Here is a 57,671-nt window from a genome sequence, read left to right as displayed (position 1 = left end):
TCGCGCGCAGCCGACGCCTTCGATGTATCGCGCAGCCGAAACTGGATTTCCTGGCCACTGCCGGAAAGGCCCGTATAGCCGATATCGGCGTCCCTCAGCGCCTGGGCGATCGCCGCGATCGTGGCCTCCAGGCGGTCGGCGACGACGCTGTCGCGGTCGACTTTGAGCACGATGTCGGACCCGCCCTTGAGATCGAGGCCGAGCGGCACCGGCCGATGCGGCAGCCAGGCCGGCCATCCGGCAAGCTGCTCTCTCGGAACGATGTTAGGCAAAGCAAAGGCGAAACCGGCCAGAACGACCAGCCAGATCAGGGTGTTCTTCAACGGCGAGAATTTGGGCATGCCTTAAGATGCTCCATCGCCACACCCGGCCGGTCGTGGCAGGTGGGATTATTCCTTGACAGGCTCACCCTTCACGCGAACTTCGGAAATGCCGCTGCGAACCACGCGGACCTTGATGCCTTCGGCAATCTCCACTTCGAGTTCCGCATCGTCGACCACCTTCGTCACCTTGCCGACGATACCGCCGCCGGTAACGACCTGATCGCCGCGGCGGATGTTCTTCAAGAGCTCTTCGCGACGCTTCATCTGCGCACGCTGCGGGCGAATGATCAGGAAGTACATGACGACGAAAATCAGGATGAACGGCAGGATGGACATCAAAATGTCGGCCCCGCCGGCGGCGGGCGCGGCAGTCTGCGCAAAAGCTTCGGTAATGAACATCGATCACTCCTTGAGTTCAACCCACGCGGTTACCTGCCCGCGCGAAATCCGTCGGGAATATAGGGACGCAATCCCACGACACAAATGTCGGCACCCTTCTCCGTTGCTCCTGCCTCTGACATAATTTCCGCAACAGGAGAACCCCTTCAGGGCGTGCAGCCGGGCTTTTCCAGCGCAAACCGCCGTGCTACCGACAAAATCGTCGTGGCCGGAGGAGAAGCGGCCCGATAAATCAAGCAATTGCAATGGCTCGGTATGCTCCGTCAGGGCATCGGCCAGGGCTGCAGACCAAGATTCCCGGAGAAATGCAGATGCGCGAAGGCAAGCTCGACGTTCTGATCAACGAAATGCAGAAGCTTTCGGCAGCGCTCGACCGCATCGCCGGACCCGCGGCAGCGGACAACGACTGGGCCGAGGCCGAGTGCTTCGTCTGGGCTCCCGCCACCCGCCATTTGCAGCCGGTGGCCAGGCCAAATCGCATCGATCTGTCGCTGATCACCGGTGTCGACCATGTCCGCGATATTCTCGTCGACAACACGTTCCGCTTCGCCGAAGGCTACCCCGCGAACAACGTGCTCCTCTGGGGCGCACGCGGCATGGGCAAGTCTTCGCTGGTCAAGGCGGTCCACGCGAAGGTGGCGCGCGATACCGGCAGCGGCCTGAAGCTCGTCGAGGTGCATCGCGAGGACATTGCGTCCCTCCCCGCCCTGATGGACATCCTGCGGCGAGCCCCGATGCCGGTCATCGTGTTCTGCGACGACCTATCCTTCGATCACGACGATACGTCCTACAAGTCGCTGAAGGCCGTTCTCGACGGGGGCGTCGAGGGACGCCCGGCGAACGTCGTGCTCTATGCGACCTCGAACCGCCGGCACCTTCTGCCGCGCGACATGATGGAGAACGAGCAGTCGACCGCCATCAATCCTTCGGAGGCCGTGGAGGAAAAGGTCTCACTGTCGGACCGGTTTGGACTTTGGCTTGGTTTCTACAAGTGCAGCCAGGACGACTATCTGGCCATGATCGACGGATATGCCCGCTATTTCCACCTGCCCGTCGAACCCGAGACGCTTCACGCCGAGGCCCTCGAATGGGCGACGACGCGGGGATCGAGATCCGGCCGCGTCGCCTGGCAGTTCATTCAGGATCTGGCTGGCCGCCTGCGCCGCCAACTGGACGAGACGGCCTGATCGGACGGACGCCTACTCGAGGAAGGTCGACGGGTTCACCGGGGTCGCATTCTTGCGCACCTCGAAGTGAACCTGCGGCTGGCTGGCCTTGCCGGTCATGCCCGAGGCGGCAAGGGTCTGACCGCGCTGCACCTTCTCGCCGCGCTGTACCTTGAGCTGCGAAGCGTTGCCATAGACCGTGACCGTCCCGTCGTCGTGGCGGACCAGGACCGCATTGCCCAGTTCCTTGAGGCTGCTGCCCGAATAGATGACCACGCCGTTCTCGGCCGCCTTGATCGGTGTACCCTCCGGCACCGAGATGTTGATGCCGTCATTGCGGTTGCCATCGACATTTGCACCATAGCCCGCAACCACCGCGCCGCGGACCGGCCAGCGGTATTTGCCTATGCCGGTCGACTTCGGAGACTCCTGATCGACATCGGTCTTGATTGCGACGTCCGTCACGCTCTCCTTGGTGACCGGCGGCTTGTATTCCGCCGGCTTGCCCTGTTCGAGCGATGCCACCTCCGTCTTCGCCGGAACGGAGGCCGTGACCATTGCATCGGTCGCCGCTGCTCCGGCAGCGGGCAGCTTCAGCTTCTGGCCGACGCGAATAGCTTCCGCCGTGAGGCCGTTTGCCTGCTTCAGGGCCGCAACCGACACGCCGTTGGCTTTGGCAATCTTGTTCAGCGAATCCCCCGGCTTGACCGCATAGCCGCCATCCGAGCCGGCACCGGCACCGGCGTTGTTGAGCTTGCCCGCGGCGACATCGTTGCGACCTTCGCTCTTTTCGCGGGACTGGGGCTGGCCGGGAAGGATTGCCATCTCGCGCTGGTCGGCCGGCAACGGCGAAGGCTGCCTCTTGCCGCCTTCGAAGTCGGCGATGGAACCAGACGCTGCGGCCTTCGCGGCACTGCTCGCACCGCCAAAGGTCGGCACGATCAGGCGCTGCCCCGGCTCCACCTGGCTGGCCGACTTCAAGCCGTTCGCCTTGAGGATTTCCTTCTCGGGGACGCCGAAGCGGCGAGCCAGAGCGGCAACCGTATCGCCGGGACGAACCATGATCGTCGGCGCATTCGCCGTCGTCCAGCCACTTTTGCTCGAAGTCCGCTCGGAAGTCGCCGGCAGCGCCTCGGCCTTGGCGAGTGCGGGCTGCGCCTGGCGGGCGGCGGGAAGCGCTTGCGGCTGGCGCGGTGCGGCCGGCGCCGGCTCTGCCAGGGCGGTACGCTGAACGCTGACCGGCGTCGAAGCGGCCCGGGCACTGGAAACCGGCGTGCTCGCCGTACTCATCGGATCGTAGGACGCGCTCTGGCCGGAGCTCGGGAAAGCTTGACCATAAGACCCACCGCCAGAACCGGCGGACGAAGCCGGCTGACCGCCAGAGACGTCGCCGCGCGGCACATTCCCCGGTATGGCACTGGTAGTAATATCATCCGAGCTCGAAAAGAGCCCGTTAAAGCGGCTTACGTCGGAGCTGCAACCGGTCGCGACGCTTGCCAGCAAAACCGCCCCGCACAGGCGGATCAAGGATTTCCCTGCACCGGGAGATGAAAATTTACGCATGACGCTTACCCACTCCGAACGCAACTCGCTGTGGAATGATTAAAGCGCATTAGAGTTACCGCCCGGTTAAGGGCAGCACTGATTTGACGAAATGCTAACCATATGATGTCCGCCGCCCGCGCGGTGAAAGCCTCACGGCAGGAAGAGGAGCTGTGGCAAAGGCTTAGAGAAGTTCGGAATAGAGGCGCTCGATTTCCGACAGCGACCGCGGTTCAGGCGGTTGCTCTTCGTAGCTGATACTGCCGACGTCCCAACCGACAAATGGGGTTTCACGAGTTGGCAAGGCGGCGGAGTCAACTGAAGACGCGGCCTTGTCCTGGTCCAGGAAGACGCTGACGAGCCTTTCGAAATTTCCGCCCGTTTCCAATCCGCTTTCGGCATCGTATTCAAGCGACCGCAAGCCGGCCACGGCCGCCTCGCGCGTACCGAAGTAGCGCAGGCTGTTCTGGTCCTCCGGACGCAGATTGTCGTAGTAGTCGATGAAGGCACTATAATAGGCCTTGTAGTCGCCGGTCTCGGCATGCTTCCCAAAGGCCTGATATTCGCGCGCAGCCAGCTGTGGCGAAAGCGTGTTGTTCCACTCGTCCCTGGTCAGCGGCGGCAGTTTCTCGGGCGCCTTTCTTGTCCGGCTCAGATAGAGCAGCGCGTCGACCGACAGCGAAATGCGGGGCGTCGGATCGAAGAAGCTTGCCGGCGTGGCCTGGACCGCGCCGTCGTCCTTGCTTCCGGAGACAACCTGCCCGGCGGGACGGCCGGCGAGATTGCCCAAACCGTCACCGGTTGTCGCTGCAGTCAGCCTGTTCGCAATCTCCATCCATCGTCTCCGTCACTGACACGATGGAGCGGATCTACGCGCAAGCGCGGGCAAAGGTGCTTTCAGCCATCGTGCCTTTCCGGGCTACGGGCGTAAGCTTGCGCGAAGCTGGATTTCGTTAAGAATTCGTTAATCGGCTGTTCTGAAAGGGGTTCCCGTCTGACGGGAGGTTGCAGGCGATGCCTACGTCCAGCACGGGCGGCCGAGAATCAGCGTCCGCTGCAACGCCGGGCCTGCTTCATCGGCGCGTCAGAGAAACGATGCGAGTTGCGGCACGATCGGAAGATAGGGGGCGTCGAACAGATCTTCGCGATCGAAGCGGCTGCCGGTCCGGCTGACGCGCACGATGCGGCACTGCGTTTCGCTCATCATGATCGGCACCAGCAGCGTACCGCCGGAGACCAGATGATCGGAAAACATTCGGGGCAGGCTGTTGAAGGCGGCGGTGATGAGAATTCGGTCGAACGTTCCCTCGCCCGGAACCCCGGAACTACCATCCGCGTGCCTGACGACGACATTGCGGATGCCGGTTTTTTCGAGGTTCTTCTGCGCCGAACTCACCAGTGTCTGATACCGATCGATCGTCAGGATGCGTTCGGCGATACGCCCCATCAGTGCCGCCGTGAAACCGCTGCCTGTCCCCACCTCCAGAATGCGTTGGCCCGGCTTGATATTCAGGTAATGCAGCAGGCGGACGGCGAAGTCGCAGCCTTCCATGAACGAACCGCAGTCGAGCGGTATCAATCGCTTGGAATAGACGTCGTCCTGGTACTGCGGGGGACAGAAATTGCTGCGCGGGGTCTGCTCGACGGCCTTGAGCAAATCGTGATTGACCACGCCGGCGGAACGAAGGCGCAGCGCCATCGCTGCAAAGCCTTCCTGCTGCGAAACGCGTCCGTTCAAGCGCCTGTCCCTTCCCGCAGTGCGCGCGCAATGCGCTCCTGGACGGTATAGTCGGTCATATCCAGTTTAAGCGGGGTTACCGAGATCCTGTTTTCGCGCAAAGCGCGAATGTCCGTTCCGGAGCGGAAGTCGCCGGATCGCTCGCCGAAGCGGAGCCAGAAATAGGGAAATCCACGACCGTCTATACGCTCGTCGATGCTGAGGCCGAATTCGAGCTTGCCTTGTGAGGTCACCTCCACGCCCGCCACGGCGTCGGCCGCGCAATCGGGGAAGTTCACATTGAGGAGGGTTCCGTCCGGAAGCTCGACATTCATCAGGGTGCGGATCAAGGCGGGCGCGTGGGTATCGGCCACATTCCACGAAACCGCGCCGCCGAGGGCATGGTGGTAAGCCTGGCTGACGGCGATCGACCGGATTCCCTGGAGCGTGCCCTCAATGGCACCGGCCACGGTGCCGGAATAGGTGACGTCGTCCGCAAGGTTGGCGCCGATGTTGACGCCCGAGAGGACGAGATCCGGCTTGCGATCGAGTATCTTCCGCGCCGCCATGATCACGCAGTCTGTCGGCGTTCCCCGGAGTGCGAAACGCCTCTCGGAAACCTGGCGCAGCCGCAGCGGTTCCGAGAGCGTCAGCGAATGGGCAAGGCCGCTCTGGTCCACTTCCGGCGCGACGACCCAGACATCGTCCGAGATGGTCAGCGCGATCCGCTCGAGAACGGAGAGCCCTTCGGCATGAATGCCATCGTCATTGGTCAGCAGGATTCGCATGCCGGTCTCTCGCTTGCTCGCGCTTCAGGCCGCCTTCTCGATGCGTCGAAGACCGCCCATATACGGAACGAGAACCTCCGGCACGGAGACCGAGCCATCGTCATTCAGGTAATTCTCGATGACGGCGATCAGCGCACGGCCCACGGCCACGCCGGAACCGTTCAGCGTATGGACGAACTTCGTGCCCTTCTCTTCCTTGGTGCGATAGCGCGCATTCATACGGCGTGCCTGGAAGTCGCCGCAAACGGAGCAGGACGAAATTTCCCGATAGGTATCCTGCCCCGGCAGCCAGACTTCGAGGTCATAGGTCTTGCGTGCGCCGAAGCCCATGTCGCCGGTGCAGAGTGTCATCACGCGGTAGTGCAGCCCGAGCCGTTTCAGCACCTCTTCGGCGCAGGCCGTCATCCGCTCGTGCTCATCGACCGAGGTCTCGGCGTCGGTGATCGACACCAGTTCGACCTTGTTGAACTGGTGCTGGCGCAGCATGCCGCGCGTGTCACGCCCGGCCGAGCCCGCTTCCGATCGAAAGCACGGCGTCAGAGCCGTGAAGCGCAGCGGCAGCTTCTCGCCCTCGAGGATCTGCTCGCGCACCATGTTCGTCAGCGGAACCTCCGCGGTCGGGATCAGCCAGCGATCGTCCGTCGTGCGGAAGAGATCCTCGGCGAATTTCGGCAATTGGCCGGTCCCGTACATGGCATCGTCGCGGACGAGCAGCGGCGGCTGCACTTCGATATAGCCGTGCTCGCCGGTGTGCAGATCCAGCATGAACTGGCTAAGGGCACGCTCCAGGCGAGCAAGCTGCCCCTTCAGAATCGTGAAACGCGCGCCGGCAATGCGTGCGGCGCCTTCGAAATCCATGAAACCCAGCGCTTCGCCGATCTCGAAATGCTCGAGCGGCCTATGGTTCCAGGTCGGCTTGGCGCCAACGACCCGCTTCACGACATTGCCGCTCTCGTCCGGGCCGACCGGCACGTCCTCGAGAGGCACGTTCGGGATGCGCGACAGGATATCCGTGAGCTCGGCTTCGATCCGGCGGCTTTCCTCTTCGGCAGCCGGCAGGGCGTCCTTGAGTTCGGCGACTTCGGACTTGAGCTTTTCGGCGAGTTCGCTGTTCTTCTGCGCCATCGCCGCGCCGATTTCCTTCGAGGCGGCGTTGCGGCGCGACTGCATCTCCTGCAGCGACTGAAGGATCGCGCGGCGGCGCTCGTCAAGCGCGATCAGCGATGCGGAAAGCGACGCCGCGCCCCGCTTCGCCAGGGCATTGTCGAGCACGCCAGCATTCTCACGAATCCATTTGATATCGAGCATAGTCTTCCCACGCGTTGGTCTACTGCGTGTCTCCTTCAATCGATCCCGATTTAAGGACAAGGACATGCAGCAATTCAAAGTGCTACGAGCGACCTTTGCGTGTCTGAGAGACGCACGGCGCTGTAGGTCACGGCGCGCGAAAGTCAGCCTTGGGCTGGCCCGACCGTCCCCGAAGAACCTTCCTGCGAAGAGGCGGACTCGCCTGCAAGCGCCTCAGCTTCCCGCCGTCTTTCAACGAGTCGCGCCGTATAGATTGAAATCTCGTAGAGAAGGATGGCGGGCAGCGCAAGACCGATCTGGGAAACCGGATCCGGCGGCGTCAGCACGGCGGCGACGACGAAAGCGATGACGATCGCATATTTGCGCTTCTCGGCAAGACCCTGCGAGGTGACGAAGCCGACACGCGCCAGGAGTGTGGTGACGACCGGCAGCTGGAACACCAGCCCGAAGGCGAACACCAGCGACATGATCAGGCTCAAATATTCCGACACCTTCGGCAACAGCTGGATCGCCACCTGCCCCTCTCCGCCCCCCTGCTCCATGGCCAGGAAGAACCACATGACCATCGGGGTGAAGAAGAAATAGACCAGCGCGCCGCCGAGCAGGAAAAGGACCGGAGAGGCAATCAGGAACGGCAGAAAGGCCGCCCGCTCGTTCTTGTAGAGACCGGGCGCGACGAACTTGTAAACCTGCGAGGCGATGACCGGAAAGGCGATCACCAGCGCCCCGAACATCGCCACCTTGATCTGGGTGAAGAAGAATTCCTGCGGGGCGGTGTAGATCAGTTCGACGTTGCGATGGCTGAGGCCGGCCCAGTTCACCGCCCACTTGAACGGCAGGACGAGGAGATTGAACAGCTGCTTGGCGAAGTAGAAGCAGACAAGGAAGGCGACGAAGAACGCGCCGACCGCCCACATCAGCCGCGCGCGAAGCTCGATGAGGTGCTCGATCAACGGCTGCGGCTTGTCCTCGATGTCGCCGCTCATGCGTCACCTTTTATCTTGCGCGAAGATGCGCTTGTCTTCTTGGTCTTGACAGCGGTCGGGCCCTCGCCTTCGGTCTTCCGGGCGGTCGCTTTCTTCGGCGCAGACGCAGACGCGGTTCTCTTTGCGACTCCTTCGAGCGGCGATTCCTTGACGGTTGCCTTCTGCGCTCTGGGCTTGGCGGCGCGCTTCGGCGTCGCCTCGACAGCCTTCGCCTCCGCCGGCTTGACCTCTTCCGCCGCCACACGTTCCATTTGCCGGGAGGCCGATCCGACCGCGGCGGCCGCCACCGTGTCGACGGGCTTGGCAGGTGCAGCGGTCGCACTTGCCGGCTCGACTGGAGCCTCGGGCGTCACCGGCGGCTCGGGTGTTGCAGGTTGAGCCGGGGTGTCGGGCGTCGTCGCCCGCTGCAGGTCCGATTTGATCTCGTTGCCGAGCTGCCGCAGCGGGTTCATCGCGTCACGCAATGCCGTCGTCGGGTTGAGGCTTTGCGCATCGCTGATCGTCTTGCGGACCTCGTCGAGGTCGGCTTCGCGCAACGCTTCATCGAACTGGCGGCGGAAGTCGGAGGCCATGCCCCGCATCCGCGACGTCATCCGCCCGAAAGCCCGCAGCATGGGCGGCAGGTCCTTCGGTCCGACGACGACGATCAAGACGATTGCAATAACAACAAGCTCGGTCCAGCCGATATCAAGCATCCGACGCGCCCTACAAACCCGTAATGCGGCTCATCGGGCGCCTCCGCACCCGATCCCGCCATCTTCGATCGTCAGCGGACTTCGTCGGACTTGTGCTCGACGGTGTTGCCGTCGATCGTCTTGTCGGCCGAGGCGGCGTCCTCGTCGGTCATGCCCTTCTTGAAGTTCTTGATGCCCTTGGCAACATCGCCCATCAGTTCCGGGATCTTGCCGCGGCCAAACAACAGCAGCACGACCACCAGGACGATCAGCCAATGCCAGATGCTAAACGAACCCATCCACTTACTCCCTCGAGGCTTTATCGATTTAAAGCCATCACGTTGTCATTTTTCAGGCGCCGCTTAAAGGCACGGCGTCGTTCTGACCGAACCTAAGATGTCGAGGCGTCTTTTTCAAACACCAATATGTCGCGCTCGTTAACGGAAAGCGTGACGTCACGCAATCCTTGCGGCAACAGATCGGCGCGGATGCGGGCCCGCACCGTGCGTTCCGACTGCGGCACGGCGAGTTCAAGGAGCTCGACGACGCCCAGAAAACGCCGCGACAGGATGCGTGCCGGGATGTCGCCGCCCTCCGGCTTCAGTTGAACACCGGAGAGCCGCACCGCCACGCTCAGGTGCTGCCCCTCGTTGTACTCTGCGGCAGGCACGCCGCCGAGCGGCGTTTCGACGCGGCCGCCGCGCACACGCGCATCGAACACGTTGATCTCGGAAAAGAACCCGGCGGCAAAGAGATTGCGTGGCTTGCGATAGAGCTCGTCGGCGGTGCCGACCTGAACCAAGCAGCCATCCCTCAGTAGCGCAATCCGGTCGGCCATGCGCATCGCCTCTTCCGCGTCGTGGGTCACGACGATCGCCGTCGCCCGCGTTTCGCGCAGGATGGCCAGCGTGTCGGCACGGATGGAGTCCTTGAGGCGCGAATCGAGGCCGGAGAAAGGCTCGTCCATCAACAGCACCGCCGGCCGCGGGGCGAGCGCCCGGGCAAGCGCCACCCGCTGCTGTTCGCCGCCGGAAAGCACATGCGGATAGCGATCCGCGTAATGAAACAGGCCCACACGATCCAGCGCTGCATCCGCCTGGATCAAAGCCTCCTTTTTCGGCAGGTCGGTCAGCCCGAAGCAGACGTTGTCCCGAATGGTCATGTGCGGAAAGAGCGCGAAATCCTGAAACATCAGCCCGACGCCACGCCTTTCCGGCGGAAGGAAAACGGAAGGACCCGATATTTCCCGACCGTTCAGCAGAAGCCGGCCGCCGGTCTGCATCTCGATGCCGGCCGCGATCCGCAGCAAGGTCGTTTTGCCGGAGCCGGAGGGCCCGAGCAGACACAGCACCTCGCCGGCCTCGGCGGTCAGCGAGACGTTCTTGATCGTGTCCTTGGAATGATATCGGTGGCTGATGTTTTCGAATGCAAGGCTTGCCGCAAACGACACTCCCGACCGTCTCGTCGTCGCAACGGCGCCGTTGAGCGTGTCTGAAACCATACCTGCATTCCTTGAACCGAAGGCCTTCGGCGGCACAGCGGCTTTAAAGCCGATACACCTACTCAGGATTTCTAATCGTCTTCTTCAGCCTTCGGAGTCAAGAGGCCCAGTTCCTCGAGGTCCATCTGGGTGATGGGATCCTCATTGTCGGAAAGTTCGTCCTCGCCGACAGGCACCGGAATATGCAGGTTGGAGGGAACGCGACCGGACAGGAGCCCGGCGCCCTTCAATTCCTCGATGCCCGGAAGATCGCGGATCTCCTCCAGCCCGAAATGATCGAGGAAATCCCGCGTCGTCCCGAACGTCACCGGCCGCCCCGGCGTGCGCCTGCGGCCGCGAAAACGCACCCAGCCCGCTTCCATCAGCACATCGAGCGTGCCCTTGGAGGTTTGAACGCCGCGGATGTCCTCGATCTCCGCACGCGTCACCGGCTGGTGATAGGCGATTATGGCCAGCACTTCGAGCGCGGCGCGGGAGAGCTTCTTGACTTCCTGCTCATCCGTCTGCACGACGAAGGAGAGATCGGCCGCGGTACGGAAGGCCCAATGGTCGGCGACCTGCACGAGATTGACGCCGCGGCTCGCATAAGAAGCCTTGAGCCGCGACATGATCCGCCCGACATCGACCCCGCGGGGTATCCGGCTGGCGATATAGGTCTCGGAAATCGGCTGCGCCGATGCGAAAACGAGTGCTTCGGCAATGCGCTCCGCCTCCTCCGCGAGCCCTGGATCGATGAACACCTCCTCGAGGTCCCCCTCGTCATCGGGTAATCCGGGCAAGTATTTTTGTGCCTCAGCCACGCGCCGCCTCCATTTCCGCCAGGGTTGCGGCATCGATCGGCTTCGGCCCGCGCCTCAAATAGATCGGCGCGAAAGCGGCGTCCTGCCGGATCTCCAACCGTCCTTCCCGCACCAGTTCGAGCGACGCGGCAAAGGAACTCGCAATGGCGGTTGCGCGCTCCTTCGGGCCCGTCATGTAGCGGATGAGGAAATGGTCGAGGGCGGTCCAGTCGTCGAGGCTGCCGACCATTCGGGCGAGGATGAGGCGGGCATCGGCAAGCGACCAGACATGGCGCTTCTCGATCGTAACCTGCGTTATCGCCTGGCGTTGCCGGAGCGTGGCGTAGGCCGTCAGCAAGTCGTAAAGCGAAGCGTCGTAATCGGACTTTCTCTCCGATACGAGGTGCTCGGGCGCGCCGCGCGCGAAGACGTCGCGACCCAGCCTGTTGCGGTTGACCAGCCGCGTCGCGGCATCGCGCATCGCCTCGAGGCGCTTCAGCCGGAATGCGAGGGCGGAAGCCATCTCCTCGCCGGAGGGGCCCTCGTCCTTCGGCTGCTGGGGAATCAGCAGGCGCGACTTCAGATAGGCAAGCCACGCCGCCATGACGAGGTAATCGGCGGCAAGTTCGATGCGGATCGAGCGGGCCCGCTCGATGAAGGCGATATACTGCTCGGCAAGCGCCAGAACCGAGATGCGGGAAAGATCGACGCGCTGGCTGCGGGCAAGATGGAGAAGCAGATCAAGCGGACCCTCGAAGCCGCCGATGTCGACGACGAGCTCTTCCTCGTGCAAGCCGCGATCGGCGGACTCCTCCTGCCACAAAGGCTCCATCGGCGCCTTTGCCACAGGCTGTCCCTGCCTTTCGTCAGAACCCATCGCCACTATGCCCTTCGCCGCGGTCGGAGCCGCCTTTTCTCATTCCGCCTCAGGCGAGCGAGAACATCGCATTGAACTCCGCTCGCAACAAGTCTTCGTCCGAACCATCAGGCTGCCGGAAGGCGGCGTCGGCCGCCCTGGCCCTGCGCAGCCGTTCGCCCGAAAGAACCGGTACGACATCGGCAACGGCCTTCATTTCTTCCATAATGCCATGACAATGCAAGACGAGATCGAGGCCCGCGCCGATAATCCCCCGGGCGCGGGTCGTCATGTCCCCGGCAAGTGCGTTCATGGAAACGTCGTCGGACATCAACAGGCCGTCGAAGCCGATATAGTCGCGGATGATCTCCTGCACGACTTTAGCCGACGTCGTCGCCGGATTTTCCGGATCGATTGCCGTGAACACCATATGCGCCGACATTGCCATCGCCTCGTCCTTCATGGCGGCGAAAGGCTGGAAGTCGACGCGCTTCAGTTCTTCCAGCGAGGCGTTGACCACCGGCAGATTGTGATGCGAATCCACGAAGGTGCGGCCATGGCCCGGCATGTGCTTCATCACCGGCAGCATGCCGCCCGCTTTCAGGCCCTCGCTCACCGCCCGCCCGATTGCCGTCACGGTCGCGGGATCGTGTCCATAGGCGCGATTGCCGATGACGTCATGGCTGCCGGGCACCGGCACGTCGAGAACCGGCAGGCAATCCACCGTGATGCCGAAGCGCAGGAGATCGAACGCATGGAGACGTCCGAGCAGCCAAGCCGCGCGCAACCCCATCTTATTGTCCTGCCGGTAGATCTCGCCGATGGCCGAGCCGCCCGGATATTGTTGCGCGAGCGGCGGGCGAATGCGCTGGACACGGCCGCCCTCCTGATCGATCAGGACCGGCGCTTTCGGATTGCCGACGCTGTCCCGCAGGGCCGCCACGAGATCGCAGATCTGCTCTTTCTCACCGATGTTGCGGCCGAAGAGAATGAAGCCCCAGGGGCGTTCGCCGGCGAAGAAACTGCGCTCTTCCGCCGTCAGAAGAAGGCCCTTGCAGCCCGAGATGAATGCCTTTGATTCGCTCATACCTGGATCATAGTGTCCTGCGGCCGAACCGCGAAGCCGCAAAGCGTCACACCACCTCTCCATGCACAGGCAAAGGGATCGACCAACGAAACGGGCGCGACATTCCTGCCGCGCCCGCTTTTCTCTTGAACCTTTTGCGGCTACTTCGTCACGAGGCAGCTTCCGCCGGCGCTCTTGTAGCGAGAGCAAAGTGCATTCGCTTCATCCCGCGAGCCGGCCGGTATCCTCACGCGATAATAGGTACCCTTCCCGGCAATGTCGGCCTTGCGGATGTCCACGCCGCGACCACCGATGACGCTCGCGAACTTGGCCGCGAGGCTGTTGTAGCTCTTCTGCGCCTCGGCCTCGGAAGGCAGCGAGGCAATCTGGACCACATAGCTGCCGGCCGGAACCGATGCCGTCGCAAGTGGGGCGGCAGGCTGTGCAGCCGCCGTTTCCGTGGCCGCTTGGCCTTCCGGCGCCGCAGTCGGAGTGGCAGCTGCAGGTGTTTCAGCGGCGGGTCGCGCCTGCGGGACCGGTTCGCTGCCGACGGCCGTCGTCTTGACGCTGCGAACGGGAGCAACCTCATTCTCCGTCGGCTTGCTCGGCGCTGCAAGCGCGACCTTCTCGGCAGGAGCGGCCGGCTCTTCGGCGGCACGCAGCTCGCCTGCAGCAACCGCGACCGCCGCCTTGCCCTGGGAACCGGAAGCGCCCGCTTCGGCCGAAGCGCTGGCGGGGATGGGTTGAGTGGCAGCCGCCGCGTTGGCGGTTTCGACCGGCGGCTCGTCACGAGGAACGAGCGTCCCATCCGGCTTGACGATCATGGTCCGGACCTTGCGCGGCGCGACAGCCGGAGCGCTTTCCTGCTCGGCAGCGGCACCGTCCGCAGGCGCATCCGGCGTCAGGCGCGCGACCTCTTCCCCTTCCGCGGGAGACACACCGGGCAACGCGTCCCCATCGTCACTGCCTTCCAGCGGCAGGGTTTCGGGTGTCAGCGTTTTTTGAACCACGTCCATCGGCTCTTCCGTCGAGGAGACCAAGGCCTCCTGGCGCGGCGCGTTGCTATGGTCGCCCGCCACGCGATCATAGACGGCCTTGTCCTGGTTCGGGACCGTCTTGCCGCCCTTCTGTTCGGGAACGATCTTAACCGGATCCTTGTCGGCGAGGATGATCTTGGGGCCGTCGCCGGAAAGGACCGCGCCGCTGCCGCCCATCCAGGCGTAGACGGCGGCGCCCCCGAGGATGATGACGCCGGCAACGCTTGCGGCGAGCAGCATCGTGCGCTGCGAGCGGCGGCCATAGCCCTGTTCGGCAAAATCATCGGACTCGGCGCGCGGCATGGCCGCCTGCCGCTCGACCTCTTGCGCCGCGCTGCGGCGTTCCGACATCGAACGCTGGAAGTCCTCTTCCATTGCCTTCTCGAATTCTTCGAAATCGTCGAGCGAAGCGAGCGGCGGGGTTCCGTTGCCGGCCGTCCCGGCGCGCGCCGCGGGCGCAACCTCGGCCTGGCGTGCGCCGGCCTTTGCAGCCGTAGCCGGCGTGCTGAAGAGCTGTGCCATTTCCGCATCGATGTCGAGATCGAAATCGCCCGGATAGGAAACCGGCTTCTCCTCCGCCTCCAGCGACGGCAGCTGCGGGACATCGAGATCGGCGATCGGCGCGACGCCGCTCTCCATCTCGCCGATCATGGCGGGATCGAAAGGCAGCGGACTTTCGGTCTCCTCGACCTCGATGGCCGCAGGCGCTCGAGCAACTTGCGGCGCCTGTTCGCGACGCGGCTCCGGCGCGCCGGTCGGTGCGAGTGCCTGCAGGAACGGCTGAGCAGCCGGCTCCACCAGTGCGGGATGCCCTACGACCGGCACTTCTGCAGCCGCCTTCGGCCCCTCGTCCTTCGACAGATCCATATCCGCGGCGATGTCGGCCAGTTCGAGCTCGAAATCATCGAGATCGAAGCTCGGCTCGGCTTCACCTTGGGCCAGCTTGCCTTGTGCGGTCTCCAGTTCCGGTTCGGCAGGCGCCTTCGGCGGAAGGACGGGAGCGACCGGTGCCGTCACGGCAGCGGGGGTCGGGATCGGGGTGGCGAAGGCTCGCTGCTGAGACGTTCCGGCGCTCGACGCGACCGGCGTCGCGCGGCTGAACATCGGCGTGAATGGATAGGTGTTCTTCTTTGCCACAGGGGCGGAAACGGGAGGCGCTAAAGCGGCTGCTGCGCCTGTCGCGGCGGCGACCGGAATCACCGGAAAGCGCTCCACGTCGGCGAGCAGCCGATCGACGTGATCGGAAGCAGCCGGCTCAGACGGCATGGCGGGCGATACATGCGCAGCGATCGCCTCGGTGACGGCTGGTTCCTGCGGCAGATCGGGCTCGGCCATATCCAGGTAAACCGGCTCCGCGATATTCGCGCGTTCGGCAGCCTTGCCGGCGGCAGCGAGCCTGGAGGCAAGCGGCTCCTGCCAATCTTCAAACACAGGCAGTTCCGGCGTCTGCGGCTGCAGAGTGGATTGCACCACATCGTCTGCCGGCGACGGCTCCGCCGACAGATCTTCATAGCCGAGCGACAGCTCGAGTTCGCGCTCCAGATCGACGGCGGCATCGATGTCCTGCGCCGCGACGGCTTCAGCCTCAAGATCGTTGGAGACCTGACCTTCGCCTGAAACCGGAGAGAAGGCCACCGGTTCGGGGGATACGTCTTCGGCGAGCTCGACGACGGAAGCAGAAGACTCTGCGATCGCCGGTTCTTGGCCTTCCAGCACAGGCTCGGCAGGCGAGCCCGCCGCGGCATTGGCGACCGGGTGCTCGACGAGCCCGCTGTCGGGATGCACTGGCGCCGCGCGCGGCGCGTCATAGCCGTCGAATGCGCGCAGCAGCTCGTCTTCGAGATCAAAGGTCGGATCGCGCCGGATCGCCTCCTGGTGCCTCTGCAACTCCTGCAGTTGCTGAACCGCTGGCCGAGCATCGTAACCGACAATGCGGGCAAGTTCGCTCAACGGATCATCATCGGCCAATCTATCGAATTCTGCCGGCCCGCTTCGTGCGAATTGTTTGTCTGCCATAGTTTCCACTCACAACTGCTGCGTTGAATTGCCAGCGCATTGTGGGGAAATGGTGACACTACTTACCGCATCTCTTCCGGTGCCGAGGTGCCCGTAACGGACAGGCCCGACTTCAATACCGAGGCGACAGCATGCACCAGCCCGAGTCTGGCAATGCTTAATTCTCTGTTCTTATCGTTAACAAAGCGTAATTCCGGATTTTCCTTACCCTTGTTCCAGAGTGCGTGGAAGGCTGCTGCAAGATCATACAGGTAAAAAGCGATTCTGTGAGGCTCCTGCGAGAGTGCTGCAGCCTCGATGACGCGCGGATATTCTGCCAGCTTGGCGACGAGCTGCAGTTCGGCAGGGTCAACGATTGCCCCGATCACTGCACCGGCAAGATCGACCGAAGACAAATCAAGATCGGGGAAAGCTTCCTTCGCCTGGCGGAACACCGAGCAGCAACGCGCATGCGCATACTGCACGTAGAAGACCGGATTGTCCTTTGATTGTTCCGTCACCTTGGCAAAGTCGAAATCAAGCGGCTCCGAGTTCTTCCGATAGAGCATCATGAACCGTACGGGATCACGGCCGACCTCGTCGACAACATCCCTCAGCGTCACGAAGTCGCCGGAGCGCTTCGACATCTTCACGGGTTCGCCGTTCCGGTAGAGCTTGACGAGCTGGCACAGCAAGACCGTCAGCTTCGCGTTTCCTTCGGAAATCGCCCGCGCCAGCGCCTCCAGGCGTTTGACATAGCCGCCATGGTCGGCCCCGAGGACGTAGATCATCTCATGGAATCCACGGTCGAACTTGTCCTTGAAATAGGCAACGTCGGCGGCGAAATAAGTATAGCTGCCGTCCGACTTGATGAGCGGCCTGTCGATGTCGTCACCCACCTCGGTGGAACGGAAGAGCGTCTGCTCGCGGTCCTCCCAATCCTCCGGCAATTGGCCCTTCGGCGGCGGCAGCGTGCCCTTGTAGACATGCCCCTTGAAGGTCAGGTCGTTGATCGCCGTGCGAATCCGCGCCGCGCCATTGTCGTGCAGCGCCCGTTCGGAGAAGAAGACGTCGTGGTTGACGTTCAGCGCCGCCAAATCTTCGCGGATCATCGCCATCATGGCGTCGATCACGCGTTCCTTGACAAGCGGCATCCACTTGTCTTCGGGCATGATCCGCAGACTCGTGCCGAACTCGTCGGCAAGCGCCTCGCCAACGGGTACGAGGTAATCGCCGGGATAGAGCCCGGCCGGGATCTCGCCGACATCCTCGCCGAGCGCCTGCCGGTAGCGCAGGAATGCCGAGCGGGCGAGCACGTCGATCTGCGAGCCGGCGTCGTTGATGTAGTATTCCTTGGTGACGTCGTAGCCGGCGAAGGCGAGAAGGTTGGCGAGAGCGTCGCCGACGACGGCGCCACGGCAATGGCCGACATGCATCGGCCCGGTCGGGTTCGCCGAAACATATTCGACGTTCACCTTCCGCCCGGCACCGACGGTACTGCGTCCGAAATCCGTGCCCGCCCGCACCATCGCCGAAAGCAGCTTCTGCCAATAGGAAACCGACAACCGGACATTGATGAACCCCGGCCCGGCGACGGAGACCTCAGCCACCTCCGGATCCTGGCGCAACTTGTCCACGATGAGGTCGGCAAGGGCGCGCGGGTTGGTGCCCAGCGACTTGGCGAGAACCATCGCTGCGTTGGTCGCCACGTCACCGTGGCTCGGATCCCGCGGCGGCTCTACATTGACACGACCGAAGTCAATCTCGGATCGCTTTTCACGAACGATATCAAGTGATTCCAGAATGTTCTTAACTCTTGATTCGAAGTCTGTGAAAAGATTCATCTGATCCATCCGCTCTTTCCAGTCCAGCTGGAGAATGGCGCAAAACTATAAAAGGAGGCCGGGTCCATGGGAACCTGCAGCCTCCGCGCGGCGCGTCACTACCGCAAATCCGGCGTGTGGTCAAACAAGCGCCCGTGCACGCTGATCGCGAAGGTATCGGTCATGCCGGCAAGATAGTCTCCCACATGGCGCGCCCGGGCCGGCTCGGCCATCCCGGCGATCTGGTCGATCCAGTAATGCTCCTTCATCAGCAGCGGGTCGGCCATGAACGCCCGGTAAAGGTCGGTAACGATCGATGCGGCTGCCTGCCGCACGCGCATGACCTCTGGGTGGCGATAGATGCGCGTCATCAGCAGGTTCTTGATCTGCCGGTCCGTTTCGCTCATCGCCTCGGAGAAGGTCGCGATGACCCTGCCGGCCTTGCGCACGTCACTCGCGCTCTTCGGCCGAATGTCGCCCAGACGCGCCTGCGCCACGCCGATGACGTCCTCGACCATCGCGGTGATCTGCCGGCGCATGATCTCGTGGGTGAAACGGCTATTTTCCAGGCCGGGATAGCGGTCGTGGACCTCGCGCATCAGGCGGGCCAGGAACGGAACCTCTTCCAGCATGTCGAGCGTCAGGTAACCGGCGCGCAATCCATCGTCGATGTCGTGGGTATTATAGGCGATATCGTCGGCGATCGCCGCCACCTGGGCTTCGAGGCTCGCGAAACTCGCCAGTTCGAGATCGTGGACGGCGCAATAGTCCAGAATCGGCTGCGGCACCGGACCGCGGGTGCCCTCGCCTTCCGGCGTCATCAGCGGCCCATTGTGCTTGACCAATCCTTCGAGGCTCTCCCAGGTGAGGTTCAAGCCATCGAACTCCGCATAGCGGCGCTCGAGCTTGGTGACGATGCGCAGCGACTGGGCATTGTGGTCGAAGCCGCCATAGGGCTTCAGCATTTCGTGCAGCGCATCCTCGCCGGTGTGGCCGAACGGCGTGTGGCCGAAGTCGTGGACGAGCGCCACCCCCTCGGCCAGATCCTCGTCGAGCTTCAATGCCCGTGCCAAAGCGCGGGCGATCTGCGCGACTTCGATCGTATGCGTGAGCCGGGTGCGGTAGTGGTCGCCGTCGGCGGCGATGAATACCTGGGTCTTGTGCTTCAGGCGACGAAACGCGGTCGTATGGACGATGCGGTCGCGGTCGCGCTGGAAGTCGGAACGCGTCGGACTGGAGGCTTCTGGATAGAGTCTGCCGCGCGATGCCCAGGGGTTGGAAGCGAAGGCTGCATGTTCACCATAACCGAAGCCCAGGGCCTGTCTGTCGAAAGCCATCTCACACCTGCGATGCCGTCCCATTGACGGGACATTCAAGCCTTCATACCTATAGTATGCGTTGCAAGAAAGCGACGAGGGAATAGCCGCTGTAATCGCTGGGAAATCCCCGGGCTCGCTTCTCAAGCCCAGCCATTGTAACGCCAGGATGCAAACGAATCTCTCCGGTTCTTGACCCCGGCAGGAGGCCAGACATGATGCAGGAAACAGTCACCCTTTCGGATGCGGCCGCCCGGCGCATCGCCACCATACTTCAGACCGAACACGACAAGACTGCGATGCGCGTCTCCGTCGAAGGCGGCGGTTGCTCCGGCTTCTCCTACAAGTTCGACCTGGTGGACAGGGAAAACGACGACGATCTCGTCCTCGAGAAGGGCAATGCCAAAGTCCTGATCGACAGCCTCTCGCTGGTCTATATGGGAGGCTCGGAAATCGACTTCGTCGACAATCTGCTCGGCCAGTCCTTTCAGATCAAGAATCCGAATGCCGTGGCAAGTTGCGGCTGCGGAACCAGCTTCTCGGTCTAGAAGCCTCCTCCATCCATCTCCGAAATTCTAGAGATAGGGCGAGCCCAGCCACAGAAGGCGGTTCGCCAGACGGTTCAGCAAGGGCTGCGCGTCGAGACTCGCGAGCGTCACCTCCGCGGCGGTCTCGCGCACCTCGCAGACCTTGTCGCTGATCGCCCGCGCAAAGGCGTCATCGAGGATCTCGAGGTCGAATTCGAAATTGAGGCGTAGTGAGCGCGGATCGAGATTGCTCGACCCGACATAGGCCCAATGATCGTCGACGACGATCAATTTCGAATGGTTGAAGCTCCCTTTGGCCCGCCACACGCGGCAATGGCCTTCCAGCACCTGGTCGAATTGCGCGGTCATTGCGCGATCCACGAGGGTCAGGTTGTTGACAGCCGGTACGATGACATCGACTTCGACGCCTCGTCGCGCCGCCGTTACCAGCGCGCTGATGAGTTCCCTGTCCGGGAGAAAATAGGGTGACATCACCCGGATATGCCTGCGCGCGATGGAGAACGCCCCTATCAGCATCTTGTGGTTGGTCTCGTTGGTGCTGTCCGGCCCCGAGGGAACCGCCCGCATCAGCACGGACGGCGTATCGCCCCGCTCATCGAGGTCGGCCAACCGCCAGGCTTCGCCGGCGAGCAATTCCCCGCTCGAGAACTGCCAGTCTTCCGCCCCCACCTGGAAGATGTCGGCGACGATCGGCCCGGTAACGCGGAAATGGGTATCGAACGAAGCGGCGATGCCAGCGATCTCGGTCGTGAAGCCGGCCCGGATGTTCATGCCGCCGGTAAAGGCGACCGCGCCGTCAATGACGACGATCTTCCGATGGGTCCTGAGATTGGCATAGGGCAGCCTCAGGCCCATGATGATGTTACCGTTGAAGACCGCGGTCGTGACCCCTCCTTCCTGCAGATAACTCACGATGCTCGGCACCGAATAGCGGGCGCCAACGGCATCGATCAGGACCCGCACGCTGAGGCCGCGCTTGACCGCCGCGATCAGCGCATCGGCGAAACGAAGCCCGATCCGATCGCGATCGAAGATGTAACTTTCGAAAAGGATGCTGCGGCGAGCGCCGGCAATCGCCTCGAGCATCGCCCCATATACCTCGTCGCCCCCCTCCAGCATGGTGATGTGATTTCCGCTCGACATTGAAAAGCGCGACACCCGGTCGCCGAGAATTTTCATCGCAGCGAATCGCTGTCCGAAGCGAACCGCAACATTCTCGTCCGTGACGTCGGAACCGAGAAACGGATCCGGGCCGCTCGCTCGCAGCAGCGAGCGTTGCAAGCCGATCGAGGTACGGCGAATGCGATTGATGCCGGCCACCGCATAGATGACTGCCCCGATTACCGGTGAAAGGAGGACTACGCCGACCCAGCCGGCGGCGGCGCGCACATCGTCCTTCGTCATGGCGGCGTGAATGATCGCCGGCACCCCCAGGGCGAACGAGAGGAGCGCCAGGAAATGCGGCCAGTAATTGTCGATGAACGCGATCATGCGCCGGACTATAGACGCACCGAATGAGGAATCAATTCCGCCACCGACGGCTGCATTTCCTTATGCGAATGCGCCGGGATTCCGGCCGATTGCCTGGTCACGGCCAGCGGAACGCGGATCTTGCCGCTGCCGATTTGTCAAAAGAAATCGTAGCCGCTACAACGACTCGGCGCCAACGCTTGATGAAATAAGAAAGGCAGATGCGGCCCCATGAAGATCGCCACCTGGAACATCAACGGCGTCAAGGCGCGGCTCGACGGTCTCGTTGCCTGGCTCAGGGCATCAAACCCGGACATCGCGTGCCTGCAGGAGATCAAGACGGTCGACGACGCCTTCCCGAGGGAGGAGATCGAGGCGCTCGGCTATCATATCGAAACGCACGGACAGAAGGGATTCAACGGAGTCGCGCTCCTTTCGAAGCTGCGTCCTGACGAGGTCACCCGCGGACTGCCGGGCGATGACTCGGACGAACAGTCACGGTTCATCGAGGGCGTCTTCTCCGTCGCCGGCGGAGCAATCCGCGTTTGCTGCCTCTACCTGCCGAATGGCAATCCCGTCGAAACTGAAAAGTACACTTACAAGCTTGGATGGATGCAGCGCCTGGCCTCCTTCGCGAAGGAGAGGCTGTTGCTCGAGGAGCCGCTTATCCTCGCCGGCGATTACAACGTCATTCCGGAAGCCCATGACTGTTGGGACGTCAAGGTCTGGCGCAACGATGCACTCTTCCTCCCCGAAACGCGTGCAGCCTTCCGGCGGCTGCGCAATCTCGGCCTTACCGACGCCGTTCGCGCGACGACGGACGAAGTGCCGCTCTATTCATTCTGGGACTATCAGGCCGGGTGCTGGCAGAAGAACTTCGGCATCCGTATCGACCACCTGATGCTGTCGCCCGAAGCGGCCGACAAGCTCGTATCGACATCGATCGAAAAGCATGTCCGCGCTTGGGAAAAGCCGTCCGACCACGTGCCGGTTGCCGCCCAATTCGCTTTCTGAGCGGATGGGCCGAAGCGAAAGGCGAGGCTCCGGTCTCGCTTGACGCCTCGCAGTATTAGAAAGCCAGGCTCGGCACACTCACTCGTCGGCCTGCGGATGCATGTTCTGCGCCATGGCGATTGCGACGCGGCGGTCGTCCTCGGTGGCGAGCGAGAAGGCCTGCTCCTGCATGGACTGGAGCCACGGCCTGTCCTTCGGCGAACACTGGTCGAGAGCCGCCGTCATGTAGGCGAGCCCGCGCACCGTCTGGCCCTCTTGGAAAATGACATTGCCAAAGACGCCCATGGCACCGGCATGGCCGTTCTTGCGCGCCCGGTTCAGCCATTTCTTGGCCTGCTGGACATTGACGGTGCCGCCCTCTCCCGAAAGCAGCATCCGCGCCAACTGGAACTGCGCCTCGGCGATGCCGAAAGTCGATGCCGCCTGAAAATACAGCTGCCGCGCCTGCGGCAGGTCGGCCTGCACGGGGCTGTCCGGAATACCGCGACGGTAATAGCCGGCAAGCGCGATTAGCGCGTTGACGAAATAGCCGGTATCCTCGGAACCGGGCTCGACGCCCTGCTGGGCAATTTCGCTATAGATCTTGAACGCTTCGAGATCGTTCTCGGCGACTCCGTCGCCATAGGCGTACATATTGGCAAGCGCCCAGCGCGAACCAGTATGGCCCTTCTCGGCGGCGTAGCGATAGGCCTCGACCGCCTCGTCCTTGCGGCCGTTCTTGTAGGCGGAGAAGCCGAACTTGAAGAGCGCGAACGGACCCGACTCCTTCGTCACGCCCGCTGACGGATCGAAGGCTCGCGCCGGCCCGGCAGCGGGGGCGCCAACCGCCAGTGACATGCCCAGCACCGCCATTTTCAGCGATTTTAATTCACCCGCGCGCATCACAATCAGTTTCTTCCGTTCCAGCCGGCTGCGCCGACCCAACCACCATGCACGACATCGACCTGTCCGAGGCCCCGCGTCGTTCGAGCGCTGTCTCGTAGCGACGCCGCTCGGCTCATTCGATTATCGCGCGCGTCAGCCTTGCCGTGATCGCTGTCGGCCCGACCACGCGCCAAGCGCCTGCTGCTAAGGGATGTCATGGCGGCACACAAACTCAGTTCACCTCAAACGCAAACACGGCACTCGCACGTTTGTCGCTATTATCGCTGCTCCCATTTTGTGGCGGGAAATGGACATATTCGACACCGGCCGGATACTAGCAAAGCATAGTAATAAATGTGTTGCCGAATCGTCACATTCGCGATTGCTTATAAGCAGCGGCCGAAACGGATCGCTCGGGCAAAAAAAGAGCCCGGCAGAACCGGGCCCTGAGACGCTGATCGTATGGAGATCAGAACCTGACTTTTAGAGATGTCGAGATCGCGCCGACGAAGTCGTTGTCGAAGTCATAGGTCACTTCGTCGCCGTAGACCTCTCCTTGGTACGTCGTCGGACCGGACTCCCCGCTCGTCATGATGCCGACGACGCCGGCAAGCCGAAGCTCGATGTTCTGCGTGGGGGTATAGGAAACGGCCGTACCGAGCGTCCAAGTATCCGTCTGCGTACCGATCCCGGTGCTCGTGCCGCGATCCCAAGCCACGCTGACGGCACCGCTCCACTGATCGTTGAATTTGTGACCAATACCGCCGGTGATCGTCCAGCCGTCGCGATAGAGCAAATCGAGGCTCGTGCACGGTGTAAACGGCGTCACCGTCGCCGGGCAGAAATTGAGGACTTGCAGTTGGCTCCAGTCAGTCCACTTGACCGAGCCGAATGCCAGCCATCCGGGAGCGATGCCGGACTGCACCTTGAGTTCCAGCGAATCCGGCATCGAGGCGGAGCCGGAGACGTCATATTTCGTTAGCCCCAACTCCCTCAAGTCGATGGATCCGGAGAGATCATCCAGGTCGACGGCACTGTTGTAAACGAGGCTCGCGCGCATCGCGTATTCTGGAATTTCATAGGCAACACCGGTGCGCCAGCCCCAGCCGGAGCCTTCAAGATCGAGACGACCGATGCCGTTACCGGGGACAGCGAAGTCCGGTGCAACCAAACGTTCCTTGAAGCCTCCGACTTCCTGATAGAACGCACCGCCGATCAGACGAACGAAACCTGGGCCCATATCCCATTTGTAAGAGCAGGTGGCCGCGTAGTTGTCGCTTTCGACCTTTGTCTCGATATTGTCGTTCGCACCCATCCAGTTCTTGCCCGGATTACTGTGGGCGCCCCAAGGCTGGGAGTAGTCCGCCATACAGTCAATACTGTCACCCAAACCAGCTTTCACGCCGACACGGGGCGCCCAATAGCCTTCCGTATCGCGAACGCTCGTGCTGCCGCCGCCCAAACCATTGGAGCCGATGCCATTCGCCGGATTGATGTCCGTGACGTCCTTGAGATCACGCTGCGGACTGACATAAGTCGCCGTCGCTTCCGCCGCGTAATCCGATGGATCGAACAAGAGGTCGATATTGTAACCGCTGCGCTCCAGCCCCCCAGCCTGCGCAGCCGACGCGACGAGCACTCCAGCAACGGCTGCGAGGATGCTCCTTTTCAGTCCATTTTGAGCCATTCAGCTCCTCCCCTGCATTTCACGGAATGCGGCGTTTCGCCTCGCGCCGCCGCACTTGGGCTGACTATTCGTCACGATGCCGTGATTGGCAATTCGCGACCGGTCGCCTAAAGCCGACAGTTTCTGTCATCAAATTACGTAAGAATTTCATGATTCGGCCATATTCCGAATATGGCGAAATGCATTTCCACAATTTAAGTATGAATTCGCTAAAGTCGGAAAAAAAATCTACAGAGTGAGCAATGTGTGACGTCACAACAACAATATTTCTTTTTGGAACCCAGCCCGCGCGGCGCCCCTTGGAAAACGCCGCAACAAAACCCATGCGTGTATTCCGAAGATTGATCGACCGATAGCGGGGGCGATTCGAAGGATCTCTTGAGGCGACAAAAATCCGCGGCATTTCTGCCGCGGATTCGCTCATCTTCCAACATCGAAGCGACCTAACCTGCTTCCGACACGCGGCTCAGAGCAACGCCAAGCGAATCCTTCTGCAGGTCGAGTTCGGCCAGTCGCTCCCGTTCCGCTTCGACCAGTTCGGGCTTTGCGTTGGCGACGAATTTTTCATTGGCGAGTTTGCCGAGAATTCTCTCGCGCTCGACGTCTACCTTGGCGATTGCCTTCTCGAGGCGGGATTTTTCGGCCGCCAGGTCGATGAGGCTTCCGAGCGGAAGGCAGGCTGTCGCCTCGCCTATGACGATCTGCGCGCTGCCGCGCGGCGCCACCGCCGCGTGCTCGATGCTCTCGACCCTCGCCAGCCGCTTGATCGCCGAGGCATGCCGATCGAGCCGCTCGCTCGTCAAACCCTTGGCACCGACAACGACCAGCGGTGCCATCGCCGACGGCGGAACGTTCATTTCCGCCCGAACCGAACGAATCCCGGACACGAGGTCGATCAGCCAGTTGATTTCGTCCGCGGCCAGGTCATCGGCGTAGAAGGCGGCCGGCCATTCGGCGTGGCACAGGAGCGTCGCCCGGTCGCGCCCCGGGCCCGCAGTCTTTTCCCACAGCTCCTCGGTCATGAAGGGCATGAACGGGTGCAGCAGCTTGTAGATTTCGTCCAGCACGTATGCCACGCAAGCCTGCGATTCGCGCTTCGCAGCCTCGTCCGCGCCACTGAAGACCGGCTTCAACAGTTCGAGATACCAGTCGCAGAACTGGTTCCATATGAAGCGATACAGGCTTCCGGCCGCATCGTTGAACCGATATCCCTCGACCGCTTCGGTGACGTCGCGGATCGTGCGCGACAGCTCTGTCAGTATCCAGCGGTTGACCGTCTGCGAGGCGGCTTCCGGAACGAAACCGTCGGTGCCCGTGGCGCCGTTCATCTCGGCAAAACGCGTGGCGTTCCAGAGCTTGGTGCCGAAGTTGCGGTAGCCGGCAATGCGGGCCGGATCGAGTTTCACATCGCGACCCTGTGCCGCCATGATCGCCAGCGTGAAGCGCAGGGCGTCGGCGCCGTACTCGTCGATCAGTTCGAGCGGATCGATGACGTTGCCCTTCGACTTCGACATCTTCTGCCCGTTCTTGTCGCGAACGAGCGCATGGACGTACACGGTGTGGAACGGCTCGACCGGCGTGCCGTCGGCGTCCTTCATGAAATGCAGGCCCATCATCATCATCCGGGCGACCCAGAAGAAGATGATGTCGAAACCGGTGACCAGAACATCGGTCTGGTAGTATTTTTCGAGCTCCGGCGTCTCCGTCGGCCAACCAAGTGTCGAGAAGGGCCAAAGGGCGGAGGAGAACCAGGTGTCCAGCACATCCTCGTCGCGCGTGAGTATTTCACCCGGCTTGAAGTTCTCGAGCAGGTCCTCGACATAGGCCTTCATGGGGCCCTCATGGGCCAGGTAATGCTGAATCGCCGCGTGCAGCGCCTCTTCCTCCGTCTTCTCGACGAAGACCTGGCCGTCCGGACCGTACCAGGCCGGGATCTGATGACCCCACCAGAGCTGACGCGAAATGCACCAGGGCTGGATATTCTCCATCCATTCGAAATAGGTCTTTTCCCAGTTCTTGGGAACGAAGGTCGTGCGCCCTTCCCTGACCGAGGCGATGGCCGGCCTGGCCAAGGTCTTTGCGTCGACATACCACTGCTCTGTCAGGCGCGGCTCGATCGGCACGCCGCCGCGATCACCGTGCGGCACCATGTGCCTGTGCGGCTCGATATGGTCGACGAGGCCTGCCGCCTCGAGAATTTCGACGATCAGCCGGCGCGCCTCGAACCTGTCCTTGCCCTCGAGCTGATCCCAGGCGCCATGGAGCGCCGCCGGGTGATCCAGGCCCTCGAGGAAATCCTCGTTGTTCTTGATCGCGATGCGGCCGTCCGGCGTCAACACGTTGACCTGACGTAGCCCCCTGCGCTTGCCGACCTCGAAATCGTTGAAGTCGTGCGCCGGCGTCATCTTCACCGCGCCGGTGCCGGTCGTCGGGTCCGGATACTCATCGGCGACGATCGGGATGCGGCGTCCGACGATCGGCAGGATGACGTGCTTGCCGACGATCCCCCTGTAGCGCGCGTCATCTGGATGCACCGCAACACCGGTGTCTCCGAGCATCGTTTCCGGACGCGTCGTGGCGACGACCAGATAGTCGCGCGTTTCCCATTCAGTGGCATTGCCGTCTTCGTCGAAGGCGACGGGATGCTGATAGGTGACGCCCTCTTCGAGCGGATAGCGCAGATGCCAGAGATGCCCGTTGACCTCGACCTGCTCGACCTCGATGTCCGAAATCGCCGTCTGCAGCTTCGGGTCCCAGTTGACCAGGCGCGTGTCGCGGTAGATCAAGCCTTCCTTGTAGAGACTGACGAATACCTCGACGACCGCTTCGGACAGCCCCTCGTCCATGGTGAAGCGCTCGCGCGACCAGTCACAGGAGGCGCCAAGCCGCTTCAACTGGTTGAAGATCAGCCCGCCGGATTCGGCCTTCCATTCCCAGACCTTCTCGATGAAGGCCTCGCGCCCCATCTCGCGGCGGCCCGGCAGCTTGCGCTGAGCGAGTTGACGCTCGACGACCATCTGCGTGGCAATGCCGGCATGGTCCATGCCCGGCTGCCAGAGGACATCCTTCCCGCGCATGCGCTCGAAGCGCACCATGACATCCTGCAGCGTGTTGTTGAGGGCATGACCCATGTGCAGAGAGCCGGTAACATTTGGCGGGGGGATCACGATGCAGAAGGTCTCGGTATCCGGCTTTGCGCCGGCGCCGGCACGAAACGCGTTTTCATCGTCCCACTTCTTGGCAATACGCGGATCGACGGATGCGGAATCGTAGGTCTTATCGAGCATTCTTTGACCGATTTTGGAGATTGATGTCAGCGTTTGTAAACCGGAACGGCCCGCGCAAGTCAACACAAACGGGTAAAAAGCCGAGAAGACCCGGGCTCTCTCTACAGCATGTTTCCTAATATCATAACCGATCTGGACAAAAACACGCGGCAATTCAAAATGCTACAGCGTCTGATAGGACGCGCGGCGCTGTAATCGACCAAAGGATATCCGGCGGTGGCTTTTCTCTGAACGTCTCGATAGCGCACAAGCGTCAGAATCAATACTGCATCGCTATTTTCGAGCGCTGCACAACCAGTCTCCCGGTACGGTTCAGCGGCGGGGACCGCGCGCGACCCGTTCGATTTCCTCGCGCACCATTCTTTCGACCAGCGTCGGCAAATTGTCGTCGAGCCACTCCTGCAGCATCGGGCGAAGCATGGCCTCTGCAATCTCGTCGAAGGACCGCTTCGGCCCGTGGTCCACCGCGTGCGCCAGATCATCAAAAGCACGCGCCACCTGACGGCCGACGGCCGGTGAAACGATCGCCCCGCTGGTCTTCTCGATCTTCGTCGCCGCTTGCGGAGCGGGCGAATAGGCTGGGGCGGCGGCCACCGGCGCAGGCTCGTCAGCAAGGTACCGCGACGAAGCGCCATCGGGGGCGGATTCGGCGGCGGCCGAGGGCGCTTTCGAAAACGAAACTGCCGCCATTCGGGATGTGATCACCGGGCTGTCCTCTGCCGGGCTTTTGTCTGCAGGACTGGTCTGCTCGGGGTTTGCCGGCTCCCTGGCGGCGTAATGCGACGCATGCCGCTCGGAGGCCGCTCGCACCCGTGCCGCCACATCGGCGAGCGAAAGCGGCGACGAAGAGGACGCGGGCACGCCCACGCCGCTATTGCTCGACTCCGCGTCCGAGGACGACATGCGGGTGGGGGCGTGGTGCTCGGACGGATCGAAGACTGCGGCATCGATTTCGGAGTCGATCGTCAATTCGATCTCGTCTTCCGTGCCGTCCTCGAAGGTCAGCGGTGCGGAGGCGCCGGCAAGACCAGGCTCGTTGTTCTCGATGATCTTGCGAATGGATGCCAGGATCTCATCCATCGAAGGTTCTCGTGCGACATTGAGCTGTGCCATTTCAATCCTCGTTTGCTGCGGACAAGCGCGAGTCAAAAAGCGGTCCGCGTGCCGATTTCGAACGAACCTTATGTGAGTTCGCGAACGAAACAAATGTCGCGAATCAGCTGAGGAAATTCTTGCACAGAATTGTTTTTTGCAGCAGGTGCCATGGAACGAAAGCAAATCGCGCGACCGTGGTAGCCCACGGACGCGCGATTCTTTTGTAATATGGCTCTCTCCTTAAACCGATATCGGTTCAAGGAAGGCGAAGCGCGGTAAACTCAGCGCCCGTCGACGGTACGCAGGCCGAACCACTTATCCTTGACGGCTTCGTAGTGCTGTTCGGGGCGATATTCGGCCACTTGCAGGCCCTGAACCGCGACGGTCAGCTTTCCCGTGGCCGCGAGCAGGGCGTAGCTCGCCACAACGGCATCGCGCTGTGCGGCGGCGAGCGATTCCTGCGCATCCAGGACGTCCTGCTGCGCATCGAGCACGTCAAGCGTCGTGCGCTGGCCGACCTTGCGTTCTTCGATGACGCCTTCCAAAGCGAGGTTCGCCGCCGAAATCTGCGACCGGCTGGCGGTGATCCGGGCAAGCGCGGATTCGAGCTGGGCATGGGCAGAAACGACCGTCTGCTGCACCGAGGCGCGTGCGGAATCGACGAGGATTCGCTGCTGACCCAGAACTTCCTTCGCCTGGCGAATCTGGCCGTATTCAGCGCCACCCTGGTAGATCGGAACCTCGAGACGGGCGGTAACGCTCGCGGTGGTGTCGTCGAGGCCCGAGCCCACAGTCGTGCCGGCATTGCCGGTGTTGCGCGTCACCGATCCCTGAATAACGACTCCGGGCAGCATCGTGCCCTCGGCCGATTTTACCTGGAAGCCGGCCGAATCGACATTGTACTGGGCTGCGAGGATCTGCGGGTTCTCCCGCAGGCCGGTGGCAACCGCCTGATCCAGAGACCGCGGCATGCCCTTGGTGGCCGGCCTCGGCTGGCGGATGCCGGTCGGAGCGGCGCCGACGATCTGTACATAGACCGCTTCGCTCTGCTTCAACTGGGCAATCGCGGTGACGAGCAGCGACTGGGCGTTGGCGAGTTCCGCCTCCGCCTGGCTCACATCCGTGCGCGTCCCCTCGCCCACATCGAGGCGAGCCTGGGCGGCATTCAACTGCTCCCGGAGGAAGGCGAGGTTCTGACGGCGTATGGAGACGATCTGCTGGTCGCGGGCAATATTCGCATAGGACTGTGCGGCCGCCAGAAGAATCTGGATCTCGTTGGCCTTCAGCGTCTCCCGGCCGGCGAACACGTCCGACTGCGCCGCCCTGACGTTGTTCAGGGTCTGAAATCCGTCGAAGATCGTTTGGGTGATCGAAATCCCGACCTGCCCGTCATGAAAATCTTCAACCCCAGTTCGCTCCCGATCGACGCGCGTCAGCGTACCGGTCGCCGAAGCAGAAACCTGAGGGCGGTAACCGGCCTTGGCGATCGGAACGCCCTCGTCGGTGGCCCGCAGCCCGGCGCGCGCGGCATTGAGATCCGGATTGTTTGCATAGGCCTTGGCCATTGCCCCGAAGATCGTCTCAGCGAGCACGGCGTGCGGCGCAAGCAATACACCGGTCGAGACAGCCGCCCACAAGGCTGCTTTGCGGACAATCGACACCATCTTCCCTCCGTTCGGCCGGGCGGCATTCACCCGGCAATTTCCAGCAGACCAGATCCCCATGGGCGGCCCACTCAATCAATACAACGACGCGCCCCACGGCCCCCTGTAAGTGCTGCATGGTTTACCCCTAAATCGGCTACGATAAGGAAACATGCAGTAGGCCGGCAAATCACCGCTTCTTTCCACTTTGAACCCCGGATTCGAACTTACGACAACCGTACACTGCATTCGAGGGGGGCATTTCAAAAAGAAACACATGGTACGTTGCCGATTGGCAACATTGCAAAATTTGGGTGTGACATACACATGTTGAGTTACCTCAACAAGAGGCACCTCAGAAAATGAACGACCGCTCGCGATGGAAGCCAGGCAGAGGCTTCACGGACGTATTGAAATCGGATCGCTCGGAAGTCCTGCCCGATTCGCGTACATAGAGTTTTGCACGGGATGCGTTACCAAACCCTTCAACGGCAACGAGGCGACCGCCGTCTCGTAGCTGCTCGAACAGCGACGCGGGAATCGCTTCGACCGCGCCGTTGATGAAGATCACGTCATAGGGGGCTTCAGCAGCGTATCCCTTGGTGAGATCGCCCCTCGCGACCGCAACATTGCCATAACCGAGACGCCCCAGCGTCTCGGTTGCCGCGGCGGCAAGCGATTCATCGCTCTCCAGCGCCACGACGGAGCCGGCGATGAGCGACAGCACGGCGGAAGCATATCCCGTGCCCGAACCGATCTCGAGAACGGTGTCCGTTTTGCTGACCCCAGCGAGCTGCAGCAGCTTCGCCAGCGGAGACGGCTCCATGAGGTAGCGCGGAGCAGTGCCACCGACAAGCTCGATATCCGCGTCGATATAGGCCAGTTCCTTCATCTTCGCCGGCACGAATTCCTCGCGCGGCACCGAGAGGAAGGCAGTCAGAACCGAATGGGAGGTCACATCCGTCGTTCGGATCTGATTGTCCACCATCTTAATGCGCGCTGCTTCGAAGTCCATGATACTGCCTCATGTGCGGATGGGCGCGGCGCCGTCATCCCGGAGCCCCGCGCGATCTTAGCCTGGCTGCGTGGCAGCCTCTTGCTTAAGCTCATAATTCGCCGCACCGCCGGTTTCAAGCGACCGCGGCATTTCGGCCTGCAAAAAGGGAAAACCGCCAGCGGTCACGCTGGCGGCGGCTTGTGATCGGATTGACGAGGGTTGGGGCGCGGGATCCGTCAGCGGCCGGGTGCGGCCTCGAGCCCAACGAGCGCTATCTTGCCGTAGCCCGCTCCCTGAATGAAGTTCATCACCGTCATCAGCTCGCCGTAGTCGACCAGCCGGTCAGCGCGAATCAGGACGCGCGTCTCCTTGTTTCCGTTCGTGATCCGGTCGAGTTCCGCGACGAAGGCGTCACGTCCCGTTTCCTCATTGCCTATGGCAAGCGACAGATCCGCCTTCAACGTCACGAATACCGGCTTGTCATCGCGCGGCGTCGGCTTGGCTACCGATTGCGGCAAGTCTACCTTCATGTCGACGGTCGCCAGGGGGGCAGCCACCATGAAGATGATCAAGAGAACCAGCATCACGTCGATGAACGGCGTAACATTGATCTCGCTGTTCTCGTCGAGATCGCCGCTGCCCTCGGAGATTCTTCCCGCCATAGTCGTCACCCGATCCTGGCGATCGACGCATCGGCACCATGGCCATAGCCGTCCTGCCGGCGCGGCTGCGCCTTGCGGACATGACGATAGTCGAGATCACGACTGACAAGCCTTTCAACCGCGTCGGCGGCATCCGCCAGTATGAGCTTGTACCCCCCGACCGAGCGGGCAAAGTAATTGTAAATCACAACTGCCGGGATGGCCGCGACAAGCCCGATGGCGGTTGCCAGCAGGGCCTCGGCGATACCCGGCGCGACAATCGCCAGATTGGTGGTCTGCGCCTTGCTGATGCCGATGAAGGAATTCATGATCCCCCAGACGGTGCCGAACAGGCCAACGAAGGGACCGACCGAGCCGATCGATGCGAGAACGCCGGTGCCTGCGCTCATCCTTTTGCCGGCACGGATCTCGATGCGGGCGAGCAGCGAAGCGACACGCTCCTTGACGCCTGCTGCCGGCGCTTGATCCAGAAGCACCTCGGAACGTGAGAGTTCATCAATAGCGGCAGCGATCATCTCGGCCGCCGCTCCAGCCCTGCGATCGAGCTCCGTCTCCACCTCGGACAGACCTTTTGCTGCAGTCAGCACGCGAACCGCGCGCTTGATCCGCGACTTCGCAAAGGCAAGCTCCAGCGTCTTCACGAAGAAAATCGCCCAAGTGAGCACGGAGGCCAGGGCAAGCGCGATCATCACGCTTTTGACGACCACGTCCGCGGCGAGGAACATGCCGACCGGCGACAGGTCGTGCGGCAGGACTGCAGCGCCTCCGCCGGCGAGCGCGCTGCCGTCGGTTGGCGGAGGCGTCGTTACGAGAGCCGGATTGTTCTCCGCCGCAGCCGGCATCGGGACGGACGTTTGCTCGCCGATCGGCGCCGTTGGTGCCGTCTGGGCCACCGCCACTTCCGGACCGGCAAGGAAAATGGCAAGCGTGGCCGCCATCAGCATGTTCAAGGTCGGTTGAGTCCAATTCGACATCTCGTTCCTCACAATTTGGTACGCGCTTGCCTGGTTGGCTTCGGCGTATTTCAACCGGTCGCAGGTGGCAGCCTGCCCGGCTCCCTCGCCGGCACGCTCTTACGACAAACACGGTTCGGATGACAAGAATTTCTTGAGTATAATAATCATGAATGATGGCGAGGCAACGACCGGACGGGCTGAATGCTTCGATACCCCCTAGAATCCCGCCTCTTCGGAGGAGAATGTGTCGCTGCGCCAATCATAGCGGCGGTGCTGCTGCCACGGCCTTTGCGTCGATGGAAACGACGTCACGATGCGCATGCGCGCGGGCTGCGCTGGATCGGCATAGATCTCCATCGCACCGGTCCGTCGCAACGTCCTGCCGGTCACGACCAATGACTTGCCTGACGAACAGGCGGGCAGCACCCGGCGTGTTGGGGCAACCACCAGGTCGACGCGACCGCACAGGAGCGCGAAGACGTCCGGCGCATCGATCACGGCAATCGCCCAGCCTTCTCGGCTGCGACCGACGCACCACTCGCCCTTGCGGCAAGAAAAGGCACCCGGACTCGCGGCAGCCAGAGCCGCCGCCGCTTTGGCGGCGCTCTCCATTGCGTCGACCGAGCCTTTGGCAGTCCGCGGCGGGCGTTCAACGCCTCCCTCGGAAACCCCGCTTGCGGCAGACGTCTCGACCGGCGCGATGCGCCCGTCGAGAGCAAGCGCCCGCTGCCATTGCGAGAAGATGAACTCCGGCGGGCGCGCCTTGTTCGTCGCGATCGCTTCCCCGGCGATCAGGCCGACCAACTGGCCGTCTTCGGATATCGTAATCGAAGGTCGCGCCGCCTGGCGCTCCAGCGCTATGGATGACCCGCCCAGAAGGATCAATGCGGCTCCGGTAACAGCGAGACGGGTCCTCAGCGCGCAGAGCAACACCCCGCCGAAAGCGAGCAGGAAGAAGCCTGTGGCGCCGATGCGACCGGTGATCCACTCACCGTCGAGCGTCGCCACGTAGCGCGCGACGGCAAGCATCCAGTCCAGCCCCTGCCCCATGACCATCAAGGGGTAATATTCGAGCCCAAAGGGCATGAGCAGCATGGCAAACAGGCCGAACGGCATGATGAGAATGCCGATCAACGGCGTCGTCAGCACATTGGCCAGGAGCCCGTAGGCCGGAAGCCGGTGGAAGTGCGCTGCGGCGTAGACGGCAGTGGCCAGTCCGCCAATCAGCGATGTCGCAACCGTGGCGACGATGGGACCGGCGACTCGGCCCAGGTTCAGTCGAGACGTCTTGGCGTCCGCATTCCGCAGCCGATGCTCGCGCCAGCGGGCATAGCCGGCCACAAGTGCCAGAGTGGCCGCAAAGGACATCTGAAAGCCGGGACCGGCCACCGCCGAAGGCGACCATGCGATGATGACGAGAGCGGCGAGCGCGACATTGCGCAGGCTGATCGAGACGCGGTCGAAAAAGACGGCGACGAGCATGATCGAGATCATGATCCAGGACCTGAGGGCCGACACCGCACCGCCGGAAATCAGGATGTACAGGAAAACCATGGTGAGCGCGCCGGCGGCCGCGTACTTCTTGATCGGGCGCTTCGCCGCAAGGCCGGGGATCAGGCTCAACAGTGTTCGCGCACCGATGAGAAAGGTGCCGGCTGCCAGCACCATGTTGAGTCCGGAGATCGCAAGGACGTGCGAGAGCCCGGCGGCCCGCAACGTCTCGACGGTCTCGCGGCTGATGGCGCGTTCCTCGCCGGTCACCAGTGCTGCGGCGATGGCGCCCGTGTCGCCGCCGATCGCCGTCCTGATCCGATTGCCGACCGCTTCGCGCAAAGCCGCCAAGTGGGCGGTCGCCTGCAGTGAGAGCGAGAGATCGCCGCTGCCGTCCATCGCCCCGCGCGGCGCACCGTAGAAAAAGCCGACGGCGCCCACGCCTTTGAAATAGGCGTCGAATGCGAAGTCGTTGAGACCGGGCAGCGCCGGACCGGACGGCGGCAAGAGACGAACCTTGCCCGCGATCGCCGAGCCAATCGGGAAGGGTTCGTGGCGACTGCGCGCCACCAGCGTCGCCTTCTCGGGAGACCGGCGGAGCCGCGGCTCGGATGTCTGGACGATCTCGACCAGGTAGCGCCACCGTCCCTTATCGTCCGGCTCACGCGACAGCACGGTCCCGCGCAGGTTCGTCGTGACCGGCCCGTCGAGAATAACCGTATCGAAACGGTTCGTTTCGATCGCGGCAAGCAGCATGCCGATGACCAGGATTGTCGGCGCGATCGCGAGCGGCCTCCACGCACGCATGTTTCCCCGGCACGACAAAGCAGATATGCCGAAAATGCAAAGCAGCGCTGCGAGTTTGGCAATTCCGACGCTTTCCGCGAGCGAAAACCACAGGACGGCGCCGAGCGCCAGAAGCACCGGGATCAACACGAACCCATGGCCGAAATCATCCTCCTCGCGCAGCGAAGCACGCAGAAGATCAACGACGGAGCCGGCCGAAGATCGAAGCCTGTCGGCAGAAAAGCGGCGATCGAGCCTCGCCGGGGGAGGCTGACCTGCCTTGATCTGTGGGAGATCGGCAGTCTGAAGGACGGCTGCGGAACCTGATAGATGCCATGCGCTCCGCTCCGCGTCGCGCATCAATGCCGCTTGCTGCCCTTCCCGCATTTCGTTCTGCCTGCCCCTTCTGGCTGCCCTCATCGATCCTGCAACCAAAGGAAGCCCATTGCAATCGGAAGACTAGTTGCCGAAAAAATAGGCAGAACGGCGCAGGCAGCGCCGAGCCATCAGATTAGCGATCATTGATCTTTGCGGATATATTGCCATAGCATGCGGTTGTTGCGCCGCCATATGCAGATTTTCGCATTGCACAATTTGCCTTTCGTACAGCTTGGCAGTCGAAAGTAAATCATATAGCAAAATCGCAACGCTTAATTTGGTGGCATAGGACGACGTGCCACAGCGCCAATAGACGGAGGGTCCAATGTCAGGAACAAGCGCGACAGTCTCAATCGATGGAAAAACAGCGGACCTGCCAGTGCGATCCGGCTCCATCGGCCCGGACGTTGTCGACATCGGCTCGCTTTACAAGCAGACCAAGATGTTCACCTACGATCCAGGATTCACGTCGACGGCATCGTGCGAATCCAAGATTACCTATATCGACGGCGACGAGGGCGTGCTGCTGCATCGCGGCTACCCGATCGAGCAGCTTGCCGATCACGGCGACTTCCTTGAAGTCTGCTATCTGCTTCTTTACGGCGAGCTGCCCACGAAGGCGCAGAAGGACGACTTCGACTATCGCGTGACGCATCACACCATGATCCACGAACAGATGTCGCGCTTCTTCACCGGTTTCCGCCGCGACGCCCATCCGATGGCCGTCATGTGCGGCTGCGTCGGCGCCCTGTCGGCGTTTTATCACGACTCGACCGACATCACCGATCCGCATCAGCGCATGGTCGCTTCGCTGCGCATGATCGCCAAGATGCCGACGATTGCGGCCATGGCTTACAAGTACCACATCGGCCAGCCCTTCGTTTATCCGAAGAACGACCTCGACTATGCCTCGAACTTCCTGCGCATGTGCTTTGCCGTGCCCTGTGAGGAATATGTCGTGAACCCGGTCCTGTCGCGCGCGATGGATCGCATCTTCATCCTGCACGCCGACCACGAACAGAACGCTTCCACCTCGACGGTCCGCCTCGCCGGCTCGTCGGGCGCCAATCCTTTCGCTTGCATCGCCGCCGGTATCGCCTGCCTGTGGGGTCCGGCGCACGGCGGTGCCAACGAAGCGGCGCTCAACATGCTCGCCGAGATCGGCAGCGTCGACCGCATTCCCGAATATATCGCCAAGGCGAAGGACAAGAACGATCCGTTCCGCCTGATGGGCTTCGGTCACCGCGTCTACAAGAACTATGATCCGCGCGCGAAGATCATGCAGAAGACGACGCACGAGGTCTTGGCCGAACTCGGCCACAAGGACGATCCGCTCCTTGAGGTGGCGATGGAACTCGAACGCATCGCTCTGACCGACGAATATTTCATCGAGAAGAAGCTCTACCCCAACATCGACTTCTATTCCGGTATCACGCTGAAGGCGCTGGGCTTCCCCACCACGATGTTCACCGTTCTCTTCGCGCTGGCCCGCACGGTCGGCTGGATTGCCCAGTGGAACGAGATGATCGAGGATCCGGAACAGCGCATCGGACGGCCGCGCCAGCTTTATGTCGGCGCACCGCTTCGCGACTACGTGCCGCTTTCCAAGCGCTGATCGCGGCAGCCCCATCGAAAAGCCCGGTCAGGAATGGCCGGGCTTTTTGTTTTGGAGATAGCTAAGGACGATTTCTGCCGCCTTCTCGCCCGGCGGGCTGTCGGTCGCCATGCGCTGTTGCACGATCGCGAAGCCATCGAGCATGGCGGCGCGCTGCGGCGTGTCGCGCGAGAGCCTCTCGAACCAGCGGGTGAGCGTCCCCGGCCGAATGGCCTTGTTGAAATATTCGGGAACGACCGGAAAATCGGCAATAAGGTTCGGCAGTGCCGCCGTCCAGATGCGGATCTTGTCATGAAGAAGCGAAACGAGCCAGTCCGCACGATAGGTCGAGACAACCGGAACGCCTGCCAAAGCCAATTCGAGAATGACCGTGCCCGACGCCGCGAGTGCCGCGTCCGCCTCGGCGAAGGCCCGCCATTTCATTTCCGCACCAGCCGATATCTCGGGCTGGATCTTCCAGGACGCCGTCAATTCGCGCACGCGCCGTTCCTGACGCGGTACGGTCGGCAGCAGGAAACGCGCGCCCGGATTGCGCGCCGCGATTTCCAAAACGGCTTCCTCGAAGACCGGCAGCAGCCGGCTGATCTCGCTGGCGCGCGACCCCGGGAGCAGCAGACAGGTCTTGGTCCCGTCGCCCTGCCCCATCTGCCTCTGACGCCGGGCTTCCCGAACCGCGAGCAGTTCGCCTTCCGACGCCAGCCGGTGGCCGACATAGGTCGTCGGCGGACCGCCGAGCTTCGCCATCACCTCCGGCTCGAAGGGCAGCACGGCAAGCACATGATCCACATAGCCGAGCATGCGGGGCGCCCGCTCCGGCTTCCAGGCCCAGACGCTCGGACAGACATAGTCGATGATCGGCATGTCCGGCAGGGCGGCTCGCACCTGACGCGCGACGCGATGGGTGAAATCGGGGCTGTCGATGATGACGAGAGCATCCGGGCGCGCCGCAACAATGGCGCGGGCCGTCTGCCGGATGCGCATCAGCAGCTTCGGCAGTTGCGCCAGGACCTGCGAGAAGCCCATGATCGACAGCTCTGAATGATCGAACAGGGAGACGAGGCCCTCGGCCTCCAGCGCATCGCCACCGACGCCGACGAGTTCGATCGCGCCATCGATCCGCCCCCGAAGTGCGCGCACCAGATCGGCGCCGAGCAGGTCTCCGGAAACCTCCCCGGCGATGATCGCCAGCCGGTACGCCCGCTCTGTCATCGCGGCCGCTCCCGAGCATTGCGCTCGATCCCTAGAACGAAAAGTCCACATCGGTTCGCCGTCTCGATAACTGACGAACGTTCGAGGACGAGTGCGCGTCCGGCCTCGACCGCTATGCCGGCGAGCCCCGCCGCCTCGGCGGCCGCTACGGTCGAGGGCCCGATCGACGGCAGGTCCGCGCGCTCGTCCTGTTGCGGTTTGCAGAGCTTGACGAGAACCCCGCGGCGGCGGCTCGACACGCGACCGTCCGCTTTCAGTTCGGCAACCCGCGCCAGCATCGCGTCCGTTCCCTCGGCGCCCTCCAGCGCCACCACCCTGCCTCCGACGGCGATGGCCCCCTGCCCGACGTCAAGCGCCCCCAGCGCGTTGGCGGCAGCCATGGCCGCATCGATGTCACGCCGGTCCTCGTCCGTGGGCGAATGTTCTCCAATAGGACCCGCGTCGGCAAGCAGGCCGGGAACGACCTCATGCGCGCCGATCACCCGGGCGCCACTTGCTTCGATAAGATCCATGGCCATGCGCAAAACGGCATCGTCGCCGCCGGAAACCAGCGTCCTGAGCACGCTCGGTACTTTTGCAAGCGTTTTCAGTGTCGGACGAATGTCACGCCAATCCGGCCGGCGACGGACCGCGCCGGAAAGCACGACCCGGTCGATCCCCTCCGCCGCGAAGGTCTTGCTGATCGCCGCGAAATCGCCAATGGCCAGGGTGGCGTGGTCGAAACCGACCCAGTCCGCATCTGCCTCGCGCGAAAGCGCAATGATGAACGGGTCTTCGCCCTGCTGGCGGGCAGCCTCTGCGACATGGTGAGGAAGCGAGCCGGCGCCGGCGATTATGGCAAGCCTGCCCTTGGTGTGCGGCAGGCGACGGACGGCCATCGCCGTCAAGCCTTGCCGCCGCGATTGGGCGAGGATAGCGCTCGGTCGCTGTCTGCGGCGATGAAGTCCAGAATCTCAAGTGCCGGAGGGCAGTCGAGATATTCGTCGCGGATCGCAGCCGCGTTGGCGCGAATCGATTCCGGTCCCTCGAAGATCTGCTTGTAGCAGCGCCGCACCGCGTGGATGACCGGACGCTCGAAGCCGGCACGCGTCATGCCGACGACATTGAGACCGCTCAGCACGCCCGGATTGCCATTCAGCATGCCATAGGGGATGACGTCGTAACTTACCGCCGACAGCCCACCGATGAAGGCCTGCTTGCCGACGCGGGTGAACTGATGAACGGCCGAGCCCCCGCCGAGAATGGCGCGGTCCTCGACGGTCACATGGCCGGCAAGCATCACGTTGTTCGACAGGATGATGTTGTTTCCAAGCCGGCAATCATGCGCCACATGCGAATAGGCAAGAAACAGGTTGTTGTTGCCGACGACGGTCGTTCCGCCATGTTCGACGGTGCCGGTGTTCATCGTTACGCCTTCGCGGATCGTGCAGTTCTCACCGATCACCAGAGTCGTATCGACGGCGCTGTGATGCACGCTCTGGGAATCCCCGCCGATCACCGCACCGGGGAAGATCTTCGTCCCCTTTCCGATCGTCGTGCGCCCGATCACGACCACATGGCTGAGAAGTTCAACGCCATCGCCCAGAACGACATTCGGCCCGATATAGCAAAACGGGCCGACTTTGACGTTCTCACCGATCACCGCGCCGTCTTCGACAACGGACGCCGGATGGATCTTGGCACTTGATACAGTCATGTTCAGGCGTCTTCCTTGCTGACAATCATCGCGCCGATATCAGCTTCCGCGACAAGTTGCCCGTCAACTTTTGCATCACAGTGAAATTTCCAGATATTGCCGCGCTGCTTCTGCTTCGTGACATGGAACTCGACCCGATCGCCGGGCACCACGGGCTTGCGGAAGCGCGCGTTGTCGATCGTCATGAAGTAGACCAGATTGCTGCCGATGCCGGTCTTGCGGGCGCAGATGGCGCCCGCCGTCTGGGCCATGCCTTCGATCAGCAGCACGCCCGGCATGATCGGCTTTTCCGGGAAATGGCCGGTGAAATGCGGCTCGTTTGCCGTCACGTTCTTGATACCGATGGCCGAATTGTCGTCATCGATCTCGATGATGCGGTCGACGAGCAGGAACGGATAGCGATGTGGAAGAAGTCTCAGGATCTCCTGAAGGTCCGCCGTGCCGAGAACTGTCGCAGCGTCATTCATCCTTGCCACCCTTTTTCTTATGCCTTTCGCTTGACCGCATGGCGATTTCCGCGATTTCGCGGAGGAAGTCCCGCATCGGCCGCGCCGGAATTCCGCCGTATCGCTCGCCCGCAGGCACATCGCTCGCCACGCCGCTCATCGCGGCGATCTGCGCTCCGTCTCCAATCGTGATATGTCCATTGACGCCGGCATTGCCGCCGATCATCACGCCATCGCCAATGCGCGCGCTGCCGGCGATGCCGACCTGGCTGACGATTCCGCAGTAGCGGCCGATGCGGACGTTGTGACCGATCTGGACAAGATTGTCGATCTTCGTGCCCTCACCGATCACCGTATCGTCCATCGTGCCGCGATCGACCGTCGTATTGGCACCGATCTCCACATGGTCCTGGATGATCACGCGGCCGACCTGAACAATCTTGATCATTCCACCCTTGGGACCAGGTGCATAGCCGAAGCCGTCCTGACCGATGCGCGCGCCGGGATGAATGATGACATTGTTGCCGACCAGCGCACACAGGACGCTGGCGCCAGCCGAAATCGTGCAATCCCTGCCGATCCGGACATGCGGCCCGATGACCGCACCAGCCGCAATCCGCGTGCCACTGCCGATCTCCGCACCGGCTCCGACGACCGCCGTCGTCTCTACATCGACCCCAGGCTCGAGGCGGGCCGTCGGGTCGACAAAGGCTCCGGGCGCAATGCCCCGCCCGCTGGTGTTGTACGACGGGCGCAGCGCCTCTCCGTGCAACAACGCGCCGGCGAGCGCGAATGCGGTATGCGGCTTCTGGGTCAGGAGAACGGGAATATGGCTCGGAACGATCGCCGCAATCGCCTTGTCGCAGATGATCGCGGATGCCTGGCAACTCTCCAACTCATCGCGGCTCTTGCGCGACAGCATGTAGCAGACGTCGCCGGGCTTGGCGCGATAGACCGGTGCCACCCCATGGATGGGATGATCGGCCACGCTCGCATCGGAAAGTTCCGCCCCAATCCGATCCGCGAGGTCACCCAGGCGAATCCCCTGATGGGGCGGAAAAAACCAGTTCTGTTCCATGGACACTCCAGAACGATTTCTTGGCAGTTCTGGACTGCACTTATCAGAACGACGAGTTGATACCAAACTTGAAGTTCTGGATCTCGTCGAAGTCTTCCTTTGCAACCGGCACTGCGTAGTCAACGCGAAGCGGGCCGAACGGCGAAGCCCAGATCAGGCTGACGCCGACGGAGGCGCGCAAGGAGGCATCCGTACCCTCAGCAAATTCGCCCGCGCCGGTGAGCGCCACGTCGTTGCCATAGAGCGTGCCGGCATCGACGAAGAAGGCGCCGCGGAAGCCGCTGTCACGCGGGATACCCGGCAGCGGGAACGACGCTTCGGCGGAAGCCGTGAAGTAGGTCGTGCCGCCCAACGCATCGCCATTGTTGACGCGCGGACCGATACCGTTGCGCTCGAAGCCGCGGATGTCGTTGCTGCCCAGTTGGAACTGGTCGAAGACTTCCATCGAGCCCGAGGTCTTGAACAGGTGCCCGGCGCTACCGGCGAGCGAGGCGATGATGTCCGCTTCGTCGTTCACCGTGTAATACCACTTGGCCTTACCCGTCAGCTTGTAGAAATCGGACGTGCCACCGAGGCCGGCGAATTCCTGCGTCACCGATGCGAGGATACCCTCATGCGGCAGTTGCGCGTCATCCAACGTGTTATAGGTGACCGACTGCGATACCGACGAACGCGTCCAGGGGCTGTCCTCGACGACGCGGTCATAGGGCGACGACAGCTCATCCTGGTCACCGAAGTATTCGAGCTCCGTGTAATTATAACGCAGCGTCGTCGACAGGTTCTCGGTGATCGGCGCGGTGACGCGCAGGCTGAAGCCCTGGTCGTTGTAGCTGTAGTTGTCGTCGTCGAAGTCATGCTCGTTCTTGAAGAGGTCGAAACCTGCAGCCAGGCGGTACCCCAGGAAGTACGGCTCGGTGAACGAGACATTGTAGGTCTGGCTGTCTTCGCCCTTGCCGGCGGCCAGACGGATATATTGGCCGCGGCCGAGGAAGTTCTTTTCCTCGATAGAGGCTTCGACGAGGAAGCCGCCGCCGCTGCCGGCCGCATAGCCGGCGCCGATGCCGAACGAGCCCGTCGACTGGTCCTGAACGTCGACCACGACGATGACGCGGTCAGCAGCGCTGCCCGGCGCGGTCGTGATGTTGACCGACGAGAAATAGCCCAGGGCTTCGAGCCGGCGCTTGGCCCGCGCGATCATTTCCTGGTTGAAGGCATCGCCTTCACCGACATCGAATTCGCGGCGAATGACATAGTCGCGCGTGCGGGTGTTGCCGCGAATTTCGATACGCTCGACATAGGCACGCTCGCCCTGGTCGACCAGATAATCGACGGCGATCGTGTGGTTGGCGAGGTCACGGTTGCCGCGCGGCGTCACCCGGGCGAAGGGATAGCCCTCAGAGGCGACGCGTTTCGAGATCGCGCTCATCGTGTCCTGGATGTCCTTGGCCTTGTAGACCGAACCTTCACGGCTCTGAACGAGACCCTTCAGTTCCTCGGCATTGATGCCTTCAACGGTCGATTCGATGTTGATCGCGCCGAAGTCGTAGCGCGGCCCCTCCTCGACGGTGATGGTCACCGTGTACTCGTTGGTCGCCTCGTTGAGCGTCGCTTCAGACGAGATGATGTTGAAGTCCGCGTAACCGCGGTTGTAGTAGAATTGCCGCAGCAGTTCTTCGTCGGCGCGCAGCTTGTCGGGATTGTAGACGTCCTTGCGCGTCAGAAACGAGAAGATCCCGGATTCCTTTGTCGCAATCACCGACTGCAGACGACCGTCGCTGTAGGCCTCGTTGCCCACGAAATTGATCTGCGTGATCTTGGTGCGCTCGCCCTCATTGATGACGAAAGCAAGGTTGACGCGGCCCTCGGCGATCGGAACGACCTGCGTCGTCACGGTGACGTCGCTGCGGCCGATTGCGGCATAGGCGTCCTTGATGGCCTGGATATCGGTCTCGACCGTGGCTTCGCTGTAGGGACCGAGCGGCTGGGTGCGGACGACGCCCTGGAGCTTGTCGTCCTTGATCTTGCGGTTGCCGTTGAACACGACCTGGTTGACGAGCTGGTTCTCGCTGACGCTCACGACGAGCGTGCCGCCGGATACGCTGATGCTGACGTCGGAGAAATAGCCGGTCGCGTAAAGGCGCTTCACCGACGCGTCGATGTCCGCATTGCTGAAGCTCTTGCCGGGGACGATCGTGATGTTCGCGCGAACTGTTTCCGGGCTGACACGCGTGGCACCACGGACTTCAACACGATTGATGACCGCGGCTTGTGCGACCGACGTGCTCGCAACCAGCGCCGCACCGGTTCCCGTCGCAACCATGCTTGCCGACAGCGCAACCGCCGACACCGCGTTCAAAAACCTTGAACCAGCTTTCATTGCAATTCTTACCTTTTTCCAACGTCCCGCGGCAATTTCGTACCGACTCCGGTCACGGTTGCCGTTTTACCCGCTTTTCCCATACAAGCAAGCCAGCTCGTTAATTTCTGTTTACTTCAATTCGAACCGTGGCTTAACAGCCACTACGGCGTTGCGTTATCGTAAACAAATCGTTGCAAAGCAAGCTTGTGAAACTCGCTCGTTCACAGCTTTCCTGAAAGTTCAGATCCCCTCGTTCGGGCCGGCAGTGCTAACCGAACAGCCAGTTGATGTCGTTCCAGGCGGCAAAGACCGTGAGCATCAGCACCATGGCGAAACCGATCCGGAACGCGAGTTCCTGGGCGGCCGGGCCGACCGGTCTGCCGCGCAGCGCCTCGACCGCATAGAACATGAGATGGCCGCCATCAAGAACCGGAACCGGCATGAGGTTAAGCAATCCTATCGAAACCGAGAGGACGGCGGCGAAGTTGAGCACTTCGGCGATGCCGAGCTTTGCCATCTGTCCGGACATCTGCGCGATCCGGATCGGCCCGCCCACCTGATCGGCATTCATCCGGCCGACGACGAGATTCGACAAATAGTCGAAAGTACCGGTGACGATCCGCCAGCTCTGCAATGCGCCCTGCCCGACCGCTTCGAGGGGGCCATAGGTCTCGACGCGGAAGTTGCCCGCCTCTTGATTCGTGCCGATGCCGATCTTTCCTTCCTCGACCTTGTTGCCGAGCGGGTCGACGGATTCGGTACGCTGCGGCACCATGTCGAGGTCGACGGTGGCGCCTGCGCGCTCTATGCGGACCGTGATCGGGAGTTCCGGACGAACACTGACGTAGCGGCGAACGTCGTCGAAGGTGGCGATCCGCTTGCCATCGATCGATATCAATCTGTCCCCCGGCAGGACGCCGGCCTTTTCTGCCGCACTGCCGGGCGCGACGAAGGCCACCACCGGATCGGCCACGGCGCGGCCGTAGATCGAAAAGAGCACTGCAAAGATGGCGATCGCCAGGAGGAAGTTGGCGATCGGACCGGCCGCGACAGTTGCCGCCCGTTTCCACAACTTGGCGCCGAGGAAGGTGCGGGCGCGCTCTTCCGGTCTTACCGATTCCAGCCGCCGGTAGTCGGGCGTGCTTGCCGCATCCTCGTCGCCGAAGAATTTCACATAGCCGCCAAGCGGGATCGCGCAGAACTTCCATCTCGTCCCGTGCCGATCCGTCCAGCCGAAGAGTTCGGGGCCGAAGCCGACGGAGAAGGCAACGATGCGAATGCCGGACCAGCGGCCCACGAGGTAGTGCCCCATCTCATGGACGAAGACCAGCAAGGTCAGGAGGAACAGGAAGGTGGGAATGGTGTATTGCAGGTTATCTAGCAGAAGGCTCATATCGATTCCTATCGCATCCGCGTTGTCGCCGCCGTCAGACTTCGGATTGCCGCGCGATCTTACCCTTATTTCTACTGGTATTTAAGGAACTATGCAGCCCCCCGGATGCGATGACGGAAGTGTGAGGCGATTCCGGGTTAGAGGTCCAACAGGACGGAGGCGAAGTTATCGTTCCCTCCGCCGCCGAGCAGGAGCTGAACCAGGACCAGAAGCAGCGCCGCGACACTGGCGAAGATCAATCCGTCAACCCGATCCATGACGCCGCCGTGTCCCGGGATCAGTCGGCTCGAATCCTTCACTCCGAAGCGGCGCTTCACGAAGGATTCGAACAGGTCACCGACCTGGCTCGCAATAGAGAGCAGCAGCGCCACGATCGGGATACGGGCATCGTCAAGCGAGAAATGCGCCATGAAGACGGCAACGCCCGCGAGAACGCCGCAGACCGCGCCACCAATCGCCCCCGACCAGGTCTTTCCGGGCGAAATCGCCGGGGCCAGTTTCGGACCTCCGACCGCCCGCCCGACGAAATAGGCGAAGATATCCGTCCCCCAGACGACGGCGAACACGAAAAGCATCGCAATGAGGCCCAGGTAATCCGCACCGCGGATGGCTGCCAGCGATATGCTCGTCAGTCCGGCATAGGCGACGCCGGCCGGCAGCCACCAACTCGTCTTCTTGATCAGCACCCAGAGACCGGAGAGGACCAGGCCGCCCCCGAGCGCCGGCAGGCTGTAGGGCATGTAGTCCATGAGCACCAAGGCGGCGATGACGACCTGCGAAAGCCACCCTACGGCATTGCCCTGGAAATCCCGCTCGGCGAGATTCGTGATCGTCGACCATTCGTAGTAGACGAGCAGGCCGATCGCGACAGAGAGAATCTGAAAGGCGAAGCCGCCGGCCCAGGTGGCACCGAGGGTTATCGCGGCGAGCACAATGGCCGATGCGATGCGGAGTTTGAGCTCTCGCTGCATCAGGACCCGACCGCCAGAGTCGGTTGCCGCAAGCCGCCGAATCGGCGCTCGCGGGAGGCATATTTCTCGAGCGCGGCGATGAATGTGTCGCGCGTGAAATCCGGCCAAAGTTCGGGAACGAACAGCAATTCGGAATAGGCCCCCTGCCAAAGCAGAAAGTTGGAAAGACGCTCCTCGCCGCTCGTTCGAAGAATGAGATCCGGGTCGGGAATGCCTGCCGTGTCGAGCGCCGCCGCCACACGCTCGACGGTGATGTCGTCAGGCCGAAGGCGACCGGCGGCCACCTCTTCTCCGAGGCGCCGCATCGCTCTTACCAATTCGTCACGTGCGCCGTAGTTGAACGCGATCACCAATGTGATCCCGGTGTTGGCGATCGTCGTCTCCTCGGCCTCGATCAGGAGCGGCAGGATATCGCCGCTCAAATTGGCGCGGTCGCCGATGACGCGGATACGGACGTTCTCGCGATGAAGGTCCGCGAGATCTCGCCTGATGAAGGCCTTGAGCAAGCCCATGAGGTCGCTGACCTCGTCTTCCGGCCTGCTCCAGTTCTCCGAGGAAAACGCGAAGAGCGTCAGGTAGCGGATTCCGAGTTCGGCAGCCGTCTTGACCGCGCCGCGCACCGCCTCGACGCCCTTGCGGTGTCCCATCGTACGGGGCAGTCCACGCGCATTCGCCCAACGACCGTTGCCGTCCATGATGATGGCGACGTGAGCCGGCACGTTTGTGGGAGCGAAATCTTGCATGGGCCGTCCGAAACTAGAGACTCGATTTTCCGCGGTCAGACCTGCATGATTTCCTTTTCCTTCTCCGCGAGCAAGCGGTCGATTTCGGAAATCACCTCGTCGGTCATCTTTTGCACCCGCTCGGACTGAGCACGGCTCTCGTCCTGGCCGATGTCACCATCCTTTTCGGCTTTTTTCAGGCCATCCATCCCGTCGCGGCGGACATGGCGCACGGCGACTTTGCTCTTCTCGGCATAGTCGTGGGCGACCTTGACCAGGGATTTGCGACGTTCCTCGTTCAGCTCCGGCAGCGGAATGCGCAAGTTCTGCCCGTCGATGATCGGGTTGAGACCAAGGTTGGACTCCCGTATCGCCCGATCCACGGCACCGACCATGGACTTGTCCCAGACGGAAACCGAGAGCATCCGCGGCTCCGGAACCGTGATGTTCGCGACCTGGTTCAGCGGCATGCGCGAACCGTAGGCTTCGACGGTCACCGGATCGAGAACGTTTGCAGATGCGCGACCGGTCCGCAGCGATGCGATGTCGTGCTTGAATGCAGCAATCGCCCCGTCCATGCGGCGCTTCAATTCCTTCAGTTCCACACCTTCACTCATGGCTCAGACTCCCATTTCTTCATCTCGACGGCCGTTGAGGCCCTCTGCAGATTATCAATTATCCGACACGATGGTGGCACGACCGCCACCGGTCAATATGTCCGCGAAGCCGCCTTTCTCGTGGATCGAGAATACGACGATCGGAATGGCGTTTTCCCGCGCCAGCGCCACCGCGGCAACATCCATGACGGCAAGGCCCTTCTCGAGGACTTCGCTGTGGGTCAGGCGATCGAAGCGCGTCGCGGACGGGTCCTTCTTCGGATCGGCGGAATAGATGCCGTCGACCTGCGTTCCCTTGAAGATCGCCTCGGCTCCCATTTCCGCCGCGCGGAGCGCCGCCGCGGAGTCCGTCGTGAAGAAGGGATTGCCGGTCCCGCCGGCGAAGATCACGACGCGGCCGAGCGAGAGGTGATAGAGCGTGGCGCGCTGCGAGAAGCTCTCGCAGATCTCCGGCATGGCGATCGCCGAAAGCACGACCGTATCGATATCCAGCTTGCGGAGCGACGTCGCAAGTGCAAGCGCATTGATGACGGTCGCCAGCATGCCCATGTGATCGCCGGTAACCCGGTCGCCACCCTTCGAGGCGACGGCGACGCCGCGGAAAATGTTGCCGCCGCCGACGACGACACCGACTTCGACGCCCATGGCTCGCGCCTCGGCGATGTCAGAAGCGATCCGATCGGCCACGGCGACATCGATGCCGAAGCCCTGGCTTCCCATCAAGGCTTCACCGGAGGCTTTGAGAAGAACGCGCTTGTAGATTGGCTTGGCCGACATCATCACTCCTGAGCAGATCGGCGCGCATGCGCGAGAGACGCGCACAGCGGCGTGAGGACAAATCGTCTTGCGTGGTATCGACCGCGCCGGCACTGCCCCGGCGGGTCCGCCGCAATAACGCATGCCGGATACACGAAGGGCACCGCGTTGTCACGCGATGCCCCCAGCTTTTCCCAATCGGGAAGAAGAAATCAACCCTTTGCGGCTGCTGCAACTTCCGCCGCGAAATCGGATTCTTCCTTCTGAACGCCTTCGCCGAGCAGCAGGCGTGCGATACCGGCAACCTCGATCGGTGCCCCTACGGTCTTCTCGGCATCCTTGAGCGCCGCCTCGACCGTCTGGTCGGGGTTCATGACGAAAGCCTGCGACAGAAGCGCGACTTCTTCGAAGAACTTGCGCATGCGACCATCGACCATCTTCTCGATGATGTTGTCCGGCTTGCCCGAAGCGCGCGACTGTTCGATGAAGACGTTGCGCTCGCGCTCGGCGACAGCCGGGTCGATCTCGCTCGGACGGACGGCGAGCGGGTTGGTCGCAGCAACGTGCATTGCAACCTGACGGCCGATTGCGTTCAGCGCTTCCTTGTCGCCCGTCGACTTCAGGGCAACCAGCACGCCGAGCTTGCCGATGCCGTCGCCGGCAGCGTTGTGGATATAGGTCGCAACGACGCCATCCTCGACCTTGAGCAAGGCAGCGCGGCGCAGCGTCATGTTTTCGCCGATCGTCGCGATAGCGTCCTTGATCGACTCCTCGACAGTCTTGCCGGTCGCCGGATAAGTGGCCTGAGCAACGGCCTCGACAGTGCCGTCCGTACCAAGCGCGACGTTGGCGACGCCGCGGACGAGATCCTGGAAAGCATCGTTGCGGGCGACGAAGTCGGTCTCGGAGTTGATTTCGACGACGACGGCCGTGTTGCCGGCGCTAGCGATGCCGACGAGGCCCTCGGCAGCCGTGCGGCCGGACTTCTTGTCGGCCTTGGCGATGCCCTTGGCGCGCAGCCAGTCGATGGCGGCTTCCATGTCGCCGTTGGTCTCGGCCAGGGCCTTCTTGCAATCCATCATGCCTGCGCCGGTCTTTTCGCGCAGATCCTTCACCATTGCGGCAGTAACAGTCATCTTCTTGCCTCTTTGTCTGTTTCGCTGGCGCGCCAACCGCGAGTGGCGCCGTGCCAGAAGGTTTGGCAGAGGGAATGGCCCTTCAGTGTGACATCGTTATGACGTCGTCCGGTGCTTGCGCGGGCCAAGGGTCGGCGGGCCGACCATTCCTTGCGGAAAAGAACAAGGCCGTTCAGATTTTCATCACAAACGGCCTCGTCCAGCTATTTCCTGGGTGCGACAGCTCAAGCTGCCGCGCGCCCGATCAGGCTTCGGACGATTCGTCGAGAGCCGGTTCGACCGGTGCCTCTTCGGCTGCGCCGAGGTCACGGCCGGCCGCGCCCTGCTGGCGGGCGATACCGTCGATGGCGGCACGGGCGACAAGATCGCAATAAAGCGCGATGGCGCGCGATGCGTCGTCGTTGCCCGGAACCGGATAGTCGATCAGGTCCGGATCGCAGTTGGAGTCGATAACGGCAACAACCGGAATGCCAAGGCGCTTGGCTTCGTCGATCGCGATCGATTCCTTGTTGGTGTCGATGATGAACATCAGGTCCGGCGTACCGCCCATGTCACGGATACCGCCCAGGGCGCGGTTCAGCTTCTCGCGCTCGCGCTCGAGGTTCAGGCGCTCCTTCTTGGTGAAGCCGGAGGCTTCGGACGCCAGGATTTCGTCGAGCTTGCGCAGGCGCTGGATCGAGTTCGAGATCGTCTTCCAGTTGGTCATCATGCCGCCGAGCCAGCGGGCATTGACGTAGTACTGGGCGGAGCGCTTGGCAGCGTCGGCGATGATCTCGGACGCCTGGCGCTTGGTGCCGACGAAGAGAACGCGGCCGCCATTTGCAACGGTGTCGCTGACGACCTGCAGGGCGCGCGACAGCATCGGGACGGTCTGAGCGAGGTCGATGATGTGAACATTGTTACGATCGCCGAAGATGTACGGCTTCATCTTCGGGTTCCAGCGGTGCGTCTGGTGACCGAAGTGCACGCCTGCTTCGAGAAGCTGGCGCATGGTAAAGTCAGGCAATGCCATGCCTTTTTCTCCTTTTCCGGTTGAACCTCCGCAAGGCGTCGAGCGCATCTTGACGCGCCCACCGGCGGAACGATCCGGATTTCTCCCGGAAAATCCCATGCCTCACGTGTGGAATGGGCAGCCCCTTAGCTGCAACTGCCCGATAAATCAAGTCAGGCAGCCGGTTTTTTACCTCTATCTAAAGCGTATTGGCTGCCGCTCGACTTTCGCAGAACGCCTTCAGGCGACGCTACTTGCACTCTTCCTCGTTGAAGACTTCGAGATCGGCAAGCTTGCCGGAGAGCACGAAGTCGCCATAGTCCATCGTCAGGTCGCGAGTGACGCCATTCTCGTAAAGCTTAAAGGACATGCGGTAGATGGGCAGCGCATCGCCGCTCGCCTCGTCGTTGAAATAGGATATCGTCACCGGCCAATAGCTTTCACCGGCGAGCCTGCCCGCCTTGCCGGCGTCCGCATCGTCGGGGGTGGGCTTGCGCGGCTTGCCGACGAAGGTCGAGGTGATCAGCGTCTTGTCACCCGAATCGGACCCGTCGAAGATTCGGGATTCGAAAAGGGTCTCGCCGCGCTTGGCCCGCTCGATCACCTCCAGCATATGCTCGGTCGGGAACCGGCTTTGGGCCAGAGCCACCTCGCGCTTATCGGGGGCGGTCAGTTCGACCTTGACGCCGGATTTGTCGCCATGGGCGCTTCCGCGTACTTCCTTGTCCAGCTTCTCATCGGTGAAGGAGCGGGTGAGAAAGCGGAAGCTCCCGTTCTTCATGTCCTCGTAGGTGGTGGTCTGCTGGTCGGTCAGCCGAACCTCCTCGCCGGTGTCGACCTGGGTGACGAAGCGGAAGCTCACCGTATACCCTTCGCAGGCCGACCCGTTGAACTCATAGACCATGCGTCCATACATGCCGGTAATGCCCGATCGGTCGGAGGCATTCTTCAATTCAAGATCGTAGACGGCGCGGTGCGGCGCCAATGCGCTCGCATATGCAGCGCCAGCGACGGTCAGAGCGGCGAGGCAGACGCTCCCCAGGGCGAGAAGACCAAAGCCTTTACGAAACATCCGTTTCCTCCTGTTGGACTCGCCGGCAATGGGATAAACAAACATTCGGCAGAAGCGAGGCAGATACGGTCCGTGCCTGTCACGATCCTGTTTCCGCATGCAGGATTCTATCACAAAAGACAACAAGGGAGCCCTCCATGTCCGCAGAGATCGAAACGCGTCTCAACGAGCTTGGCATCGTCATTCCGCAGGCGGTCGCGCCGGTCGCCAACTACGTGCCTTACGTCATCACCGGCTCGACGCTCTACATCTCCGGCCAGCTGCCAATGGAAGGCGGCAAGGTCGCGGTTACGGGCCATGTCGGCAAGGATGTCGACGTCGCGGCCGCGCAGCGCGCTGCCGAGCTCTGCGCGATCAACATTCTGGCTCAGGCCAAAGCCGCGCTTGGCGGCGATCTCGGCCGCATTCGCCGCCTCGTGAAGATCAACGGCTTCGTCGCCTCGGTCCCGGAGTTCACCGAGCAGCACCTCGTCATCAACGGCGCGTCGAACCTCCTTGCCAATGTGCTCGGCGAAGCCGGCAAGCATGCGCGCGCCGCCGTCGGCATGGCCTCACTGCCCTTCAATGCTGCCGTCGAAATCGACGCAATCCTCGAAATCGCGTGATCAGGGTCTCTCCATGAAGGATACTTCCTGGCTCAAAACCCAGCCGATCGCCCATCGCGGTTACCACGACATGAACCGGGAGGTCTGGGAAAACACGCTTTCGGCCTTCTCCCGCGCCGCAGAAGCGGGCTTTGCGATCGAATGCGACCTGCAGTTTACCGCCGATAGCGTTCCGGTCGTGTTCCACGACCACGATCTGCAGCGCCTCTGCGGGATCAGGGGAGACGTTCGGGCAAAAACCGCCGGCGAACTCGGCCTGTTGTCGATCGGCGGCACAAAGGACAAGGTGCCGACGCTTACGCAGTTGCTTCGCCTCGTCGACGGACGCGTGCCGCTCGTCCTCGAACTCAAGGGCCGCAGGGATGACGACGAAGGATTTGCGGCGGCCGTGCTCGACACGCTCGAGGACTACAAGGGGCCGGTGGCGCTGATGAGCTTCGACCATTGGCTGCTCAAGGATCTGAAGGCGCTCGACGCCGCCCATCCGCTCGGCCTTACCGCCGACGGCTCCAATCCCGAAACCTTCTTCGTGCACGAGGAGGCCATGCAGCTCGGGCTCGACTTCATCTCCTATTTCTACGGCGATCTGCCGAACCCGTTCATCACCAAGGAGCGCGCCCTTGGCCGCACCGTCATCACCTGGACGGTGCGCGACCGCCGGGCGCAGGAACACACATTCGCCCATGCCGATCAGATGACGTTCGAGGGTTTCGATCCGAGGGAGACCATGATTTCCTAGGCGCATGTCAGACGCGATCAACATCCGCATAGAGCATTCGTTCTCTTCGATCCCGCCGGCGAGCTGGAACAGGCTCATCGGCGCCTCGAAGGCTTATCCGGGTGCGCCCTATAATCCGTTCCTGTCGCACGCCTATCTTTCGGCGCTCGAGGAGTCGGGTTCGGCGACAGCGGACACGGGCTGGCTCGGCCAGCACCTGCTCATGGAGGATGCCGACGGATTCCTGCGCGGCGCCCTCGTCTGCTACATGAAGAACCACAGCCAGGGCGAATATGTCTTCGACCACGGATGGGCGAACGCCTTCGAGCGCGCCGGCGGGCGCTATTATCCGAAGCTGCAAAGCTCCGTGCCGTTCACGCCCGTGACCGGACCGCGCCTTCTCAGCGCCGCGGGCGGTGATCCGCGGCCAGTGCAGGAAGCGCTCGCCGCCGGCCTCAAGGAGCTCTCTCGCCGTCATGGCGTCTCGTCCGCCCATGTCACTTTCGTGCCCGCCGAGGAAATGCCGATCTTCGAACGATCCGGATTTCTGCACCGGACCGACCAGCAGTTCCACTTCATCAATGAAGGCTACGGCTCGCACGACCACTTCCTCGCCACGCTCGCATCGCGAAAACGCAAGGCGCTGAAACGGGAGCGTCGGGAGGCCGTCGAGAACGGGATCACCATCGACTGGCTGACCGGCAGCGATCTCACAGAGGCCATTTGGGACCAGTTCTTCGCCTTTTACATGGACACCGGCGGGCGCAAATGGGGCCGGCCGTATCTGAGCCGCGCCTTCTATTCGCTGATCGGCGAGCGGATGGCGGAAGACATTCTGCTGGTCATGGCAAAGCGCGGCGGCCGATATATCGCCGGCGCGATCAATTTCATCGGCGGCGATGCGCTCTACGGTCGACATTGGGGCTGCATCGAGGATCACCCGTTCCTGCATTTCGAGGTCTGCTATCACCAGGCGATCGACTTCGCTATTGCGAAGGGCCTGCGGCGCGTCGAAGCGGGCGCGCAAGGCGAGCACAAGCTGGCGCGCGGCTATATGCCGGTCACGACCCATTCGGCCCACTTCATCACCCATCCGGGCCTGGCAAGGGCGGTCGCCGACTACCTGGAGCAGGAGCGCCGCGACGTGGAAGAGACCGGCGAGTTCCTCGCGGAGCACGGTCCTTTCCGCAAGGGTGAGCGCCAACGAAATTGACCAACAGCGGGGCTTCCCGCAACGAACCCACAAGAGGAAGCGACATGAGCGGCTATGACACCAACAATATCTTCGCCAAGATTCTGCGCGGCGAAATTCCCTCGCATCGGGTCTACGAGGACGAGGCGACGGTGGCGTTCATGGACGTCATGCCGCAGGCGGAAGGACATGTGCTCGTCCTGCCGAAGGCGCCATCGCGCAACATCCTCGACGCGGACGCTGCCACCCTGCCGGCGCTGGTCGCCACGGTCCAGAAGATCGCGATTGCGGCCAAGGAGGCTTTCGACGCGGACGGCGTGACGATCATGCAGTTCAACGAGCCGCCGGCCGGCCAATCCGTCTTCCACCTGCATTTCCACGTGATCCCGCGCCGGGAAGGCGTTCCGCTGAAGCCGCATTCCGGAAAGATGGAGGATGGCGACGTACTGGCAGCGAATGCGGAGAAGATCCGGCGGGCGCTTTGAGCGCTGATTCAAAATGCTACAGTGACCTTCTGCGCGTCTGGTAAGACGCGCGGCGCTGTAGCCCGTCAAAATCCCAGCCACCACAACCCGATGGCGAGCACGGCGATCGAAGTCGCAATGCCTACCACCGGCTTCTGCCGAGCGAGAAAGAAGGCGATGGTGCCGAACACGACGGCGCCCGCCCGCAGCCACAGCGGTGATTGCGCCAGGACACCGGTTGGATAGAGGATGAGCTTCGCGATCACCGCAGCGACCAGGGCGGTCGCGACCGCCCTCACCCAGTTCAAAGCCTCCGAATCATCGCGGAGCCGCTTGCCGGCAAGCACGCCGAGCCAGCGCCAGAGGTCGGTGGCGATCCAGCCGGCAATCGCGATGAAGGCATAGGCCCACCATCCGTCGGTCCAGGTCACGGGCGTGCCTCCCGGCGCGAACGCCAGAGGCGCTCCGCGCCCCAGGCAAGCGTCCCGCCTACGACGCCGGCCAAGAGGATGTCGAACTCCGGTGCGATCCAATAGAACAGCGGGCCCGCAACGAGGCCGATCGCAAGCGCCACGTAGATGACCGGATGGCGGGCGGAATGCCAGATAGAGGCGAGGAAATAGATCGGCGTCAGGAAGAAGAGGCAGCCTGCCACCAGAGGCGGAAACTCGGCGACAAGGTGATAGACCACGCCGACCAGCACCATGTTCGCGGCGACCAGGGTGATGCCGAAACCGGCGAAGAAGGTGACGCGATGGTCGCGCGGTACCTTTGGCACACGCTCCATCGCGAAGACCCAGGCGGTGATGGCCACGAAATGCGACAGGACGAGCAGCAGCCAGGTCGGCGTTCTCGAGTTGCGCAATTCCGGCACGAGCGCCGCGACCATCGGCATCAGGCGGACCGATGAGAGGGTAACAGCCAGGAACGCTGCCGCAAGGCTCGCGCCGCTCATGATCGAGCTGACGAGAATGACCTTCGCCGGCAAGGCCCAGACGATGCCGGTCATGAAGACGACCTGCTCCGGCGGGATGCCTGCCTGAGCGGTCAGCGAGCAGAAACCGACGAAGGAGAGCATGAGAATGACGGCCGGAAGGCTGAAAATCCCCCGTGCTCCGGTCAGAAACCAGGCAAGCCTCGACCGTTCATCTTCGACATCATCCATGAAAATCACGCGGAATGGGATCGCCCTTCGGCAAGACGGTGCCGGGTGAACCACCCGGCACCGTCAGGCGAAAGTCGCGATAGCGCTATTTCTTGCGCGGGACCTTGGGAACCGTTCTCCCCTTCAACGGAACCGCAGCCGATGCGGGCTTGGCGGCCTTCTTCGGCTTCGATTTCGGACTGGCCGCGGCGGCGACGGTTACCTTCTCTTCCGATTTCTTCGGCTTGGCGTTCTTGCCGCCGGGCCGCGACACTTCCGCCTTCGGCTTGATCGGCGTCGTCTCCGGCACGGCATCGAGGATCAGCCCCTTGGTGCCGTCCTCCTTCGTGCCGATCGTCACCTTGACGACGCCGCCCTTCTTGAGCTTCCCGAAGAGGATTTCGTCGGCGAGCGGCTTCTTGATGTTTTCCTGGATAACGCGCGCCAGCGGCCGTGCGCCCATCTTTTCGTCGTAGCCCTTGTCCGCAAGCCAGGCGATCGCCTCCGGCGCGAGGTCGAAGGTGACGTTGCGTTCGGCCAATTGCGTCTCGAGCTGCATGACGAACTTTTGCACGACCTGATGGATGACGGGCGTGGGCAGCGAGTTGAACGGAATGACCGCATCCAGGCGGTTGCGGAACTCCGGCGTGAACAGGCGGTTCAGCGCCTCGATGTCCTCGCCCTCGCGCTTCGACGAACCGAAGCCGATCGCCGGCCGAGCCATGTCGGAGGCGCCCGCATTGGTCGTCATGATCAGGATGACGTTGCGGAAGTCGATCTTCTTGCCGTTATGGTCGGTCAGCGAACCGTGATCCATCACCTGCAGAAGGATGTTGAAGAGATCCGGATGCGCCTTCTCGATCTCGTCGAGCAGCAGTACGCAGTGCGGATGCTGGTCGACACCATCCGTCAGGAGACCGCCCTGGTCGAAGCCGACATAGCCGGGCGGTGCGCCGAGCAGACGGGAAACCGTGTGCCGCTCCATATATTCCGACATGTCGAAGCGCAGCAGTTCGACGCCGAGCGACGTCGCCAGCTGTTTCGCCACTTCCGTCTTGCCGACGCCGGTCGGGCCGGAGAACACGTAGCAGCCGATCGGCTTGTTTGGCTCCCTGAGGCCGGCGCGGGCGAGCTTGATGGACGAGGCGAGCGCCTCGATCGCCAGATCCTGGCCATAGACGACCGAACGAAGTTCCTGCTCGAGATTGGCGAGAACGGCTTCGTCGTCCTTGGAGACCGACTTCGGCGGAATGCGGGCCATGGTAGCCACGGTCGCCTCGATCTCCCGTTCGGTGATCAGCTTGCGGCGCTTGCTGACAGGCAGCAGCATCTG

At 62.4% G+C, this 57,671-nt stretch carries 53 protein-coding genes (2 of these 53 cut by a window edge); 9 read left to right on the top strand and 44 right to left on the bottom strand.

The annotated features are described in order from the left end of the window. Positions 1-341: the 5' end (the start) of a protein translocase subunit SecDF gene (gene secDF, locus AU381_RS27240; protein ID WP_064244710.1), read on the bottom strand. The gene continues 2,227 nt to the left of window position 1, outside the view; only the first 341 of its 2,568 coding nucleotides appear in the window; the start codon lies at positions 339-341; its stop codon lies beyond the left edge, outside the window. Between the two features lie 48 nt (positions 342-389). Beyond that, on the bottom strand, positions 390-722 hold the full coding sequence (gene yajC / locus AU381_RS27235; protein WP_064244709.1) for a preprotein translocase subunit YajC: 333 nt from the start codon (positions 720-722) through the stop codon (positions 390-392). Positions 723-1,033: 311 nt separating this feature from the next. On the opposite strand from yajC, the gene AU381_RS27230 reads away from it, so the two are divergent. Then, positions 1,034-1,909 (top strand): ATP-binding protein, encoded by an 876-nt coding sequence (locus AU381_RS27230; protein WP_064244795.1) that lies wholly within the window; start codon positions 1,034-1,036, stop codon positions 1,907-1,909. A 12-nt stretch (positions 1,910-1,921) separates the two neighbouring features. Here AU381_RS27230 and AU381_RS27225 read toward each other — a convergent pair whose 3' ends face one another. From AU381_RS27225 to AU381_RS27155, 15 genes are all read right to left on the bottom strand, one after another. Next, positions 1,922-3,451 (bottom strand): LysM peptidoglycan-binding domain-containing M23 family metallopeptidase, encoded by a 1,530-nt coding sequence (locus AU381_RS27225; RefSeq protein WP_064244708.1) that lies wholly within the window; start codon positions 3,449-3,451, stop codon positions 1,922-1,924. 163 nt (positions 3,452-3,614) lie between these two features. Beyond that, entirely contained in the window at positions 3,615-4,265 is a 651-nt protein-coding gene (locus AU381_RS27220) for a hypothetical protein (RefSeq protein ID WP_064244707.1), read from the bottom strand. 249 nt (positions 4,266-4,514) lie between these two features. Next, a complete protein-coding gene (locus AU381_RS27215) occupies positions 4,515-5,168 on the bottom strand; it encodes a protein-L-isoaspartate(D-aspartate) O-methyltransferase (RefSeq protein WP_082910391.1) in 654 nt (217 codons plus the stop codon). Further along, positions 5,165-5,935: a 5'/3'-nucleotidase SurE gene (gene surE, locus AU381_RS27210; RefSeq protein WP_064244706.1), complete on the bottom strand. Its 771-nt coding sequence runs from the start codon at positions 5,933-5,935 to the stop codon at positions 5,165-5,167. The genes AU381_RS27215 and surE overlap by 4 nt, the downstream gene beginning before the upstream one ends. A gap of 24 nt (positions 5,936-5,959) precedes the next feature. After that, entirely contained in the window at positions 5,960-7,243 is a 1,284-nt protein-coding gene (gene serS, locus AU381_RS27205) for a serine--tRNA ligase (RefSeq protein WP_064244705.1), read from the bottom strand. 143 nt (positions 7,244-7,386) lie between these two features. After that, positions 7,387-8,229, bottom strand: a complete 843-nt coding sequence (gene tatC, locus AU381_RS27200; RefSeq protein WP_064244704.1) for a twin-arginine translocase subunit TatC — start codon at positions 8,227-8,229, stop codon at positions 7,387-7,389. Continuing rightward, the gene (gene tatB / locus AU381_RS27195) at positions 8,226-8,924 is read right to left on the bottom strand and encodes a Sec-independent protein translocase protein TatB (RefSeq protein WP_064244703.1); all 699 of its coding nucleotides are present in this window, start codon (positions 8,922-8,924) and stop codon (positions 8,226-8,228) included. The genes tatC and tatB overlap by 4 nt, the downstream gene beginning before the upstream one ends. A 71-nt stretch (positions 8,925-8,995) precedes the next feature. Continuing rightward, positions 8,996-9,202, bottom strand: coding sequence for a twin-arginine translocase TatA/TatE family subunit (locus AU381_RS27190; protein ID WP_064244702.1), 207 nt, complete (start codon positions 9,200-9,202; stop codon positions 8,996-8,998). A 92-nt stretch (positions 9,203-9,294) separates the two neighbouring features. Beyond that, a complete protein-coding gene (locus AU381_RS27185; RefSeq protein ID WP_064244701.1) occupies positions 9,295-10,404 on the bottom strand; it encodes an ABC transporter ATP-binding protein in 1,110 nt (369 codons plus the stop codon). A 71-nt stretch (positions 10,405-10,475) separates the two neighbouring features. Then, positions 10,476-11,204, bottom strand: coding sequence for an SMC-Scp complex subunit ScpB (gene scpB, locus AU381_RS27180; RefSeq protein ID WP_082910390.1), 729 nt, complete (start codon positions 11,202-11,204; stop codon positions 10,476-10,478). After that, positions 11,197-12,060 (bottom strand): segregation and condensation protein A, encoded by an 864-nt coding sequence (locus tag AU381_RS27175; RefSeq protein WP_064244699.1) that lies wholly within the window; start codon positions 12,058-12,060, stop codon positions 11,197-11,199. Before AU381_RS27175 ends, scpB begins: the two co-directional genes overlap by 8 nt. Positions 12,061-12,109: 49 nt before the next feature. Next, on the bottom strand, positions 12,110-13,126 hold the full coding sequence (gene nagZ, locus AU381_RS27170) for a beta-N-acetylhexosaminidase (protein ID WP_064244698.1): 1,017 nt from the start codon (positions 13,124-13,126) through the stop codon (positions 12,110-12,112). A 140-nt stretch (positions 13,127-13,266) separates the two neighbouring features. Continuing rightward, on the bottom strand, positions 13,267-16,158 hold the full coding sequence (locus tag AU381_RS27165; RefSeq protein WP_064244697.1) for an SPOR domain-containing protein: 2,892 nt from the start codon (positions 16,156-16,158) through the stop codon (positions 13,267-13,269). A 62-nt stretch (positions 16,159-16,220) separates the two neighbouring features. After that, on the bottom strand, positions 16,221-17,981 hold the full coding sequence (gene argS, locus AU381_RS27160) for an arginine--tRNA ligase (RefSeq protein ID WP_064244793.1): 1,761 nt from the start codon (positions 17,979-17,981) through the stop codon (positions 16,221-16,223). A gap of 98 nt (positions 17,982-18,079) precedes the next feature. Beyond that, positions 18,080-19,297 (bottom strand): deoxyguanosinetriphosphate triphosphohydrolase, encoded by a 1,218-nt coding sequence (locus AU381_RS27155; RefSeq protein WP_064244696.1) that lies wholly within the window; start codon positions 19,295-19,297, stop codon positions 18,080-18,082. Positions 19,298-19,491: 194 nt separating this feature from the next. Here AU381_RS27155 and erpA point away from each other — a divergent pair, with 194 nt between their 5' ends. Next, positions 19,492-19,824, top strand: coding sequence for an iron-sulfur cluster insertion protein ErpA (gene erpA, locus AU381_RS27150; protein ID WP_064244695.1), 333 nt, complete (start codon positions 19,492-19,494; stop codon positions 19,822-19,824). Between the two features lie 27 nt (positions 19,825-19,851). Here erpA and AU381_RS27145 read toward each other — a convergent pair whose 3' ends face one another. Further along, entirely contained in the window at positions 19,852-21,315 is a 1,464-nt protein-coding gene (locus AU381_RS27145; protein ID WP_064244694.1) for a phospholipase D-like domain-containing protein, read from the bottom strand. A gap of 210 nt (positions 21,316-21,525) precedes the next feature. Between AU381_RS27145 and xth the strand changes: the two genes are divergently transcribed. Continuing rightward, the gene (xth, locus tag AU381_RS27140) at positions 21,526-22,308 is read left to right on the top strand and encodes an exodeoxyribonuclease III (protein ID WP_064244693.1); all 783 of its coding nucleotides are present in this window, start codon (positions 21,526-21,528) and stop codon (positions 22,306-22,308) included. Positions 22,309-22,386: 78 nt separating this feature from the next. Here xth and exoR read toward each other — a convergent pair whose 3' ends face one another. The 9 genes from exoR to AU381_RS27095 form a co-directional block, all read right to left on the bottom strand. Further along, positions 22,387-23,190 (bottom strand): exopolysaccharide production regulator ExoR, encoded by an 804-nt coding sequence (gene exoR / locus AU381_RS27135; protein ID WP_064244692.1) that lies wholly within the window; start codon positions 23,188-23,190, stop codon positions 22,387-22,389. Positions 23,191-23,641: 451 nt separating this feature from the next. Next, complete coding sequence (locus AU381_RS27130) at positions 23,642-24,859, bottom strand: OmpP1/FadL family transporter (protein WP_064244691.1); 1,218 nt, start codon at positions 24,857-24,859, stop codon at positions 23,642-23,644. A gap of 443 nt (positions 24,860-25,302) precedes the next feature. Continuing rightward, a complete protein-coding gene (locus AU381_RS27125; protein ID WP_064244690.1) occupies positions 25,303-28,146 on the bottom strand; it encodes a valine--tRNA ligase in 2,844 nt (947 codons plus the stop codon). A gap of 312 nt (positions 28,147-28,458) precedes the next feature. Then, entirely contained in the window at positions 28,459-29,259 is an 801-nt protein-coding gene (locus tag AU381_RS27120; RefSeq protein WP_064244689.1) for a PopZ family protein, read from the bottom strand. Positions 29,260-29,522: 263 nt separating this feature from the next. Further along, entirely contained in the window at positions 29,523-30,905 is a 1,383-nt protein-coding gene (gene tolC, locus AU381_RS27115; RefSeq protein WP_064244792.1) for an outer membrane channel protein TolC, read from the bottom strand. Positions 30,906-31,239: 334 nt separating this feature from the next. After that, positions 31,240-31,899, bottom strand: a complete 660-nt coding sequence (locus tag AU381_RS27110; RefSeq protein ID WP_064244688.1) for a protein-L-isoaspartate O-methyltransferase family protein — start codon at positions 31,897-31,899, stop codon at positions 31,240-31,242. A 218-nt stretch (positions 31,900-32,117) separates the two neighbouring features. Beyond that, the gene (exbD, locus tag AU381_RS27105) at positions 32,118-32,543 is read right to left on the bottom strand and encodes a TonB system transport protein ExbD (protein WP_064244687.1); all 426 of its coding nucleotides are present in this window, start codon (positions 32,541-32,543) and stop codon (positions 32,118-32,120) included. A gap of 5 nt (positions 32,544-32,548) precedes the next feature. Continuing rightward, entirely contained in the window at positions 32,549-33,517 is a 969-nt protein-coding gene (exbB, locus tag AU381_RS27100; RefSeq protein ID WP_064244686.1) for a tonB-system energizer ExbB, read from the bottom strand. Between the two features lie 198 nt (positions 33,518-33,715). Next, entirely contained in the window at positions 33,716-35,914 is a 2,199-nt protein-coding gene (locus AU381_RS27095) for a ComEC/Rec2 family competence protein (RefSeq protein WP_425288636.1), read from the bottom strand. Positions 35,915-35,932: 18 nt separating this feature from the next. Here AU381_RS27095 and AU381_RS30970 point away from each other — a divergent pair, with 18 nt between their 5' ends. Both AU381_RS30970 and gltA read left to right on the top strand, forming a co-directional pair. Further along, positions 35,933-36,103: a hypothetical protein gene (locus tag AU381_RS30970; protein WP_244520159.1), complete on the top strand. Its 171-nt coding sequence runs from the start codon at positions 35,933-35,935 to the stop codon at positions 36,101-36,103. Positions 36,104-36,479: 376 nt separating this feature from the next. After that, positions 36,480-37,769, top strand: a complete 1,290-nt coding sequence (gene gltA / locus AU381_RS27090) for a citrate synthase (protein ID WP_064244684.1) — start codon at positions 36,480-36,482, stop codon at positions 37,767-37,769. Between the two features lie 27 nt (positions 37,770-37,796). On the opposite strand, the gene lpxB is transcribed toward gltA, so the two are convergent. The 14 genes from lpxB to AU381_RS27020 form a co-directional block, all read right to left on the bottom strand. Further along, complete coding sequence (gene lpxB, locus AU381_RS27085; protein ID WP_064244683.1) at positions 37,797-38,978, bottom strand: lipid-A-disaccharide synthase; 1,182 nt, start codon at positions 38,976-38,978, stop codon at positions 37,797-37,799. Further along, on the bottom strand, positions 38,975-39,856 hold the full coding sequence (locus tag AU381_RS27080; RefSeq protein WP_064244682.1) for an LpxI family protein: 882 nt from the start codon (positions 39,854-39,856) through the stop codon (positions 38,975-38,977). Before AU381_RS27080 ends, lpxB begins: the two co-directional genes overlap by 4 nt. Before the next feature lie 5 nt (positions 39,857-39,861). Further along, positions 39,862-40,674, bottom strand: a complete 813-nt coding sequence (lpxA, locus tag AU381_RS27075; protein WP_064244681.1) for an acyl-ACP--UDP-N-acetylglucosamine O-acyltransferase — start codon at positions 40,672-40,674, stop codon at positions 39,862-39,864. A 2-nt stretch (positions 40,675-40,676) separates the two neighbouring features. After that, positions 40,677-41,141 carry a 3-hydroxyacyl-ACP dehydratase FabZ gene (gene fabZ, locus AU381_RS27070; RefSeq protein ID WP_012707899.1) on the bottom strand — a complete coding sequence of 155 codons (465 nt, stop codon included), beginning with the start codon at positions 41,139-41,141 and terminating at the stop codon, positions 40,677-40,679. After that, positions 41,134-42,198 (bottom strand): UDP-3-O-(3-hydroxymyristoyl)glucosamine N-acyltransferase, encoded by a 1,065-nt coding sequence (gene lpxD, locus AU381_RS27065; protein ID WP_064244680.1) that lies wholly within the window; start codon positions 42,196-42,198, stop codon positions 41,134-41,136. Before lpxD ends, fabZ begins: the two co-directional genes overlap by 8 nt. Before the next feature lie 43 nt (positions 42,199-42,241). Further along, positions 42,242-44,575 (bottom strand): outer membrane protein assembly factor BamA, encoded by a 2,334-nt coding sequence (bamA, locus tag AU381_RS27060; protein ID WP_064244679.1) that lies wholly within the window; start codon positions 44,573-44,575, stop codon positions 42,242-42,244. 250 nt (positions 44,576-44,825) lie between these two features. Next, positions 44,826-45,950 carry an RIP metalloprotease RseP gene (rseP, locus tag AU381_RS27055; protein ID WP_064244678.1) on the bottom strand — a complete coding sequence of 375 codons (1,125 nt, stop codon included), beginning with the start codon at positions 45,948-45,950 and terminating at the stop codon, positions 44,826-44,828. Positions 45,951-46,087: 137 nt separating this feature from the next. Then, complete coding sequence (locus AU381_RS27050) at positions 46,088-46,921, bottom strand: phosphatidate cytidylyltransferase (RefSeq protein WP_064244677.1); 834 nt, start codon at positions 46,919-46,921, stop codon at positions 46,088-46,090. Then, positions 46,921-47,664, bottom strand: coding sequence for an isoprenyl transferase (locus AU381_RS27045; protein WP_064244676.1), 744 nt, complete (start codon positions 47,662-47,664; stop codon positions 46,921-46,923). Before AU381_RS27045 ends, AU381_RS27050 begins: the two co-directional genes overlap by 1 nt. A gap of 35 nt (positions 47,665-47,699) precedes the next feature. Then, complete coding sequence (gene frr, locus AU381_RS27040; RefSeq protein WP_064244675.1) at positions 47,700-48,260, bottom strand: ribosome recycling factor; 561 nt, start codon at positions 48,258-48,260, stop codon at positions 47,700-47,702. Positions 48,261-48,314: 54 nt separating this feature from the next. Next, a complete protein-coding gene (gene pyrH / locus AU381_RS27035; RefSeq protein ID WP_037423036.1) occupies positions 48,315-49,037 on the bottom strand; it encodes a UMP kinase in 723 nt (240 codons plus the stop codon). Positions 49,038-49,228: 191 nt separating this feature from the next. Further along, entirely contained in the window at positions 49,229-50,152 is a 924-nt protein-coding gene (tsf, locus tag AU381_RS27030) for a translation elongation factor Ts (RefSeq protein WP_064244674.1), read from the bottom strand. 244 nt (positions 50,153-50,396) lie between these two features. Then, positions 50,397-51,164: a 30S ribosomal protein S2 gene (gene rpsB / locus AU381_RS27025; protein WP_064244673.1), complete on the bottom strand. Its 768-nt coding sequence runs from the start codon at positions 51,162-51,164 to the stop codon at positions 50,397-50,399. A gap of 229 nt (positions 51,165-51,393) precedes the next feature. After that, positions 51,394-52,215, bottom strand: coding sequence for a cell envelope integrity EipB family protein (locus AU381_RS27020; RefSeq protein WP_064244672.1), 822 nt, complete (start codon positions 52,213-52,215; stop codon positions 51,394-51,396). Positions 52,216-52,352: 137 nt separating this feature from the next. Between AU381_RS27020 and AU381_RS27015 the strand changes: the two genes are divergently transcribed. From AU381_RS27015 to AU381_RS27000, 4 genes are read left to right on the top strand one after another with little or no spacing between them, the layout of a single operon-like run. Further along, positions 52,353-52,820 (top strand): RidA family protein, encoded by a 468-nt coding sequence (locus tag AU381_RS27015; RefSeq protein ID WP_064244671.1) that lies wholly within the window; start codon positions 52,353-52,355, stop codon positions 52,818-52,820. Between the two features lie 13 nt (positions 52,821-52,833). After that, a complete protein-coding gene (locus AU381_RS27010; RefSeq protein WP_064244670.1) occupies positions 52,834-53,559 on the top strand; it encodes a glycerophosphodiester phosphodiesterase in 726 nt (241 codons plus the stop codon). Positions 53,560-53,563: 4 nt separating this feature from the next. After that, the gene (locus AU381_RS27005) at positions 53,564-54,751 is read left to right on the top strand and encodes a GNAT family N-acetyltransferase (RefSeq protein ID WP_064244669.1); all 1,188 of its coding nucleotides are present in this window, start codon (positions 53,564-53,566) and stop codon (positions 54,749-54,751) included. A 44-nt stretch (positions 54,752-54,795) separates the two neighbouring features. Beyond that, on the top strand, positions 54,796-55,215 hold the full coding sequence (locus tag AU381_RS27000; protein ID WP_064244668.1) for an HIT family protein: 420 nt from the start codon (positions 54,796-54,798) through the stop codon (positions 55,213-55,215). 65 nt (positions 55,216-55,280) lie between these two features. On the opposite strand, the gene AU381_RS26995 is transcribed toward AU381_RS27000, so the two are convergent. The 3 genes from AU381_RS26995 to clpA form a co-directional block, all read right to left on the bottom strand. Then, the gene (locus AU381_RS26995; protein ID WP_162273471.1) at positions 55,281-55,625 is read right to left on the bottom strand and encodes an AzlD domain-containing protein; all 345 of its coding nucleotides are present in this window, start codon (positions 55,623-55,625) and stop codon (positions 55,281-55,283) included. Beyond that, complete coding sequence (locus AU381_RS26990) at positions 55,622-56,359, bottom strand: AzlC family ABC transporter permease (RefSeq protein WP_064244667.1); 738 nt, start codon at positions 56,357-56,359, stop codon at positions 55,622-55,624. Before AU381_RS26990 ends, AU381_RS26995 begins: the two co-directional genes overlap by 4 nt. Before the next feature lie 85 nt (positions 56,360-56,444). Then, positions 56,445-57,671, bottom strand: the 3' portion of a protein-coding gene (clpA, locus tag AU381_RS26985) for an ATP-dependent Clp protease ATP-binding subunit ClpA (RefSeq protein ID WP_064244666.1). Its footprint extends 1,266 nt past the window's final position; the window shows 1,227 of its 2,493 coding nt (coding positions 1,267-2,493); its start codon lies off the right edge, out of view; the stop codon is at positions 56,445-56,447.

The organism is Sinorhizobium glycinis (assembly GCF_001651865.1).
GTDB lineage: Bacteria > Pseudomonadota > Alphaproteobacteria > Rhizobiales > Rhizobiaceae > Sinorhizobium > Sinorhizobium glycinis.
Note: the sequence above shows the minus strand (reverse complement) of the source record. Positions and strands in the feature narration are given on the sequence as shown.

Coding starts and splice junctions, on each gene's coding strand:
- AU381_RS27125 (WP_064244690.1), bottom strand. CDS start 28,146: ATGCTCGATAAGACCTACGATTCCGCATCCGTCGATCCGCGTATTGCC.
- lpxD (WP_064244680.1), bottom strand. CDS start 42,198: ATGGAACAGAACTGGTTTTTTCCGCCCCATCAGGGGATTCGCCTGGGT.
- AU381_RS27020 (WP_064244672.1), bottom strand. CDS start 52,215: ATGTTTCGTAAAGGCTTTGGTCTTCTCGCCCTGGGGAGCGTCTGCCTC.
- tatB (WP_064244703.1), bottom strand. CDS start 8,924: ATGCTTGATATCGGCTGGACCGAGCTTGTTGTTATTGCAATCGTCTTG.
- lpxA (WP_064244681.1), bottom strand. CDS start 40,674: ATGACTGTATCAAGTGCCAAGATCCATCCGGCGTCCGTTGTCGAAGAC.
- tsf (WP_064244674.1), bottom strand. CDS start 50,152: ATGACTGTTACTGCCGCAATGGTGAAGGATCTGCGCGAAAAGACCGGC.
- pyrH (WP_037423036.1), bottom strand. CDS start 49,037: ATGTCGGCCAAGCCAATCTACAAGCGCGTTCTTCTCAAAGCCTCCGGT.
- AU381_RS27190 (WP_064244702.1), bottom strand. CDS start 9,202: ATGGGTTCGTTTAGCATCTGGCATTGGCTGATCGTCCTGGTGGTCGTG.
- AU381_RS27050 (WP_064244677.1), bottom strand. CDS start 46,921: ATGCAGCGAGAGCTCAAACTCCGCATCGCATCGGCCATTGTGCTCGCC.
- AU381_RS27185 (WP_064244701.1), bottom strand. CDS start 10,404: ATGGTTTCAGACACGCTCAACGGCGCCGTTGCGACGACGAGACGGTCG.
- tolC (WP_064244792.1), bottom strand. CDS start 30,905: ATGGTGTCGATTGTCCGCAAAGCAGCCTTGTGGGCGGCTGTCTCGACC.
- AU381_RS27230 (WP_064244795.1), top strand. CDS start 1,034: ATGCGCGAAGGCAAGCTCGACGTTCTGATCAACGAAATGCAGAAGCTT.
- AU381_RS27080 (WP_064244682.1), bottom strand. CDS start 39,856: ATGGCCGTCCGTCGCCTGCCGCACACCAAGGGCAGGCTTGCCATAATC.
- exoR (WP_064244692.1), bottom strand. CDS start 23,190: ATGCGCGCGGGTGAATTAAAATCGCTGAAAATGGCGGTGCTGGGCATG.
- lpxB (WP_064244683.1), bottom strand. CDS start 38,978: ATGACAGAGCGGGCGTACCGGCTGGCGATCATCGCCGGGGAGGTTTCC.
- AU381_RS27145 (WP_064244694.1), bottom strand. CDS start 21,315: ATGATCGCGTTCATCGACAATTACTGGCCGCATTTCCTGGCGCTCCTC.
- AU381_RS27010 (WP_064244670.1), top strand. CDS start 52,834: ATGAAGGATACTTCCTGGCTCAAAACCCAGCCGATCGCCCATCGCGGT.
- AU381_RS27175 (WP_064244699.1), bottom strand. CDS start 12,060: ATGGGTTCTGACGAAAGGCAGGGACAGCCTGTGGCAAAGGCGCCGATG.
- AU381_RS27120 (WP_064244689.1), bottom strand. CDS start 29,259: ATGGCACAGCTCAATGTCGCACGAGAACCTTCGATGGATGAGATCCTG.
- rpsB (WP_064244673.1), bottom strand. CDS start 51,164: ATGGCATTGCCTGACTTTACCATGCGCCAGCTTCTCGAAGCAGGCGTG.
- exbB (WP_064244686.1), bottom strand. CDS start 33,517: ATGTCGAATTGGACTCAACCGACCTTGAACATGCTGATGGCGGCCACG.
- erpA (WP_064244695.1), top strand. CDS start 19,492: ATGATGCAGGAAACAGTCACCCTTTCGGATGCGGCCGCCCGGCGCATC.
- AU381_RS27225 (WP_064244708.1), bottom strand. CDS start 3,451: ATGCGTAAATTTTCATCTCCCGGTGCAGGGAAATCCTTGATCCGCCTG.
- frr (WP_064244675.1), bottom strand. CDS start 48,260: ATGAGTGAAGGTGTGGAACTGAAGGAATTGAAGCGCCGCATGGACGGG.
- AU381_RS27015 (WP_064244671.1), top strand. CDS start 52,353: ATGTCCGCAGAGATCGAAACGCGTCTCAACGAGCTTGGCATCGTCATT.
- AU381_RS27045 (WP_064244676.1), bottom strand. CDS start 47,664: ATGCAAGATTTCGCTCCCACAAACGTGCCGGCTCACGTCGCCATCATC.
- xth (WP_064244693.1), top strand. CDS start 21,526: ATGAAGATCGCCACCTGGAACATCAACGGCGTCAAGGCGCGGCTCGAC.
- AU381_RS27000 (WP_064244668.1), top strand. CDS start 54,796: ATGAGCGGCTATGACACCAACAATATCTTCGCCAAGATTCTGCGCGGC.
- surE (WP_064244706.1), bottom strand. CDS start 5,935: ATGCGAATCCTGCTGACCAATGACGATGGCATTCATGCCGAAGGGCTC.
- AU381_RS30970 (WP_244520159.1), top strand. CDS start 35,933: ATGGCCGAAATCATCCTCCTCGCGCAGCGAAGCACGCAGAAGATCAAC.
- yajC (WP_064244709.1), bottom strand. CDS start 722: ATGTTCATTACCGAAGCTTTTGCGCAGACTGCCGCGCCCGCCGCCGGC.
- rseP (WP_064244678.1), bottom strand. CDS start 45,950: ATGAGCCTTCTGCTAGATAACCTGCAATACACCATTCCCACCTTCCTG.
- fabZ (WP_012707899.1), bottom strand. CDS start 41,141: ATGAATGACGCTGCGACAGTTCTCGGCACGGCGGACCTTCAGGAGATC.
- tatC (WP_064244704.1), bottom strand. CDS start 8,229: ATGAGCGGCGACATCGAGGACAAGCCGCAGCCGTTGATCGAGCACCTC.
- exbD (WP_064244687.1), bottom strand. CDS start 32,543: ATGGCGGGAAGAATCTCCGAGGGCAGCGGCGATCTCGACGAGAACAGC.
- argS (WP_064244793.1), bottom strand. CDS start 17,981: ATGAATCTTTTCACAGACTTCGAATCAAGAGTTAAGAACATTCTGGAA.
- gltA (WP_064244684.1), top strand. CDS start 36,480: ATGTCAGGAACAAGCGCGACAGTCTCAATCGATGGAAAAACAGCGGAC.
- AU381_RS27220 (WP_064244707.1), bottom strand. CDS start 4,265: ATGGAGATTGCGAACAGGCTGACTGCAGCGACAACCGGTGACGGTTTG.
- AU381_RS27130 (WP_064244691.1), bottom strand. CDS start 24,859: ATGGCTCAAAATGGACTGAAAAGGAGCATCCTCGCAGCCGTTGCTGGA.
- AU381_RS27155 (WP_064244696.1), bottom strand. CDS start 19,297: ATGGCTTTCGACAGACAGGCCCTGGGCTTCGGTTATGGTGAACATGCA.
- AU381_RS27005 (WP_064244669.1), top strand. CDS start 53,564: ATGTCAGACGCGATCAACATCCGCATAGAGCATTCGTTCTCTTCGATC.
- nagZ (WP_064244698.1), bottom strand. CDS start 13,126: ATGAGCGAATCAAAGGCATTCATCTCGGGCTGCAAGGGCCTTCTTCTG.
- AU381_RS26990 (WP_064244667.1), bottom strand. CDS start 56,359: ATGGATGATGTCGAAGATGAACGGTCGAGGCTTGCCTGGTTTCTGACC.
- serS (WP_064244705.1), bottom strand. CDS start 7,243: ATGCTCGATATCAAATGGATTCGTGAGAATGCTGGCGTGCTCGACAAT.
- AU381_RS27110 (WP_064244688.1), bottom strand. CDS start 31,899: ATGGACTTCGAAGCAGCGCGCATTAAGATGGTGGACAATCAGATCCGA.
- AU381_RS27165 (WP_064244697.1), bottom strand. CDS start 16,158: ATGGCAGACAAACAATTCGCACGAAGCGGGCCGGCAGAATTCGATAGA.
- bamA (WP_064244679.1), bottom strand. CDS start 44,575: ATGAAAGCTGGTTCAAGGTTTTTGAACGCGGTGTCGGCGGTTGCGCTG.